47 protein-coding genes, 1 tRNA gene and 1 pseudogene (1 of these 49 running past the window's edge) are annotated in these 56,878 nt (G+C 71.8%); 32 read left to right on the forward strand and 17 right to left on the reverse strand.

Annotation, left to right across the window (positions count from 1 at the left end; genetic code table 11):
• The first annotated feature begins 121 nt into the window (after positions 1–121).
• The 9 genes from AB0N03_RS38705 (at position 122) to AB0N03_RS38745 (ending at position 12,584) form a co-directional block, all read left to right on the forward strand.
• Positions 122–1,051 (forward strand): ABC transporter permease, encoded by a 930-nt coding sequence (locus AB0N03_RS38705; RefSeq protein ID WP_364382996.1) that lies wholly within the window; start codon positions 122–124, stop codon positions 1,049–1,051.
• The gene (locus AB0N03_RS38710; RefSeq protein WP_364382999.1) at positions 1,044–1,997 is read left to right on the forward strand and encodes an ABC transporter permease; all 954 of its coding nucleotides are present in this window, start codon (positions 1,044–1,046) and stop codon (positions 1,995–1,997) included. Before AB0N03_RS38705 ends, AB0N03_RS38710 begins: the two co-directional genes overlap by 8 nt.
• A 5-nt stretch (positions 1,998–2,002) precedes the next feature.
• Entirely contained in the window at positions 2,003–3,001 is a 999-nt protein-coding gene (locus tag AB0N03_RS38715; RefSeq protein WP_364383002.1) for an ABC transporter ATP-binding protein, read from the forward strand.
• Positions 2,994–3,992 carry a dipeptide ABC transporter ATP-binding protein gene (locus AB0N03_RS38720; RefSeq protein ID WP_364383005.1) on the forward strand — a complete coding sequence of 333 codons (999 nt, stop codon included), beginning with the start codon at positions 2,994–2,996 and terminating at the stop codon, positions 3,990–3,992. Before AB0N03_RS38715 ends, AB0N03_RS38720 begins: the two co-directional genes overlap by 8 nt.
• A 103-nt stretch (positions 3,993–4,095) precedes the next feature.
• A complete protein-coding gene (locus tag AB0N03_RS38725; RefSeq protein ID WP_364383173.1) occupies positions 4,096–5,787 on the forward strand; it encodes a S8 family serine peptidase in 1,692 nt (563 codons plus the stop codon).
• Positions 5,788–5,947: 160 nt separating this feature from the next.
• Positions 5,948–7,552 carry a hypothetical protein gene (locus AB0N03_RS38730; RefSeq protein WP_364383008.1) on the forward strand — a complete coding sequence of 535 codons (1,605 nt, stop codon included), beginning with the start codon at positions 5,948–5,950 and terminating at the stop codon, positions 7,550–7,552.
• Entirely contained in the window at positions 7,549–8,325 is a 777-nt protein-coding gene (locus tag AB0N03_RS38735; RefSeq protein ID WP_364383011.1) for a hypothetical protein, read from the forward strand. Before AB0N03_RS38730 ends, AB0N03_RS38735 begins: the two co-directional genes overlap by 4 nt.
• A 157-nt stretch (positions 8,326–8,482) precedes the next feature.
• Positions 8,483–12,115, forward strand: coding sequence for an ALF repeat-containing protein (locus AB0N03_RS38740; protein ID WP_364383013.1), 3,633 nt, complete (start codon positions 8,483–8,485; stop codon positions 12,113–12,115).
• A 34-nt stretch (positions 12,116–12,149) separates the two neighbouring features.
• Positions 12,150–12,584, forward strand: coding sequence for a hypothetical protein (locus AB0N03_RS38745; protein WP_364383016.1), 435 nt, complete (start codon positions 12,150–12,152; stop codon positions 12,582–12,584).
• Positions 12,585–12,705: 121 nt separating this feature from the next.
• Here the strand turns inward: AB0N03_RS38745 and AB0N03_RS38750 are convergent, their stop codons facing one another.
• Both AB0N03_RS38750 and AB0N03_RS38755 read right to left on the reverse strand, forming a co-directional pair.
• Positions 12,706–13,905 carry an IS110 family transposase gene (locus tag AB0N03_RS38750; RefSeq protein ID WP_364383019.1) on the reverse strand — a complete coding sequence of 400 codons (1,200 nt, stop codon included), beginning with the start codon at positions 13,903–13,905 and terminating at the stop codon, positions 12,706–12,708.
• Between the two features lie 260 nt (positions 13,906–14,165).
• Positions 14,166–15,659 carry a peptidase S10 gene (locus AB0N03_RS38755; RefSeq protein WP_364383022.1) on the reverse strand — a complete coding sequence of 498 codons (1,494 nt, stop codon included), beginning with the start codon at positions 15,657–15,659 and terminating at the stop codon, positions 14,166–14,168.
• A gap of 31 nt (positions 15,660–15,690) precedes the next feature.
• Here AB0N03_RS38755 and AB0N03_RS38760 point away from each other — a divergent pair, with 31 nt between their 5' ends.
• The 5 genes from AB0N03_RS38760 to AB0N03_RS38780 all read left to right on the forward strand — a co-directional run bounded on the left by AB0N03_RS38760 (position 15,691) and on the right by AB0N03_RS38780 (position 19,620).
• Complete coding sequence (locus AB0N03_RS38760; RefSeq protein ID WP_364383025.1) at positions 15,691–15,876, forward strand: hypothetical protein; 186 nt, start codon at positions 15,691–15,693, stop codon at positions 15,874–15,876.
• Positions 15,873–16,556, forward strand: a complete 684-nt coding sequence (locus AB0N03_RS38765; protein ID WP_364383028.1) for a uracil-DNA glycosylase — start codon at positions 15,873–15,875, stop codon at positions 16,554–16,556. Before AB0N03_RS38760 ends, AB0N03_RS38765 begins: the two co-directional genes overlap by 4 nt.
• Before the next feature lie 84 nt (positions 16,557–16,640).
• Complete coding sequence (locus AB0N03_RS38770) at positions 16,641–17,975, forward strand: NAD(P)/FAD-dependent oxidoreductase (RefSeq protein ID WP_364383031.1); 1,335 nt, start codon at positions 16,641–16,643, stop codon at positions 17,973–17,975.
• 203 nt (positions 17,976–18,178) lie between these two features.
• Complete coding sequence (locus tag AB0N03_RS38775) at positions 18,179–19,522, forward strand: ricin-type beta-trefoil lectin domain protein (RefSeq protein WP_364383034.1); 1,344 nt, start codon at positions 18,179–18,181, stop codon at positions 19,520–19,522.
• Between the two features lie 24 nt (positions 19,523–19,546).
• Positions 19,547–19,620, forward strand: a tRNA-Leu gene (locus tag AB0N03_RS38780).
• Positions 19,621–19,729: 109 nt separating this feature from the next.
• Here the strand turns inward: AB0N03_RS38780 and AB0N03_RS38785 are convergent.
• Positions 19,730–20,059 (reverse strand): hypothetical protein, encoded by a 330-nt coding sequence (locus AB0N03_RS38785; RefSeq protein ID WP_364383037.1) that lies wholly within the window; start codon positions 20,057–20,059, stop codon positions 19,730–19,732.
• 385 nt (positions 20,060–20,444) lie between these two features.
• Here AB0N03_RS38785 and AB0N03_RS38790 point away from each other — a divergent pair, with 385 nt between their 5' ends.
• Positions 20,445–21,245, forward strand: coding sequence for a hypothetical protein (locus AB0N03_RS38790; protein WP_364383040.1), 801 nt, complete (start codon positions 20,445–20,447; stop codon positions 21,243–21,245).
• Positions 21,246–21,405: 160 nt separating this feature from the next.
• Positions 21,406–22,161 (forward strand): hypothetical protein, encoded by a 756-nt coding sequence (locus tag AB0N03_RS38795; RefSeq protein ID WP_364383043.1) that lies wholly within the window; start codon positions 21,406–21,408, stop codon positions 22,159–22,161.
• A 230-nt stretch (positions 22,162–22,391) separates the two neighbouring features.
• On the opposite strand, the gene AB0N03_RS38800 is transcribed toward AB0N03_RS38795, so the two are convergent.
• Positions 22,392–23,621 carry a cytochrome P450 gene (locus AB0N03_RS38800; protein WP_364383046.1) on the reverse strand — a complete coding sequence of 410 codons (1,230 nt, stop codon included), beginning with the start codon at positions 23,619–23,621 and terminating at the stop codon, positions 22,392–22,394.
• 59 nt (positions 23,622–23,680) lie between these two features.
• Here AB0N03_RS38800 and AB0N03_RS38805 point away from each other — a divergent pair, with 59 nt between their 5' ends.
• From AB0N03_RS38805 to AB0N03_RS38825, 5 genes are all read left to right on the forward strand, one after another.
• Positions 23,681–24,307 carry a TetR family transcriptional regulator gene (locus AB0N03_RS38805; protein WP_364383049.1) on the forward strand — a complete coding sequence of 209 codons (627 nt, stop codon included), beginning with the start codon at positions 23,681–23,683 and terminating at the stop codon, positions 24,305–24,307.
• A 200-nt stretch (positions 24,308–24,507) separates the two neighbouring features.
• The gene (locus AB0N03_RS38810; RefSeq protein WP_364383052.1) at positions 24,508–25,677 is read left to right on the forward strand and encodes a thioester domain-containing protein; all 1,170 of its coding nucleotides are present in this window, start codon (positions 24,508–24,510) and stop codon (positions 25,675–25,677) included.
• Between the two features lie 160 nt (positions 25,678–25,837).
• The gene (locus tag AB0N03_RS38815) at positions 25,838–26,719 is read left to right on the forward strand and encodes an AraC family transcriptional regulator (protein ID WP_364383055.1); all 882 of its coding nucleotides are present in this window, start codon (positions 25,838–25,840) and stop codon (positions 26,717–26,719) included.
• A 78-nt stretch (positions 26,720–26,797) separates the two neighbouring features.
• Positions 26,798–27,622 (forward strand): carbohydrate-binding protein, encoded by an 825-nt coding sequence (locus AB0N03_RS38820; RefSeq protein WP_364383057.1) that lies wholly within the window; start codon positions 26,798–26,800, stop codon positions 27,620–27,622.
• A gap of 143 nt (positions 27,623–27,765) precedes the next feature.
• Complete coding sequence (locus AB0N03_RS38825; RefSeq protein ID WP_364383060.1) at positions 27,766–28,527, forward strand: alpha/beta fold hydrolase; 762 nt, start codon at positions 27,766–27,768, stop codon at positions 28,525–28,527.
• Here AB0N03_RS38825 and AB0N03_RS38830 read toward each other — a convergent pair.
• The 3 genes from AB0N03_RS38830 to AB0N03_RS38840 form a co-directional block, all read right to left on the reverse strand.
• The gene (locus tag AB0N03_RS38830) at positions 28,518–29,537 is read right to left on the reverse strand and encodes a glycoside hydrolase family 19 protein (RefSeq protein ID WP_364383176.1); all 1,020 of its coding nucleotides are present in this window, start codon (positions 29,535–29,537) and stop codon (positions 28,518–28,520) included. The two genes, AB0N03_RS38825 and AB0N03_RS38830, sit on opposite strands and share 10 nt — an antisense overlap.
• 326 nt (positions 29,538–29,863) lie before the next feature.
• A complete protein-coding gene (locus tag AB0N03_RS38835) occupies positions 29,864–30,508 on the reverse strand; it encodes a methyltransferase domain-containing protein (protein ID WP_364383062.1) in 645 nt (214 codons plus the stop codon).
• A 45-nt stretch (positions 30,509–30,553) separates the two neighbouring features.
• A complete protein-coding gene (locus tag AB0N03_RS38840; protein ID WP_364383065.1) occupies positions 30,554–30,730 on the reverse strand; it encodes a zf-HC2 domain-containing protein in 177 nt (58 codons plus the stop codon).
• 321 nt (positions 30,731–31,051) lie between these two features.
• Between AB0N03_RS38840 and AB0N03_RS38845 the strand changes: the two genes are divergently transcribed.
• Positions 31,052–31,300, forward strand: a complete 249-nt coding sequence (locus tag AB0N03_RS38845) for a hypothetical protein (RefSeq protein ID WP_364383068.1) — start codon at positions 31,052–31,054, stop codon at positions 31,298–31,300.
• Between the two features lie 23 nt (positions 31,301–31,323).
• Here the strand turns inward: AB0N03_RS38845 and AB0N03_RS38850 are convergent, their stop codons facing one another.
• On the reverse strand, positions 31,324–32,271 hold the full coding sequence (locus AB0N03_RS38850; RefSeq protein WP_364383071.1) for an AsnC family transcriptional regulator: 948 nt from the start codon (positions 32,269–32,271) through the stop codon (positions 31,324–31,326).
• A gap of 110 nt (positions 32,272–32,381) precedes the next feature.
• Here AB0N03_RS38850 and AB0N03_RS38855 point away from each other — a divergent pair, with 110 nt between their 5' ends.
• Positions 32,382–33,686, forward strand: coding sequence for an MFS transporter (locus AB0N03_RS38855; RefSeq protein ID WP_364383074.1), 1,305 nt, complete (start codon positions 32,382–32,384; stop codon positions 33,684–33,686).
• Here AB0N03_RS38855 and AB0N03_RS38860 read toward each other — a convergent pair.
• From AB0N03_RS38860 to AB0N03_RS38870, 3 genes are read right to left on the reverse strand one after another with little or no spacing between them, the layout of a single operon-like run.
• Entirely contained in the window at positions 33,664–34,071 is a 408-nt protein-coding gene (locus AB0N03_RS38860) for a hypothetical protein (protein ID WP_364383077.1), read from the reverse strand. The two genes, AB0N03_RS38855 and AB0N03_RS38860, sit on opposite strands and share 23 nt — an antisense overlap.
• A gap of 44 nt (positions 34,072–34,115) precedes the next feature.
• A complete protein-coding gene (locus AB0N03_RS38865) occupies positions 34,116–34,985 on the reverse strand; it encodes an oxidoreductase (protein WP_364383080.1) in 870 nt (289 codons plus the stop codon).
• Positions 34,986–35,031: 46 nt separating this feature from the next.
• Complete coding sequence (locus AB0N03_RS38870; RefSeq protein WP_364383083.1) at positions 35,032–36,162, reverse strand: glycoside hydrolase family 3 N-terminal domain-containing protein; 1,131 nt, start codon at positions 36,160–36,162, stop codon at positions 35,032–35,034.
• 200 nt (positions 36,163–36,362) lie between these two features.
• On the opposite strand from AB0N03_RS38870, the gene AB0N03_RS38875 reads away from it, so the two are divergent.
• From AB0N03_RS38875 to AB0N03_RS38895, 5 genes and pseudogenes are all read left to right on the forward strand, one after another.
• Positions 36,363–36,941 (forward strand): LuxR C-terminal-related transcriptional regulator, encoded by a 579-nt coding sequence (locus AB0N03_RS38875; RefSeq protein ID WP_364383085.1) that lies wholly within the window; start codon positions 36,363–36,365, stop codon positions 36,939–36,941.
• Between the two features lie 9 nt (positions 36,942–36,950).
• Positions 36,951–38,207 (forward strand): extracellular solute-binding protein, encoded by a 1,257-nt coding sequence (locus tag AB0N03_RS38880; RefSeq protein ID WP_364383088.1) that lies wholly within the window; start codon positions 36,951–36,953, stop codon positions 38,205–38,207.
• 5 nt (positions 38,208–38,212) lie between these two features.
• Positions 38,213–39,118, forward strand: a complete 906-nt coding sequence (locus tag AB0N03_RS38885; RefSeq protein WP_364383091.1) for a sugar ABC transporter permease — start codon at positions 38,213–38,215, stop codon at positions 39,116–39,118.
• A complete protein-coding gene (locus AB0N03_RS38890) occupies positions 39,115–39,930 on the forward strand; it encodes a carbohydrate ABC transporter permease (RefSeq protein ID WP_364383094.1) in 816 nt (271 codons plus the stop codon). The genes AB0N03_RS38885 and AB0N03_RS38890 overlap by 4 nt, the downstream gene beginning before the upstream one ends.
• Positions 39,927–41,332 (forward strand): annotated as a pseudogene (locus tag AB0N03_RS38895) (GH1 family beta-glucosidase). The gene AB0N03_RS38890 and the pseudogene AB0N03_RS38895 overlap by 4 nt, the downstream one beginning before the upstream one ends.
• Here the strand turns inward: AB0N03_RS38895 and AB0N03_RS38900 are convergent.
• Together AB0N03_RS38900 and AB0N03_RS38905 are read right to left on the reverse strand one after the other, a co-directional pair.
• Positions 41,288–44,914 (reverse strand): BTAD domain-containing putative transcriptional regulator, encoded by a 3,627-nt coding sequence (locus AB0N03_RS38900; RefSeq protein ID WP_364383097.1) that lies wholly within the window; start codon positions 44,912–44,914, stop codon positions 41,288–41,290. The pseudogene AB0N03_RS38895 and the gene AB0N03_RS38900 overlap by 45 nt on opposite strands.
• A 270-nt stretch (positions 44,915–45,184) precedes the next feature.
• The gene (locus tag AB0N03_RS38905; RefSeq protein WP_364383100.1) at positions 45,185–48,433 is read right to left on the reverse strand and encodes a BTAD domain-containing putative transcriptional regulator; all 3,249 of its coding nucleotides are present in this window, start codon (positions 48,431–48,433) and stop codon (positions 45,185–45,187) included.
• A gap of 178 nt (positions 48,434–48,611) precedes the next feature.
• Here AB0N03_RS38905 and AB0N03_RS38910 point away from each other — a divergent pair, with 178 nt between their 5' ends.
• From AB0N03_RS38910 to AB0N03_RS38925, 4 genes are all read left to right on the forward strand, one after another.
• A complete protein-coding gene (locus AB0N03_RS38910; protein ID WP_364383103.1) occupies positions 48,612–48,869 on the forward strand; it encodes a WXG100 family type VII secretion target in 258 nt (85 codons plus the stop codon).
• Positions 48,866–49,120, forward strand: a complete 255-nt coding sequence (locus tag AB0N03_RS38915; RefSeq protein ID WP_364383106.1) for a hypothetical protein — start codon at positions 48,866–48,868, stop codon at positions 49,118–49,120. Before AB0N03_RS38910 ends, AB0N03_RS38915 begins: the two co-directional genes overlap by 4 nt.
• A 63-nt stretch (positions 49,121–49,183) precedes the next feature.
• Positions 49,184–49,786: a response regulator transcription factor gene (locus tag AB0N03_RS38920; protein ID WP_364383109.1), complete on the forward strand. Its 603-nt coding sequence runs from the start codon at positions 49,184–49,186 to the stop codon at positions 49,784–49,786.
• A 48-nt stretch (positions 49,787–49,834) separates the two neighbouring features.
• Entirely contained in the window at positions 49,835–51,163 is a 1,329-nt protein-coding gene (locus AB0N03_RS38925) for an amidase family protein (RefSeq protein ID WP_364383112.1), read from the forward strand.
• Between the two features lie 229 nt (positions 51,164–51,392).
• Here the strand turns inward: AB0N03_RS38925 and AB0N03_RS38930 are convergent, their stop codons facing one another.
• The 4 genes from AB0N03_RS38930 to AB0N03_RS38945 form a co-directional block, all read right to left on the reverse strand.
• Complete coding sequence (locus tag AB0N03_RS38930; RefSeq protein ID WP_364383115.1) at positions 51,393–52,565, reverse strand: cell division protein DivIVA; 1,173 nt, start codon at positions 52,563–52,565, stop codon at positions 51,393–51,395.
• A gap of 116 nt (positions 52,566–52,681) precedes the next feature.
• Entirely contained in the window at positions 52,682–54,676 is a 1,995-nt protein-coding gene (locus AB0N03_RS38935; protein WP_364383117.1) for an SDR family oxidoreductase, read from the reverse strand.
• A gap of 100 nt (positions 54,677–54,776) precedes the next feature.
• Positions 54,777–55,454, reverse strand: a complete 678-nt coding sequence (locus AB0N03_RS38940) for a class F sortase (protein WP_364383179.1) — start codon at positions 55,452–55,454, stop codon at positions 54,777–54,779.
• A gap of 195 nt (positions 55,455–55,649) precedes the next feature.
• On the reverse strand, positions 55,650–56,878 hold the 3' portion of the coding sequence (locus AB0N03_RS38945; protein ID WP_364383120.1) for a hypothetical protein. 208 nt of this gene lie beyond the right edge of the window; only the last 1,229 of its 1,437 coding nucleotides appear in the window; the start codon falls outside the window, past its right edge — the gene reads right to left on this strand; it ends in the stop codon at positions 55,650–55,652.

The following is a 56,878-nucleotide window of genomic DNA, read 5'->3' on the forward strand; positions in this document are numbered from 1 at the left end:
TCTTTGTTAATTATTACGCCCCCTTTAACACCCCCACACCCCCCCCCCCGGTTTTGTTTTTAAAATCGGTTTACCCAACACTGTTTCTCACTCACGACGGCCGGCGCGCACTAGGAACGTCATGACCCGCTATGTCCTGCGACGGCTGCTCCAGCTGATCCCGGTGTTCTTCGGCACCACTCTCCTCATCTACGTCCTGGTCTGGGCCGTGCCCGGCGACCCGTTCTCCGGCAAGTGCGGTCAGGCGGCCTGCCCGCCGGCCTACATCGCCCAGATGACCGAGAAGTTCCACCTGGACGACAACCTCTTCGTCCAGTACTTCAAGTACCTCGGGAGCCTGTTCACCGGCGACTGGGGCGAGACCTTCAACGGCACGTCGGTGGGCGAGCTGATCGCCACTTCGTACCCGATCACGCTGCGCCTGGCCGTGATCGCCGTGGTCATCGAGGCCCTCATCGGGCTCACCGCCGGCGTGCTGACCGGCCTGCGCGGCAAGGGTTTCCTCGACAACCTCGTCCTGGTCTCGACCACGTTCCTGATCTCGCTGCCGGTGTTCGTCACGGCGATCGTGCTGCAGCTCGCCCTGGGCAGCAACGGCCTCGGCCTGATCGAGGCCAGCGTGTCGGACGACCCGGGCATCGGCGAGCTCATCGTGCCCGGCATCGCGCTCGGCAGCCTGTCCATGGCCTACGTGGCCCGGCTGGCGAGAACGAGCATCGCGGAAAACCGCCGCGCCGACTACGTCCGGACGGCGATCGCGAAGGGGCAGCCGCAGAGCCGCGTCGTCGGCGTCCACCTGCTGCGCAACTCGGTGATCCCGGTGCTCACCTTCCTCGGCACCGACCTGGGCACGTTGATGGGCGGCGCGATCGTCACCGAAGGCGTGTTCAACATCAACGGCCTGGGCGGGCTCATCTTCCGCGGCATCCAGAACCGGGAGAGCGCGACCGTCGTCGGCGTCGTCGTCCTCCTCGTGCTGGTGTACCTGATGATGAGCCTGATCGTCGACCTGCTCTACGCCGTTCTCGACCCGAGGATCCGCTATGACTGACCCGAACCAGGTGGGCGGCGGCGGTGCCGACGCGGCCGAGCTGTCCCGCGTCGACGACTCCGCCACCGGCCCGCAGAAACCCCGCAGCCTGTGGAGCGACGCGTGGCGCCAGCTGCGGCGCAAGCCGGCCTTCGTCGCGTCGGCCGTGATCATCCTGCTGATCGTGCTGATCGCCGTCGCACCCGGCCTGTTCAGCTCCCGGGAAGCGGGCTTCAGCGATCTCACGCACGCCAACGAAGGCCCGTCCGCGGACGCCTGGTTCGGCTACGACAACCAGGGCCAGGACGTGTACGCCCGCACGATCTACGGCACCCGCGCTTCGGTGCTGGTGGGCGTGTTCGCGACGCTGCTGACCGTCCTCTTCGGATCACTCGTCGGCATCGTCGCCGGCTACTACGGGCGGCTCGTCGACAGCCTCCTGTCGCGCTTCGGCGACATCTTCGCGGGCCTGCCGTTCGTGCTCGGCGCGATCGTCATCCTGACGACGTTCAACGCACCCGGCTCGAGCCCGGGCGCGGTCACGATCATCGTCCAGGTGGTCTGCTCCATCGCCGTGCTGAGCTGGCCGGTGGCCATGCGCATCATGCGCTCGGCGACGCTGGTGGCCAAGCAGCTCGACTACGTGAAGGCCGCCCGCGGCCTCGGGGCGAGCACCCCGCGGATCATCTTCCGCCACCTGCTGCCGAACACGGTCGCGCCGGTGCTGGTGTACGCCACCATCGCGCTCGGCGCGTTCATCGGGGCCGAAGCGACGCTCGCCTACCTCGGCATCGGCGTGCACGCGCCGGTGATCTCGTGGGGCGTGATGATCAGCGACTCGCGGGACTACTTCCGGAATGATCCGCACATGTTGCTGTTCCCCGGCGGCTTCGTCACCCTGACCGTGCTGGCCTTCGTGATGCTGGGTGACGGCATCCGCGACGCGCTCGATCCGAAGTCGAGGTAGCTCCCTTGTCCGACAACGAACTCCTGCTCGAAGTAGAGGATCTGCACGTCGAGTTCCGGACCTCCGACGGCGTGGCCAAGGTGCTCAACGGCGTCGGCTATTCGGTGCACGCCGGCGAGACCCTGGCGGTGCTGGGCGAGTCCGGCTCCGGCAAGAGCGTCACCGCGCAGACGGTGATGGGCATCCTCGACATGCCACCCGGCGTGATCACCGCCGGCGCGGTGCGCTGGCGCGGCGAAGACCTGCTCACCGCGTCCGAGGACCGCCGCCGCGAGGTGCGCGGCAGCGAGGTCGCGATGATCTTCCAGGACGCGCTTTCCGCGCTGAACCCCGTGTTCACCGTGGGCTTCCAGATCGAGGAGCAGCTGCGGGTGCGGCTCGGGATGTCCAAGAAGGACGCCCGCAAGCGCGCGATCGAGCTGCTCGACACCGTCCGCATCCCGGCCGCCGACCGGCGGATCAAGGACTACCCGCACCAGTTCTCCGGCGGCATGCGCCAGCGCGCGATGATCGCGATGTCGCTGGCGCTGGACCCGGACCTGCTCATCGCCGACGAGCCGACCACCGCGCTCGACGTCACCGTGCAGGCCCAGATCATGGACCTGCTCGCCGAGATCCAGGCCGAACGGAAGATGGGGCTGGTGCTCATCACCCACGATCTGGGTGTGGTCGCCGAGGTCGCCGACCGGATCGCGGTGATGTACGCGGGCCGGATCGTCGAACAGGCCGACGTCGTCGAGCTGTTCCGCGCGCCCGCCCACCCCTACACCGCCGCGCTGATGGACTCCCTGCCCCGGCTCGACCTCAAAGGACAGACGCTGGAAACCATCAAGGGCCTGCCGCCGAGCCTGCTCGACATCCCGCCGGGCTGCCCGTTCCACCCGCGGTGCAAGCGAGCCGAAGACCGCTGTTCCGTCGAGGTGCCGCCGCAGCACGGCATCGGGTTCGGCCGGACCAGCGCGTGTCACTTCGCCGAAGAAGTGGTGGTGAACACTCGTGCCTGAACCGATCCTCTCGGTCTCTGACCTGAAGAAGTACTTCCCGGTCCGCACCGGCGTCCTGTTCAAGCGCACGATCGGCCAGGTCAAGGCGGTCGACGGCGTCTCGTTCGACTTGATGCCGGGCGAGACGCTCGGCGTCGTCGGCGAGTCGGGCTGCGGCAAGTCGACGCTCGCCCAGGTGCTGATGCGCCTCGAGGAGCCGACCGGCGGCGCCGCGACGTTCGAGGGCCGCGACATCTTTTCGATGCGCGGCAACGAACTGCGGAAGCTGCGGCGCGAGATCCAGATCGTGCTGCAGGACCCGTACACCTCGCTCAACCCGCGGATGACCGTCGGCGACATCGTCGGCGAGCCGTTCGAGATCCACACCGACGTGGCGCCGAAGGGCTCGCGGGCCAAGAAGGTGCAGGAGCTGCTCGAGGTCGTCGGGCTCAACCCCGAGCACCTCAACCGCTACCCGCACCAGTTCTCCGGCGGTCAGCGCCAGCGCATCGGCATCGCCCGGGCGCTCGCGCTGCGCCCCAAGGTGATCATCTGCGACGAGCCGGTGTCCGCATTGGACGTCTCGATCCAGGCGCAGGTGATGAACCTGCTCGGCGACCTGCAGGGCGAGTTCGGGCTGTCGTACGTGTTCATCGCGCACGACCTTTCCGTGGTGCGGCACCTGTCCAACCGGGTCGCGGTGATGTACCTCGGCAAGATCGTCGAAGTCGGGACGGACGAGGAGATCTACGAACGACCGTCCCACCCGTACACCCAGGCGCTGCTGTCGGCGGTACCGGTGGCGGACCCGTCCGTGCGCGGCCAGCGGCAGATCATCCGGCTCGAAGGCGACGTGCCGAGTCCCCTGGATCCCCCGTCCGGCTGCCGGTTCCGCACGCGCTGCTGGAAAGCGCAGGACCGGTGCGCCACGGAAGTTCCGGAGCTGGTGCCGCGGACCGACGGCCACTTGTCAGCTTGTCACTTCGCGGAGCAGAAGTCGGTTGTTCCGTAACGTACGTTTGGCCGTTGTAACCACAATGTCCGGTCTATACGGTGCAGGAACCGCTTTCCCGAGGAGGAGAATCGTGAAGAGACCCAGGCTTCTCGCGGCGGCCATGGCCGTTCCGCTGTTCGGGGCGCTCTCAGCCGTCGCGGTCCCGGTCGCGGCGGCGCAGCCCGCCCTGGCCGGCCCGGCGACCGAGTTCACCGTGCTCGCCAAGGACACGCAGAGCATCGGCACCGCCCAGCAGGCCATCCGCGCCGCGGGCGGCACCGTGCTGGAGACGAACGCCGCCGTCGGCCTCATCAAGGCCAGTGCCCCGGCCACCGGGTTCACCGAGCGCGTCTCGGCGAACCGGGCCGTGTTCGGCGCGGCCAAGGCCCAGGTCATCGGCTCGCTGCCGAAGAACGGCAAGAAGGCCAAGAACGACAACGCGGAGAAGGAAGGCCGCGGCGCCGCGTCTTCGAAGAAGGCGGCCACGAAGGCCGTGGGGATGGACCCGCTGGACGACCAGCTCTGGGGCCTCAAGTCCGTCCGCTCGGACCTTTCGCGCACCAAGCAGCCGGGCAGCAAGCAGGTCAAGGTCGGCGTCATCGACACCGGCATCGACGGCACGCACCCGGACATCGCGCCGAACTTCGACGCGGCCGACTCGCGCAACTTCACCAAGGACATCCCGTTCGACGTCAACGGCGTCGAGGTCGACGGCCCGTGTGAGTTCCGCGGCTGCGTCGACCCGGCCAACCACGACGACGGCGGCCACGGCACGCACGTCGCCGGCACCATCGCCGCCGCGGCCAACGGCTTCGGCGTCTCCGGCGTCGCGCCGAACGTGACGCTGGTGAACATCCGCGCCGGCCAGGATTCGGGCTACTTCTTCCTGCAGCCGACCGTCGACGCGCTGACCTACGCCGGCGACGCGGGCATCGACGTGGTCAACATGTCGTTCTACACGGACCCGTGGCTGTACAACTGTGCCGCGAACCCGGCCGACTCGGCCGCGGAGCAGGCCGAGCAACGCACGATCATCGAGGCGACCCAGCGCGCGCTGAACTACGCGCACCGCAAGGGCGTCACGATGGTGGTCGCGCTGGGCAACCAGCACACCGACCTCGGCGCGCCGCAGCCGGACACGACGAGCCCGGACTACCCGGCCAACACGACGCACCCGCGTCAGGTCGACAACAGCTCTTGCCTCAACCTCCCGGTCGAGGGCAACCACACGATCGGCGTCGGCGCGTTCGGGCCGTCGCAGGCGAAGGCGGACTACTCGAACTACGGCACCGAGCAGATCTCGGTTTCCGCGCCGGGCGGGTACTTCCGCGACGGTTTCGGCACGCCGTGGTTCCGCACGGTCGAGAACGAGATCCTCTCGACGTACCCGAAGAACGTGGGTGTCGCCGAGGGCAACATCGACGCGGCGGGCAACGTGACGCCGGAGGGTGTCGCGCTGGGCGTCCAGAAGGCGACGGCGGCCGACGGCCGGGTCGGCTACTACCAGTGGCTGCAGGGCACGTCGATGGCGACCCCGCACGCGACCGGCGTCTCGGCGCTGATCGTCTCGCAGTACGGCAAGAAGTCCCACGGCGACTTCGGCTTGGACCCGGACAAGGTCCAGCGCGTGCTCGAGGGCACGGCGTCGGAGATCGCCTGCCCGGTGCCGCGGACGGTGGACTACGTGGACGAAGGCCGCGGGCCGGAGTTCACGGCGACGTGCACGGGTGGCCCGTCGTTCAACGGCTTCTACGGCAACGGCGCGGTCGACGCCTACGCGGCGGTGACCCACGGAACGCAGTACCTGAAGTAGGGGTTCGCGAAACGGCCCACCTCCGCCGGAGGTGGGCCGTTTTCGCGCGGGAGGGGCGCACGGGCGGAGCCCGCCTCCACCACGCGCTCGTGCCGGGTTTCCGCGGCCGGTAAACCTCTCCGGCGCTTCGCGCGTGTAACGCGGGACAGGGGAGGGTTCCGTGAAAGAAGTGTTACCGAGCCGGGGCGAGGTGGTGGGGGCCGCGGTCTGGCTCGGCAAGCGCGGCGTGCCCGTGGACGTCCCGAGCCGGTTCCTGACGACCCGCCTCGGCGTCCGCCAAGGCGCGCGACCGCGGGCGCTGCTCGTTCCGCAGTTCGCGATGCTCCTGGCGGCGCTCGCCGCCTCGGTCGGCTACCAGTGCCTGCAGTACCTGCCCGGCGTGCGCGGTGTGGAGATGACCGAGAGCAAGGTCGTGTACTTCCTCGTCATCGGGCTGCAGGGAGGGACCTGGTTCGCGCTGTGGCGACGAGACCGGCAGGCCTTGGCCCTGCTGGGAGGGCGAGCGCTCGACCGGCCGCGGCCGCCGTGGCGCGAGGTGCTCGATGGCTGGTTCGTCGCGTCGGCCGTGGTGACCTTCGCCGGGGGCGCCGCGCTCGGGGTCACGATGTTCGCCACGACCCCGTACCGGACCTACGCCTGGAGCTGGCTCGGTGTCCTCGCGCTGGGCGCGGTCATGTGCGCGGTGATCACCGCCGGTGTCCTCCGGCGGCCGGTGATCGCCGAAAACGAGGCCACGCTCGCGGTCGACGCCCGTGCTGCGGGCCCAGGACCTGCACCTCGCGCTGCCGTCCGCCTACGCGTGTCCCGTGCTCCTCGATCTGGTGACCACCCACCGGCAGCCACCGGGGTTCGCGCCGTGGCTGGTCGCCTACGCCGCGCTCGCGGTCGTCCTGCAACTCGCCGGTGTACTGGCCGTCCGCCGTCGCCTGCCGGCCCTCCCGGACAGCGGCTACGGAGTCCCGGCGGAGGCTGCCCGATGATCGTGTTGACGGCCGAGGAGCGGGCGGCGGTCAGGTGGCTCGAGGCCCACGGCGTCCGGGTGGCCGAGCCGGACACGGTGCTGACCGCGCGGCTGAGCGTCCGGTGCGGGAAGCCGGCGCCCGAGGCCTTCACCGCCGTCTTCCTCGTCAACGCGGTGCTCTTCACCGTCATCGGCGGCTACCAGTTCCTGCGGCTCCTGCCCGGAGTGGACCGCGGCAGCGACCTGCCCGACGGCGGGATGCTGTCGTTGGGCGCCGCTTCGATGCTGCTGAGAGCGTGGCTCCACGCCCGCGCGGGCGATCGGCGGGCGGCGGTGCAACTGGGAGACCGGCGCCTCGACCGGCCGCGGCCACCGTGGCGGGAGGTCGTGAACGGCTGGTACCTGACGACGCTGCTGATCACCTTCGGCGGGGGCGCCGCCCTGGGAATCGCGCTGGCGGCGACGGGCTCGGTGTGGGCGATCTTCTGGCTCGGCATGCTCGCGCTGGGCGCCGTCGTGGACGCGGTGATCCTGACCGGGGTGCTCCGGCGGCCCGTCCTCGCCGACGACGAAGGTTCGCTGGCCGTCGACGTCGTGACGCGGCTGCAGGACGTCCACCTCGCCTTGCCGTCGGTCTTCGCGGTGCCGGTGGTCGCCGACCTCGCGTTCCAGGACGCGCCGGCTTGGCCGTGGCTGACCGGCTACGTCGTGCTGGCGGTCGTCACGAACGTCATCGCGTGGTTGACCCAGCGTCGCCGGGTGCCTTCGTTGCCCGCGGACGGCCACTACGGGGAGGCAGGATGAGCGCGTCCGAGCACGAAGCGGGTCTGCGGTGGCTGGCGAGCCGCGGCCGGCGCGTGGCGAGGCCGACCCCGTACATCGACGCGCTGCTGGCCACGCGCAACGCCGTCACGATCCACAGCCTGCCGTGGTTCCTGCTGTTCGGCCCGCTCGCGCTCCTCGGCGCGATCGGTCACCTGCAGCTCTTCGGTGCGTCCGTGATCGCACCCGCGTACTTCGCCTGCTTCGCCATCCAGCTGACGACGTCGCTGACCGTCCGATCCCGGCAGCGGCAGCTGGCGAAGCAGACCCACCCGTGGCCCGGCGCGACGGGCGCGCGGCCCGGCGGCTGGTTCCTCGCGTCCGCAGTGCTGGCGTACGGCGGCGGCGTGGCTCTCGCACTGTCGATGCTTTCCACGGCACCGGCCTACGCCGCGGGCTGGCTGACCCTGCTCGGCGTCAGCGCGCTCTGCTCGGTCACGATCCTGGCCGGCTTCCTGCGCGGCCCGGTGCTCGCCCAGGACGAGGCGTCGTTCGCGGTGTACCGGGAGCTGCTGGCGGAGAACCTCCACGGGGCGGCGCCGGCCCTGGCGGCGGTTCCGCCGATCCTGGAGGTCGTCACCGGCCACCGGCTGCCGCCCGGGTACGGGCCGCTGACGATCGCGTACGCCGGCTTGGTCGTGGCGGCCGAGCTGATCGCCTACGTCCGGGGCCGGCACCCGTTGCCGCCCGGCCACTACGGCGACCCGCTGCCCACACCGTCCGATGTGGACTGGTCACCCCCGAAGGCAGTTTGACCCGTTTTCGCCGAATACTTCCGGCATCGGCGTTTTGCCTGGTGAGAGCGTGATCGTTGCGCCATCCGGGCGTTGACAGCGACGGCCTCGATCGGGAAACCTTCGACCCGGGAAATACGGTCGGGGACCCGGATTCCGTTCGAGGGGGACATTCTTCGTGCGCACTGCGCTGAGACGATTTCGTGCTGCCCTGATCATGACGGCGGTCATCGCCGTGACGGCCGGGACGGTCGCCACGCCGGCCGCCGTCGCCGATGACACGCCGCCACCCGACCGGGCGCAGGTCGAGGTTCTGTGGAAGTACGGCGGTCCGGTCACCCGGGCCGACGCCGCCGCGGCCCTCGCCGGTTCCGATGCCGATGTCACCACCTTCCTGACCACGCTGAAGCACCGCGACGCCGTGATCGACCGCGATGTCCACGTCAACCAGCTCATGGCGGCCGGCGGACCGGCGACGAGGAGTGCGGCGCAGCAGGCGCTGGACGCCGGCGCCGACGACGCGCTCGTCAGCTTCCTGCAGTCGGGCTGGCAGGCGCCCTACACCAGTGACCTTCGGGTCCGCGTCGACCAGGTCATGGCCGCCGGCGGCCCGCAGCTGCGCCAGGCGGCGCAGAAGGCACTGGACGCCGGCACCGACGACGCCCTGACCGCGTTCCTGCAGTCCGGGTGGCGCGCTTCCTTCACGACGGACCAGCGGCTGCGGGTCAACCAGGCGATGGCCGCCGGGGGCCCGGAGGTCCAGGCCGTCGCGCAACAGGCGCTCGATGACGGGTCGGTCGACGCCTACAACCGCTTCCTGGACGTCGACCTGCCGGTCGCGCAGGCCAGGGACGCCGAGACGACGGACATCGCCCAGCTCGCCGCGACGGCGACCAACGCGGCGTCGACGGCAGCGACCGAGACGAAGGCGGCACAGGACGCCTCGGACCGCGCGGTCACCGAGGCCGCGGCGGCCCAGGCCGCCGCACAGGCCGCGAAGGACGCGGCAGCGGCGGCGCAGGGGCACTCCCAGCAGGCCACCGACGCCGCTTCCCGCGCCGCCTTCGCCGCCAAGCAGGCCGCCGCGACGGCGCGGGAAGCGATCGGCGCGGCCAATGCGGCGTCTTCGGCGGCGAACACCGCGGCGGCCGCGGCGGCGGGACGGGCCGCGTCCAACGCTTACGACGCCGCGGCTCTCGCGGTCGGCGACCAGAAGAAGGCCGGCGACGCGAAGTTCGCGGCGCAGGTCGCCCGCGACGCCGCCAACGCCGCGTCCACGGCGGCCAACGCGGCGGACTGGGCCAGAACGGCTTCCCAGCAGGCCGGCCTGGCGGGTGACGCCGCCAGGGACGCGGCCACCCAGTCGGTCAACGCCGCCAACGCCGCGACCGAAGCCGCCGACAACGCTGCGGCGGCCGGTGCGGATGCGCGGGAGGCCAAGGCCGCCGCCGCTCGTGCCCGGGCACAGGCGGCCCGGGCCGTCGCCGCCGCCGGCGCCAGCCGCGCTTGGGCGAACCAGGCGGCGGACCAGGCCGGCCAGGCGGCCGCGGCCGCCCGCGCGGCGGGACAGGACGCGACGAACGCCGCGGCCGCCGCCGAAGACGCCGCCGCGCACGCCGGCCAAGCTGCCGATGCGGCCCAGCAGGCCACCAACCACGCGAACGCGGCGACCGCCGCCGCCACGACCGCGATCAACGCCACCAACCAGGCGGCCCGGATCGCCGCGGCGGCCCGGCAGGCGGACGCGGACCGGATCGCCCTGGCGGCGCAGCAGGAGGACGACGCGGCCCGGGACGCCCTGGCGGCCGCGGCGGACCTCCCCGCGAGCCCACGCTGGGATCTGGACCAGGCGGCCACGTGGGACGCCGAGACCACCCGGTTGCTGGCCGAGGCGACCGCGCCCGGCGCGGCGCGGGCGACGGTGGTGACCGATGCGCGGAAGATCGCCCTGACCCTCAGCACCACCGGCGGGCCGTGGACCGAGGCGGCGGCCGGGTCGGCCCTCGCCGGGTCCGACGACGAGGCCGTGTCGTTCGTGGACAGTGGCCTGCTCGCGGCCGCCGGGCAGGACGACCGCGTCGTCCTCGGGGACCTCGTCGCGTCGGGGACCCAGGCCTTCAAGGACGCGGCGGCCACGGTCCTGGCCGGCCCGGACGCCGGGGTCCGCGACTTCCTGCGCGGCCGGGACTACCCGGGACGCGAGCAGGACGACCGGCTCCAGGTCGACCAGGTCATGGCCGCGGCGCGCGCGGGCGGGCAGCTCACGGTCGTCGCCAACGGGCAGAAGGCCCTCGACGCCGGCGGCGACCAGGCGCTCCGGCAGTTCCTCGAGACGGGTCAGTACTCCGCCGCCGACATCGACGCCCACGTCAAGGCGAACCAGATCCTGTCCGCCGCGCAGTCGTCGGGCTCGCGTGAGCTGGCCGCCGCGGCGCAGGCCGCGCTGGACGGGCCGGCCCAGCTGCTGCACCAGTTCCTCACCGTCGGCCAGTACACCGCCGTCCGCCGGGACCAGAACACCGCGGCGCACTACGCGGCGATCGACAGCCTGCTCGCGCAGGCTTCGCGTGCGGCGGCCGACGCGACGCACAACGCCGACGACGCCCAGGCCGCGGCCGCCCGGGCCCACAACGCGGCCCAGCAGGCGGCCGACTACGCCAACCAGGCCGCGGCGGCCGCCAGCCAGGCGGCCGGCTACGCCGACCAGGCCCGGGACGCGGCGGCCCGCGCGGCCACGTCGGCCGCCCAGGCGAAGGAGTCGGCCGACACCGCCGCCCGGGCCGCCTCCTCGGCCGTCGCCTCGGCGGACCGCGCGGCGCGCTCGGCGTTGTCCGCCCAGCACTCGGCGGAGATCGCGGCCGGGTACGCCGACCAGGCGGCCACGTCGGCCCGCACCGCGTTCGACGCCGCCGTGCAGGCGGGGCTCGACGCGCACGCCGCCGACGAGGCCGCGCAGCAGGCGTGGCAGACCGTCGTCACCAAGGCGAACGCCGAACGGCAGAAGGTCATCGACGACCGCACCACGGCGTGCCAGAACCGGCCGCAGCAGGGGATCGTGGTGCTCAGCGCCGCCGACTGCATCCTGCTGGTGACGGGCACGGACGCCGACCGCGACCGCATCTTCGGCAACCTGCAGGCCCTGTGCCGCCGGCTGAACGAGGGCGACGCCGACCTCATCAACCGGTGCCTGGACCCGAACAACCTGTGGGACCCCAACTTCAACCCGCTGCCCGACCCGGCCGCCGCCATGGCCGCCCACACCGTCATCGGCCCGCCCGGGGAAGCGGCCGCGCTGGAAGGGTTCGAAGAGCTGCTCGGCCTCGCCGAGGAAGGTGCGGAAGCCCTTTCGATGGCGGCCGAAGCGAGCAAGCTGGCCGGTGCGGTGAACGAGGCCGCCACCGGCGAGCGGCTGGTCGGTGCGGACGCCCGGCTCGCTCAAGCCGCGCAGGAGGTGGCGGGCCGCGAGCTCGGTGACCACATCGTGCTGGGTTCCCGGTACCACGGCCTGGAGGACCTGACGGCGAAGCTCGGCGGCCGCAACCTGCTGTCCGATCTGGACTGGCGGGAGCAGGTGCAGATCTCGGCCGACCTGCTGAAGCTCGGGGACACCGACATCAAGGTCTCGTTCGCGCTGGACGGGCTGGAGGGGGCGACGCCGGCGGAGATCCTCCACCAGGCCTACCTGGCCGAGATGCGCGGAACCGCGGTCCCGACGCAGTGGGAGCTCACGACGTACAAGTACGCCGGTGTGCTGGACAAGGTCGAGTTCTACCAGAACGGCGTGCGCATCCCGAACCCGTACGGTGGGTAGCGCGTCGATCGGACGGAGAGAGGGAGATCCGGCTTTGCAGACCGTTCCCGGACGGCTGCCGCTCGTCCTGAACCGGAAGTTCCACCTGGCGAAGTACGAGGGCGGCCACGCGCAACTGCTGCTCCGCAGCGGCCGGAGTGGGTATCACGACGGCGAGTACCTGAAGTACGACTCGGTCGCCGACGTGCTGTTCAAGAACGTCGCGGTCCTCGCCGTGGCCGAGAGCTACCACCCGCTGGAGGTGGCGCTGGGCGGGTCCACCGAGTTCGCGGGCCTGCACGCCCTGCTGAACTGCGAGCTCGGCGACCGGAAGCTCTACGTCCTGCGCAGCTCGTTCGGCGGGCCGGTGGGGTACGTGGTCGCCGGCGCGGTCTACTGGACCGACGACCCGGACGGGTCGACCGGCGCCGAGAGCGTGCTGCTCGGCGGGACCGGCCGCGCCCCCGGGGCACCGGTCTTCGCCGCGTGATCGACGCGGCGGGGTACGAGCGGGGTTCCTCGCGGGGGCTCGGGCGTGCGCCGACGAGCTGCACCGGTCGCTCGAAGAAGGCCTCACCGACTGACGTCGGGGGGGTGTCCCTATGTGGTTGTCAAGCCGCGGCGGGAGCTGGTTCGGGGTGGCGGTAGTGGGTGCCGTTGCGGAGCATCGCGTAGAGCACGTCGCAGCGGCGGCGGGCCAGGCAGATCAGCGCGGCGTTGTGCTTCTTCCCCTCGGCCCTCTTCCTGTCGTAGTAGGCCCTGCTGGTCGGGTCGGACAACGCGGCGAACGCGGCCAGGAAGAACGCGCGTTTGAGCTGGCGGTTGCCGGTCCGGGCGGGGTGCTCGCCCTTGATGCTGGTGCCGGAGCTGCGGGTGACCGGGGCGATGCCGGCGTAGGCAGCCAAGTGCCCGGAGGAAGCGAAGTTGGAGGCGTCACCGACCTCGAGCAGGATGCGGGCGGCGGTCCTGACGCCGATGCCGGGCATCGAGGTCAGGACCCCGGCAAGAGGGTGCGCATCAAGTATCCCCTCAACCTGCCCGGCCACCTGCTTGCGCTGCTGGAGAACAGTTTTCAAGCTGTCCGCCAGTCGCGGGAGCACGGTGTCCGCGGCGGCGGTGCCCGGGACGGTGACGGTCTGCTCGCCCAGCGCGGCCATGATCGCCTCGACCAGCCGCTCACCCATGCGCGGTGCGTGGACCTTCGCGATCGCGGTGAGTTTGCGGCGGCCGGCCTGGGCGATCCCCGTCGGCCCGCCGCAGCGCGAGAGGATCTCCAGCACCGCGGGATGGCTGACCTTGGGGCCGATGGCGTGTTCGAGGGCGGGGTGGATGCCGGTGAGCAGACCCCGGATCCGGTTACTGAGACGGGTGGCCTCGCCGGCCAGGTCGTCATCGAACCCGACCAGCACCTCCAACTCGGCCAAGGCCTCGTCACCGACATCGACCGGCCGCAACGTGTGCGGCAGCGACCGGGCCGCGTCGGCGATGACGAACGCGTCCCGCGCGTCGGTCTTGGCGCGGCCGGGGTAGAGGTCGGCGATGCGGCGCATGGCCAGCCCGGGCAGGTAGGCGACCTGGTGCCCGGCCGCGCGGGCGACCGTGACCGGCAGCGCGCCGATGGTGGCCGGTTGGTCGACCACGACCAGCAGCGTTCCGTGCTGGGCGAGTTTGTCGAACAGGGCTCTCAGCTTCGGTTCGGTGTTGGGCAGCGGCCCGTCGTGCAGCCGCTTGCCGTCCGGGTCCAGCCCGACCGCGTGGTGGGCTTCCTTGCCGACGTCCAGGCCGAGAAACACGCTGAAACTGCTGCTCATCCACCATGCCGTTTCGTCCGTCGGATGTGGTCACCGATCAGGCATCGAGCGCCGGCACCCACGTTACGACGAGACCTACCCAGCGGTGGCCGTGTCCCTATCAGCGGTCGGTCGATGCCACCAGACCCGGTGACACCACCCCCCGGATCATGGGTTCGACTGGGGGCGTTAGTCATGCCGGGCCTGGTGACCACAGCTCCTTGATCAGGAACTACGAAAAAGGTAACGGGGGGCCGGCACGCACGCCGGCCCCCGCGACGTCAGCGGTTCGAAGCCTTCTTGACGAACTTCGCGAGATCCTTCGCCTGCTGCACCCGGGTCGGCTCGTGGACGTACATCATGTGGCCGGCCGGGTAGTACGCCGTGTCGATGTTGTCGCGCAGCTCCTCCGGGATCCGCAGGTGGGCCAGCACGTGCTCGGCCGCGAAGTAGGCCGTCGCGCCGTCGTAGTGGCCGAACGCCACGTGGACCTGCAGGTGCGGGTTCGCGCGCATCGCCGCGCTGACCGAATCCACCACCGACACCGAGCGGCCCTCGAAGTCCGAGTACGACCACGCCTTGAACGTGTCCTCGTGGATGAGCTCGTACGGCAGGTCGTTCTCGTACCCCAGCTCGGCCCGCACGTAGTGGTTGAACGACGCCGCGTACGCGCCGATCACCCGGGAGATCGACGGGTCGTCGCTCATGTGCTCGCGGCCGCCGTCCGGCTCCCACGTCGTGAACCGGCCGTCCATCCGCCCGACCGTCAGCCCGCGGTCGCGCAGCAGCTCGGTGAAGAAGCGCACGTGCTCGATCCGCAGGTTCACCCGGTCCACGTAGGACTCGGTGAGCCCGGTGAGCGACGCCAGCGTGGCGACCGCGTCGGCCCGGTCCTGAGTGGACAGCCGCGCGCCGCGCGAAAGCGCCCACGGCAGGTCCTTCGCCGCGAAGTCCTCGGCGTCGGCGAGGACGTCGTCGAGCGGGCGCTCGCCGTGCAGGCCGTGGTAGTGCGCGATCGCCGCGTACGTCGGCACGTACAGCGAGTACGGCAGGTCGTTGCCCTCGGTGAACCGCAGCGTGCCGAGGTCGAGCACCGACGAGATCAGCAGCAGGCCGTTGAGGTAGAGGCCGTGCCGCTCCTGCAGGTGCGCGGCCAGCCCGGCGGCACGCAGCGTGCCGTACGACTCGCCGGCCAGGAACTTCGGCGACAGCCAGCGCTGGTGCCGCGACACCCACAGCCGGATGATCTCGCCGACCGACTCGATGTCGCCCTTGAAGCCGTGGAAGTCCTTGGTCTCGCCGCCTTCGGACGCCCGCGAGTAGCCGGTCGACACCGGGTCGATGAACACCAGGTCGCTGTGCGCCAGCAGCGTCTCCGGGTTGTCGGCCAGCCCGTACGGCGGCGGCACGAGGTCGTCGACGTCGCCCGAGAGCACCCGGCGCGGGCCCAGCAGGCCCATGTGCAGCCAGATGCTCGACGAGCCGGGGCCGCCGTTGAAGGCGAACGTCACCGGCCGCGTGCCCGGATCGGCGTCGTCGAGGGTGTAGGAGGTGATGAACACCTCCGCCTTCGCCTTGTGTCCCTCCGACTTGCCGTCCTTGACGACCTCCTTGCGGAGGACGACCCGGCCCGCCTTCGCCGTGTACGCGAGCTTCTTCCGCTTCACGGTGATGGTGTGCTGGGTCGTGACGATGTCGTCGGTCGGCTCGGCCGGGATCTCCGTCGTCTCCGGAGCCTTCTTCTCGGGGGCCTCTTCGGGGGTCGTGTCCGCCATGGACCCAACCTAGTTGTGGCAGGGTGACTTGGTGCACACCGGGGACTGGCCGACGACGGTCGGAGACGCGCTCGCCGTGCAGGAACGGCTGCGCGGCCGGGTCGACCTCACCGACGACCTCCCGGAGCTGCCGCCGACGGTGACCGGCCTCGCGTACTCCCAGCGCTTCGGCCTCCTCGAGACCCCGCGGCGCACCGACCGGGCGGCGCTGCGATGAGGACGCTCGCCGAGCTCGACGCCGCCGTGGCCGGGTGCCGCGCCTGCCCGCGGCTGGTGACCTGGCGCGAAGGCGTCGCCGGCACGAAGGCGGCGTTCCGCGGCGAGGAGTACTGGGCGCGGCCGGTGCCGGGCTTCGGGCCGCCGGACGCGTCGCTCGCCGTGGTCGGGCTGGCGCCCTCGGCGCACGGCGCGAACCGCACCGGCCGGATGTTCACCGGCGACCCTTCGGGTGACTTCCTCTTCCGGGTGCTCCACGAAGTCGGGCTCGCGTCGCAGCCGACGTCGGATCGGCTGGGCGACGGTCTCGAGCTGTACCGCACGCGGCTCGTGTCGCCGGTGCGCTGCGCGCCGCCGGAGAACAAGCCGACGCCGGCCGAGCGCGACACGTGCCGGCCGTGGCTCGCGGAGGAGCTGACGCTGTTACGTCCGACACTGCGCGCGATCGTCGTGCTCGGCGCGTTCGGCTGGCAGGCGTTGCTGCCCGTGCTCGCCGCGGCCGGCTGGCCGGTGCCGCGGCCGCGTCCGGTGTTCGGGCACGGCGCCGTCCTGGAGCTCGACGACCTGCGCGTTTTCGGCTGTTATCACGTCTCGCCACGCAATGTCCAGACCGGACTGCTGACCCACGCGATGGTGGCGGACGTCTTCCGCGCCGCGAGCTCGGTGACGGCCTCGGACTGAATCGTTACGGAAGGTGCAGCGACGCTGGTCACAGCGAGATGGGGTCCCCTCGCAAGGTCCGTGTGAAGGTGCGACTATTGGCTCATGGCTGCTGCGAAGTCGAAGTCGGAACCGACTCGGATCCTCGTCCTCGGTGGTGGGTACGTCGGGCTCTACACGGCGTACGGCCTCCAGAAGATGCTCCGGGCCAACGAGGCCTCCGTGACCGTCGTTGACCCGCAGCCCCACATGACCTACGCGCCGTTCCTCCCGGAGGCCGCGGCCGGCGCGATCGAGCCCCGGCACGTGGTCGTGCCGCTGCGGCGGGTGCTCAAGCGCTGCCACGTGCTGACCGCGCGCGTCACCAAGATCGAGAACGACAAGAAGTCCGTCACGGTCGAGGCGGCCGACGGCCACGTCGAGCAGCTGGGCTACGACGTCCTGGTCGTCGCGCTCGGCGCCGTCGCCCGCATCCTGCCGATCCCGGGCCTGGTCGAGCAGGGCATCGCCTTCAAGACCATCGGCGAGGCGATCTACCTCCGCAACCACATCATGACCAAGCTCGACGAGGCGGCGAGCACGCTCGACCCCGAGCTGCGCAAGCGCCTGCTGACGTTCACGGTGGTCGGCGGCGGGTTCGCCGGCATCGAGGCGCTGGCCGAGCTCGAGGACATGACCCGGTTCGCGGTCGAGAACTACTACCCGAACATCCAGCCGTCCGACGTCCGCTGGGTGCTCGTCGAGGCCGCCGGCCGGATCCTGCCCGAGGTCCGCGAGACCCTGGGCGTGTACACGGTCGAGCAGCTGGAGAAGCGCGGCATCGAGGTGTACCTGTCGACGGCGGCGAAGTCGTTCGAGAACGGCCACGTCGTGCTCTCGGACGGCACGGAGTTCGACACCGACACGCTCATCTGGACGGCCGGCGTGAAGGCCAACCCGGTGCTGGCCAACTCGGACCTGCCGCTCGACAAGCGCGGCCGCCTCGAGGCGACGGCCGCGATGCAGGTCGTGGGTCACCCGGAGGTGTGGACCGCGGGCGACAACGCGGCGATCCCGGACCTGTCGCGCACGGAAGAGGACCCGACGGCGACGTGCCCGCCGAACGCGCAGCACGCGGTCCGCCAGGCGACGCTGCTGGCGAAGAACATCATCAAGGTGATCCGCGGCGGCAAGCCGAAGGACTACTTCCACAAGAACCTCGGCGCGGTCGCGAGCCTCGGCCTGCACAAGGGCGTGGCCGACGCGCTGAACCTGAAGATCAAGGGCTTCCCGGCGTGGCTCTTCCACCGCGCGTACCACCTCAAGGCGATGCCGACGTGGAACCGCAAGATCCGCATCCTGTTCGACTGGATCCTCGGCGGGCTGTTCCGGCGTGAGGTGATCTCGCTCGGGCAGATCAACAACCCGAAGGACGAGTTCGCGCGCGTCTCGAAGTCCTGACGTTTTCTTTCGAAAGCCCCCGGTCGCTTCGGCGAGTGGGGGCTTTTCGGCGTTTTCGCCGGTTTGGCAGGGAAAATCCGGCTGTGTGCCGGTGAGCGACATGGTCTGGACAACTGGGCCGGTGAGCGGGTAAACCCTTTCTTCACAACGCGGAATAAGTCCGCTCCGGCTCCTCTCCCCACGGTCCCCCTTGGAGCTTTGCCATGTCCTTTTCCCGCACCAAAGCGGCGCTCGTCGCGGCCTTGCCGATCGTGGCCAGTGCCGCCGTCCTCGCCGCCACCCCCTCGACGGCCGCCGCGGCCGGCGGGGCGTTCCCCGCCCACTACGCGGCGCCGTACCTGCAGATCAGCGACGGTGACGCCGGCCAGATGGCCGCCGACCTGAACGCGACCGGCACGAAGTTCTTCACGCTGGCGTTCCTCACCCCGCAGTCCGGCTGCACGCCGGTGTGGGAGGCGAACGGCACCGGCGTCGGCTCGTTCAAGTCGCAGATCAGCGCGCTGCAGGCGGCGGGCGGCAACGTCATCCCGTCGTTCGGCGGCGCCGAAGGCGGTGAGCTGGCCCAGACCTGCACGAACACCGCGAGCCTGACCGCGGCCTACGCCAACGTCGTCAACACGTACGGCACGCCGCGCCTGGACTTCGACATCGAAGGCGGCGTCCTGAACGACACGGCGTCGAACCAGCGCCGCAACTCCGCGCTGGCCGCGCTGCAACAGCAGAACGGCGCGGTCCAGGTCGACTACACGCTGGCGGTCGACCCGACGGGCATCCCGTCGAAGGAGCTCGACCTGCTGCGCGACGCGAAGAACAAGGGCGTCAAGATCAGCGTGGTCAACCTGATGGTGATGGACTTCTACGACGGCCAGCCGGTCCTGGGCGACGCCCTCTCGGCGGCGCGGGCATCGGCGTCCCAGCTGGCCGGCCTGTACGGGATTTCGACGTCGGCGGCGTACGCGATGATGGGCCTGACCCCGATCGCGGGCCGCAACGACGACGGCGCGCAGTTCAGCCAGTCGGACGCGCAGCAACTGGAGACGTTCGCGGCGTCGAACGGCGTCGCGGAGCTGTCGTTCTGGGAGCTCCAGGACTACGACCGCGCGACGGGTTACGCGTACTCGAGGATCTTCAACGCGATCACGGGCGGCGGCACGACAACCCCGCCTACTGGCGGCGGAGGCACGATCACGGGCTACGGCGGCAAGTGCGTCGACGTGGCGGGTGCGTCTTCCGCCAACGGCACGACGGTGGACCTGTACACGTGCAACGGGACGAACGCGCAGCAGTGGACGTCGACGTCGGGAACGTTGCGGGCGTTGGGCAAGTGCCTGGACATCAACGCGGCGGGAGTGGCGAACGGGTCGAAGGTCCAGCTGTACGACTGCAACGGAACGGGCGCGCAGCAGTGGACGGCATCGGGAAGCCAGCTGCTGAACCCGGCATCGGGCAAGTGCCTGGACGCAACGGGCCCGAGCTCGGCGGACGGCACGCCGCTGCAGATCTGGACGTGCACGGGAGCGGCGAACCAGTCGTGGACGCTGCACTAGCGGCCATCACCTAGAGTGTGCGGTGCCCCCGTAGCCCAATCGGCAGAGGCAGTCGACTTAAAATCGATTCAGTGCGGGTTCGAACCCCGTCGGGGGCACGCACAGCATCCATACGTTCTCGGCCGGTTCGCCGGCCGCGACCGGTTGTCACACCGGGGCGGGCACCTGTAGGTGACCGCCCCGACGTAATGAAATCCAGCCGCGGGGTCAGTTGCCCTGGCCGGTGCCGCCGTCGGTGATTGCTCCCGACGCGCAGTTGTACGGGTTCTCGCCGCTTGCCTCGTGCTCGCCCAGCGACAGGACCGGGACGCCGATGCCGTTGAGCGCGTCGCCGATCGGGACCTGGACGCCGAGGACGTTGACGTCGTTGCCGCAGATGCCCGGTGTCACGTTGACGTTGTGCAGCACGTCGGTGTTTTCGAGGTTCACCAGGCCGACCTGGTCGGAGTCGCCCGGGGTGTCGGCGGCGGCGATCCCGCCGGTGAGGAACGCGCCGGCGGCGACGGCGGCGGTGATCAGGCCGATCTTCTTGATCATGGAGATCTCCTCGGGTGAGAACGAAACGGGGATCGACGACGGCGGTGAAAGCGTCGTCGGTGGGAAGGGTGCACGCCGCGGCCGTGATTCACGCGCAGGTCCCCCGATCGTGTCGCGAGAATCCGCGAAATCCAGTGGGTTTGTAGCTATATCGGCTGAATCGACGTCGCACGCTCAACGCGCACCTATTCGACTACGGCGGGGTGGGTTTCCCCTGGTCGAGCGCCGGGTTGTGGACGCTCGCACCGGTCGAATACGCGTCGATGCGGCCCCGGAAGCGGGGTAAGGCAACACCGGTGAACGGCGTGTGATTATGGTGAATGGTCGAATCGGCGTGATTGATCGCCGGTGACGGAAGAACTGGCGAACAGGCGGGATCGAGATCGTGACGAGTGCGACGAGCCGGGGAGGCGACACGGCGAACGCCGGTCGGTTCCTGGTGCGCGCGCTGGTCGTGATCGGCGGCGCCGCCGCGGTCTCCGCGATCGCGTGGCTTTCCGCAACGGCGTCGGCCAGCACCGTCACCTCGGCCACGGACGAGCCGATCGGGTCGAGTGTTTCGGCCGTCGTGACCGCCATCGGCGAGCCGCCCGTTCTTTCGCGGGTAGCCGGCTCCGTTCCCGTGGCACGCGACGTTCCCGTGGCACGCGACGCGGCGACGCCCGCCCTTGCCCGCGTGCGCGACCTGCCCGGAGCAGCCGCGCACACGGTCCCGCTGGCCGACGTGCTCGAAACCAGCGCCACCATCCTCGCCGTGGCCGCGACCGACCTGACCGGACTGGTCTCGCCGGCCGACAGCCCGAGCGACCACATCTCGCCCGCCGGTCCCGATGCCGAGGCGTCGAACGACCTCACGCGCGCACCGGCGATCAGCAGCCCGCAGGAACGACCGGCCGGCCACGCCTCGGCGGCGATCCCGGTCCGCGCGGTCCTGCCCGAAATCGCCGGTCAGCCGGACGTTGACCACCCGTCCGCGCACGGCGTAAGTGGGCCCGTCGGCGGATCGTGGCTGCCTTCCTGCGTGGTTCCGGCCAGTGCCGGACTCACCGCCGGCCACGACCGCGGTTGCGGTGACGCGGTGCAGTTCTCTGAAGCGGAACACGTGCAGCCCTCGCACCGTCGAAATGACGTGCTGCGCCGAGCCGTGACGTCCGTGGAGATCCAGCCCGGCGTCACGCCGGACTGACACACGCCGGCCTTTCCGGCCCGCGAAGTACGCAGGTTCCCCGCTCGCGTCGGGTGTTGTCACAGCGCTCGATCCGATTCCGGGTGAAGCGTGCCTGTTCTCTCATTTCCGTTATTCAGTGAACCATTTAATCCATTGTTTGATCGAAGGAGTATTTGTCATGCGAGTCCAGACGAAGCGCACCCTGCAGGTCGCACTGGTCAGCGGCGGCCTGCTGATGGTGGGGACCGCCAGCGCGTCCGGGGCCGAGACCGTCGACCCCGACGTCTCGGTCTCGCCGCTGGACCAGATCGCCACGAACCCCGGGCTGCACGGCGCCGCGGACGCGATCAACAGCGCGCACCCGGTCCAGACCCTCACCGCGGTGCTGCCCGCCGTCATCCAGCAGCGTCCCGCCGCGGCCACCGAAGCCCCCGCGGGGGTGCTGCACACCGTGCCGGCGCAGCTGCTCCAGCACGTTCCGGCGCCGAGCGCCGAAGTCAGCGACGACCAGCCGGAGCAGGACCTCAACGCGCCGCTGGGCAGTGAGCTGGCGGCCACCGACCTGCCCGTTCTGCCGGTGCTGCCGCTGCGCGGAGACGTCTCCACCCAGCCCCTGAACCCCGGTGCGGGCACCCGGGTCACCGGCCTGCAGAACTCCGGCGCCTCGACCGAGGCGGTCCAGTCGACTTACGACCGGCGTGCTGACCAGCCCGCGGGGACGCTTCCGCTGCTGGGCGGCCTGCTGCCGAGCACCAACGGAGTCCTCCCGACGCAGGCACCCGCGCTGAACGGGCTGCCCGACGTGACCCAGCTGGCCGGGAGCACCCCGCTGACCCACGGCGGGCGCTACAACACCAATGCGGTCACCGCCCCGCTGACCCAGCACGGTCCGGGAAGCCTGATCGAATCGGCGACCGCACTCCTGCACAAGTAGCAGCACACCCACGCTCAGGGCCGGAAGCGCACCCGCCTCCGGCCCTGAGTGCTGTCGACGCCTCTCGCGCCGGGAACAACCGCGAGCCGACCTCGGTAGCGAGAGACGGATCCGCCCGCAGCAGAGCCGCCACCGCCTTCGGCGAACCTTCGATCGTCGAGTCCGTCACCGCCAGTGCCGGGAACGTGTACTTCTCCGCTCCCGGCGTAGTCGCCGGGCCCGCGGTCGCGTCAGGCGTGCACGGTGACCGGGAACTTCGCCGGGCCACGCAGGTTGATCCGGCCGTTCCACTCCAGTTCTCCGGCGAATCCCAGATCGGAGAAGCGCTGAACCAGCCGGCTGATGGCGACCTGGCCTTCGAGACGGGCTGGCGCCGCCCCGAGGCAGTGGTGCGGACCCGCGCCGAACGACACCTGGTGGCGGGCGTTCGGCCGGTCGAGCCGCAGCTCGTCGGCGTCCGGGCCGAAGAAGCGCTCGTCGCGGTTGGCCGAGCCCAGGCAGGCCAGGACGAACGTGCCCGCCGGGATCTCCTGGCCCGCGACCTCGTGCGGCGTGGTCGTGATCCGGCGGGTCTGCTGGACCGGTGAGTCGTAGCGGAGGAACTCCTCCACCGCGTTCGTCGCCAGGTCCGGCTGCGCGCGCAGCAGCCGCAGCTGGGAAGGGTGGCGCAGCAGTGCGTTCACGCCGTTGGCGATCAGGTTGACCGTCGTCTCGTGGCCGGCCACGTAGAGCAGCACCACCTGGGCGACCAGCTCGTCGCCGTCGAGGACCTGGCCGTCGTGCTCGGCCTGGATCAACGCCGTGAGCAGGTCGTCCGCCGGGTGGTCGCGCTTCCACGCGAGCACGTCGCGGGTGATCCCGCTCAGTTCGGCGTCCGCCGCCGTGATCGCGCGGGCGGTCTCCTCGTCGGCGACGATCTCCAGCGAGCGCACCAGGGTTCCGCTCAGCTCGCGGATCCTCGAATGGTCCGTCGGGGGCATGCCGAGCATCTCGGAGATCACCGCGAACGGGAGCGGGAACGCCAGCTCCTCGACCAGGTCCGAGTCGCCCTTCTCGGCCATGCGGTCCAGCGCGGCGTCCACCAGGCCGGCGATCTTCGGCTCCAGCGCGGCGATCGCGCGGCGGGTGAACACCTTCGTCACCAGCGAACGCAGCCGCGTGTGGTCGGGTGGGTCGCGGTCGAGCATCGAGAGGTTCAGCGCACCGGCGTTGCCCTCCTCGCCGAAGTACTCCATCTGCTGCGTCATCGGCGACGGCGCCAGGTTCGCAACTTCCACCGAGAGGCCTGCGCGAAGCAGCGCCGAGACGTCTTCGTAGCGCGAGACGAACCAGAACCCCAGCGGATGCTCCTGCACCGGGTCCTCGTCGCGCAGCATCTTGTACTGCTCGTACGGGTTTTCGAAGAAGCCGGGCGCGAACGGGTTGAACAGCAGTTCGCCGGGCTCGATCACATCGGTCATGGCAACCCCCACATGCACTGTGTCGGTGACATGCACAGTGTATGTCCTATGCTTTGCGCATGTCGACCGTGAAGAGCCGGCGGGAGCAGTACTCCGAGGCCACCCGGGCCGCCCTGCTGGCGGCGGCCACCCGCCGGTTCGCCGAGCACGGCTTCGCCGGGACGGCGCTGGAGGACATCGCCGGCGACATCCAGGCCACGCGCGGCGCGATCTACCACCACTTCGCCAGCAAGACGGCGTTGTTCGAAGCGGTCTTCGAGCAGCTCGAGACCGAGGCGATGGAGCTGTCCGCGAGCGCGGCGGCGCGGGCGGCGGACCCCTGGTCGGCGGCGTTCGCGGCCCTCGACGTCTTCCTCGACCGCTGCTGCGACCCGGTGTACGGCACGCTCGTCTGGCGCGAGGCGCCCCTGGCTCTGGGCTGGCTGCGCTGGCAGGCGGCCGAGGAGCAGTACGCGTACGGGCTCGTCGAGCAGCTCATCAAGGCGCTGGTGGAGGGCGGCGACATCGACGACCAGCCATTGGAGACGACGACGCGGCTGGTGTTCGGCATGCTCGGCACGGCGGGGATGGCGCTGGCCGAGGCGTCCGATGTGGACAAGCCGCGGCTGAAGGCGGAGTACGCCGCCGTCATCGGGCGGATGGTGTCCGGGTTGCGGCCGGCGGTCGGCGAAGTGAGCGCCGGTTAAATCGTGACCTCGGCGTTTCTTGGCGACCGATTTATACGATTTTTCAAGCCTTTCGAGTTAATGGGGACACCGCGCGTAGCGCTTGTTGGGTCCGTGTAAGCTCCGGTCTCGCTTGACCGGGTGATCGCTCACCCGAATCAGTGGCCGCCGGTCGGGGCGCGCGGCCCTGCTGTCGCGGTCCGGGCTCGGATAGGAGATTTATGCAGGTCAGGTCCACTCTCGTGCGTGGCGGGATCGCGGCTCTCGCCGCGGCCGCCGCCGTCATGATCGGTTCGCCGGCCGCCCTTGCCGACGACGGTGCCGCCCACGGCCGCGTCGTCGAAGTCAAGGACGCGAAGGGGAACATGGTTCCCAAGGCGACCGTCGGCTACCGGCTCAACCTCGGCCGCGGCGGCGACTACATCGCCGAGCTGTTCGAGATGAAGCTTTCCAACGGCAGCACGCTGAAGCTGTACTGCGTGCAGATCACCGTCGGCCTGCGCACCGACGTCGACATGGTCGAGCGGCCGTGGAACAAGTACCCGGCCAAGGGCGCGTTCAACGAGAACAGCGCGAAGATCAACTGGGTGCTGCACAACGGCTACCCGGGCACCGGCCTCGACGCGCTGGGCAAGGCGCTGAAGAAGCAGGGCGTCGAGCTCCACGGCGGCGTCTCCGAGCAGGAGGCCATCGCCGCGACGCAGGCCGCCGTGTGGCACTTCAGCGACGGCGTGAAGCTGGACGCCACCAAGCCGCTGGCCGAGGAGGACGACGCCGGCATCAACGCCGACGTCGCCGCGCTCTACGCCTACTTCACCGGTGACCAGAACAAGGGCATCGGCGAGCAGCCGAAGCCGACGCTGAACATCGCCGCGGACAAGACCGAGGGCGCCGCCGGCGGCAAGGTCGGCCCGTACAGCGTCGCCACCAGCGGGGACATCACCTCGCTGACCAGCCAGCTGCCCGAAGGCGTCAAGATCACCGACGCCGACGGCAAGGAGCTGAAGAGCTCGGACGTCAAGGACGGCAGCAAGCTCTTCGTCGACATCCCGGCGGGCACCAAGCCGGGCAAGGGCGCCTTCACCCTCAAGGCCACCGGCGAGCTGGACACCGGCCGCCTGTTCGTCTCCGAGAACTACGCGAAGCAGCCGGCGCAGTCGCTGATCGTCGCCGACTCGGAGAAGACCGAGGTGACCGCGAACGCGCCCGCCAGCTGGACCGAGGCCGGCGCCCCGACCACCGCGCCGAGCACCCCGGCCGGCTCGAACGGCGGGGGCGGCGACCTGGCCAACACCGGCGTCGACGCCGCGGTTCCGTTCACCGTCGGCGGCCTGCTGCTCGGCGGCGGCGCGCTGATGCTGCTGGTGAACCGGCGTCGCAGCCGCGCGTAAGCAGTAAGCAGTACCCGGAACGGGGTCGGTCCACTGTGGACCGACCCCGTTTTTCGGGTGCCGGGGACCCGACCATCGGATTGCGATCATCGGGGCAAAAGCGGCGAACCGCACGTGGATTGGTCTAGACTTTTCGCCCGGACGGCGAAGGGACGACGGCATGCGCGGTACGACCGTTCCGCCCGGGACGCCCTGCCCGCCACCGCGGGCGGGGGAGCTGCCGATGCACCGGCTGGAGGTGCCGGCCCCGCACGCGCCGCCGTTCGCGGTCGGCACGTTCGACGAGGTCGGGCCGCTCTCGCGAGCGGAGTTCCCGCACCGGCACACCTTCCACGAGCTCGTCCACGTCACCGGCGGCACCGGCGCGCACGTCGTGGACCTGACGCGCCGGCCGCTGCGGCCGCCGCACCTCGGTGTCATCGCGCCGGGCCAGGTGCACCAGTGGGCCGGCGTGCGCGGCCTGACCGGCCACGTCGTCGTGTTCACCGACGACTTCCTCCTCGACCATCCGCCCGACCGCGAGCTGTTGCGGCGGCTGAGCGAGCAGCCGTGGCTGGGGCTGGACGCGCGCGCCGAAGCCGGCGTCACGCGGCTGATCGCGGATCTCGTCGAGGAGCATCGCCACGGCGAAGAGTCGGTGCTGCGGGCGCTGCTCCACGTCCTGGTCGTGCGCGCCGGACGGCTGCTGGGGACGCCGCCGCCCGAGCCGGCCGGGACGGTCGCGGCGGAGTTCGCCCGGCTCGCCGGCCGTCCCGACCTCGGGCTGTGGTCGGTGTCCGCGCACGCCGAGCGCATCGGCGTCACCCCGGGGCACCTCACCGAGGCCGTGAAGGCCGCGACCGGCCGCACCGCCGCGCAGGTGCTGCGCGAGGCGCGGACCCGCGAGGCCCAGCGGTTCCTGCTCCGGACGGACCTGACCGTGCGCCAGGTGGCGTCGCGCGTCGGGTTCGCCGATCCGGCTTACTTCTGCCGGTTCTTCCGCCGGGAGACCGGGCTGAGTCCCGGCGACTTCCGCCGTGGCGGGGAGAAGCACCACGACTGACCGGTCCAGTCCATCGTCGCGGACCCGGTGCGCTGCCTACGTTCGAGGGGATTCCCGACGCCCCCACGAGGAGCAGGCATGGACGAAGACAGCAAGCTCAGCCGCAAGACGGTGCTGCGCGCCGCGCTGGCCGCGGGCGTCGCCGCGCCGGTCGCCCTGATCGGCGGCCCGGCGCTCGCGCGCACGACGGTCGCCGGCGGCCAGGCCCCGGAACTGACGCCGGCGTGCCACGACGGCGACGAGCCGACGATCGAGCAGACCGAAGGCCCCTACTTCAAGCCGAACTCGCCGGAACGGACCGACCTCGTCACGCCCGGCACCCAGGGCACGCGCCTGACGGTGTCCGGCTACGTCTTCGGGCGTGCCTGCCTGCCGGTGAACCGCGCGCTGCTGGACTTCTGGCAGGCGGACGTCAACGGCGCCTACGACAACACCGGCTACACCTTCCGCGGCCACCAGTACACCGACGCCCAGGGCGCGTTCCGGCTCTCGACGATCGTGCCCGGGCTCTACCCCGGCCGCACCCGGCACATCCACGTCAAGGTCCAGGCACCCGGCCGGCCGATCCTGACCACCCAGCTCTACTTCCCGAACGAGCCGCGGAACAACACCGACACGATCTTCGACGCGCGGCTGCTGATGACCGTGCGGGACAACGGCTCCGCGAAGGAGGCCGCGTTCGACTTCGTGCTGAACGTCCCGCAGAACCCGACGTCGACCCCGCCGACGTCGACGCCGCCGACCTCCACGCCGCCCGGGGGCACCAGCTGGACGGCGGGCACCAGCTACGCGGCGGGTGCCCGGGTCACCTACGGCGGCCAGGGCTACGTGTGCTTGCAGGGGCACACCGCCCAGCCGGGCTGGGAACCCCCGGCCGTCCCCGCGCTGTGGCGGGCCGGGTGACTCCCTGAGGAGGGCCGGGTCCCGGCAAAGTCGGTGGTCTGCTCCGGCGGTCTTACGGCAGTACGGGCCCGGCGCCGGGACCCGCCCGACTTCCGCACGATTGGCGTCGACTCCGCACGGGCCGGCCTGGGACATTCGCCGGTATGACCGATTCCCCCACGTGGCTGCGGCGCTTCCACCCGGCGACGCCCGGCGCGCCGCGGCTCGTGTGCTTCCCGCACGCCGGCGGGGCGGCGAGCTACTTCCACCCGCTCTCGGCCGCGCTGGCCCCCGCGGTCGACGTCCTGGCCGTGCAGTACCCGGGCCGGCAGGACCGGCACGCCGAACCGCTGGTGGACGACCTGTCCGTGCTCGCCGACCGGCTGGCGGACGCGCTCGCCGCCGAGGTCGCCGGGCCGGTGGCGTTCTTCGGGCACAGCATGGGCGCCAGCCTGGCCTTCGAGGTCGCGCGGCGGCTCGGGCCCGGGCCGCTCGGCTTGTTCGTGTCGGCCCGCCGCGCCCCGTCGGCGCCCCGCGCGGTGCGGATCCACGAGCGAGGTGACGACGAACTGCTCGCCGACGTCGGGAGGCTGGGCGGCACGGATGCCCGGGTGCTGGCACACCCCCAGCTCGTCCGCATGGTGCTGCCGGTGCTGCGCAACGACTACAAGGCGGCGGAGACCTACCGCTACCGGCCGGGGCCCGACGTCGGCTGCCCGATCTTCGCGCTGGTCGGCGACCGGGATCCCAAGGTCACCGAGGCGGAGGCGCGGCGGTGGGCGGCGCACACGTCCGGCGGTTTCGAGCTGGAGTCGTTCGCGGGCGGGCACTTCTACCTGAACGACCACTACGCGGCGGTGAGCCGCCTGCTGGACGAGCGGCTCACCCGGTGGACGGGTGAGCCGCTCGTGTCAGGTCAGCAGTAGAGGTTGGCGCCGGGGTCGACGCCGAGGACGGAGCTGATCTGGCGGTACTTCGAGACCCGGCTCTCGACCTGGGCGGGGTTGCCGCCGTTGCATTCGATCGAGCCGTTGATGCTGCGGATGGTCTCGCCGAAGCCGCGGCCGTTGACCATCGCGTTGTGCGGGGTCATCGTGCCGGGGCCGCTCTGGGTGTTCCAGTACCAGAGCCCGGTCTTCCACGCGACGGCCGCGTTCTGCTCGACCTGCCAGGGGTTCCCGAGCAGGTCGATGCCGAGGGCGTCGCCGGCGGCCTTGTAGTTGAAGTTCCAGCTCAGCTGGATCGGGCCGCGGCCGTAATACGCGGCCTGGCCGGCGGGGCAGCCGTAGGGCTGACTGGTGTCGCAGTAGTGCGGGTAGTTGGCCGTGTTCTGCTCGACGATGTAGACGAGCCCGCCGGTTTCGTGGTTGACGTTCGCGAGGAACGCGGCGGCTTCCTGCTTCTTCACCGTGTCGCTGCCGGTGTTAGCGAAGCCGGGGTAGGCCGACAGGGCCGCGGTCAGGCCGCTGTAGGAGTAGAAGCTGTTGCGGCCGGGGAAGATCTGGTTGAACTGGGCTTCGCTGACGACGAACGAACCCGGGTTGCCCGGGTCGGTGCCGCCGCCGCAGGAGTAGGGCTCCCAGTACCAAGTGCTGATGATCGGGTCGTAGCCCGGGTTGGCGTTCTTGGCGCGGTAGTAGCCACCGTTGGTGTAGCGCACGATGGCACCGACGTCGTACCACTGGCCGGCGACCCAGTTGGGGGCGTTGCAGGTGGTCCCGCCGCCCCCGCCGTCACAGCTGTAGGGCTCCCAGTACCAGGTGCTGATGATCGGGTCGTAACCCGGATTCGCGTTCTTGGCGCGGTAGTAGCTGCCGTTGGTGTACTTGACGACCGCGCCCACGTCGTACCACTGGCCGGCGACCCAGTTGGGCCCGCTGCAGGCGGCGGCCGCGGCCTGGGGGGCCTGACCGGTGGCGGCGGGCACGCCGAGCACGAGTGCGGCGGCGGCGGCGAATGCTGACAGGACCGCGACAAGACGTCTTCTCAAGACTGGCTTACTCCTTCGGCCACGACGCAGTCCGGGCGCGGGGGGCGCCCGGTGTCGGAGGGGATGTGCTCATCCGGCCGGGACGAGGGTGACACCGGTCACTAGAGCAGATTGGTCTAGTCCAGTCAAGGATTCCGGTGTTCCGGGCACGGGGTCTGCGCGAACGACTCCCGAGTTGAACCGGTTGGCGGTGCGGTTCCGGCGGCTCCTCAAGCGTCGCGAATGACTCATTCGGGGCGCCGGAGGTCTCGAATGAGTCATTCGCGACGCCGCTACGCCGCGGACTCTCCGGCCGGTTTCCGCGCCAGCACCCGTCCCTGCGGCACCCGCGCCGCCGGGTCGCGCAGCACCTGCGTCACGACCTCGAACCCGGCGTCCACCACCAGCTCGCACACCCGCTCCAGCGGCAGCCAGTAGATGTCCAGCGAGAAGCCCTCGTGCCCGTAGCCGTCGGTGCGGTGGTGGTGCCGGTCGCCGGCGTGAAACCCCAGCTGCAGGTAGCCGCCCGGGGCCAGCACGCGGAACAGCTCCGCGCACACCTCCGGCAGCCGGGCCGGCGGGGTGTGGATGATCGAGTACCACGCCACCGCGCCCGCGAGGCCGCCGTCCGGCAGGTCCAGCGCGAGCAGCGACCCTTCGGAAAACCGCAGGTCCGGGTGGTCGCGGCGGGCGACGGCGAGCATCTCCGGCGACAGGTCGATCCCGGCGACGTCGAGGCCCGCCGAAGCCAGGTACGCCGTCACCCGGCCGGTTCCGCAGCCGAGGTCGGCGACCGGGCCGGCCCCGCGGACGAGGTCGGCGAACGCCGTCAGCAGCGCGCGGTCCTGCACGTCCTCGGCGATGGGTGGCACGAACCGGTCGTAGCTCTCGGCGACGATCGAATAGGTGTGGCGCGTAGTGGTCAGGAAGTCGGTCACGGCGCGCACGCTACCGGCGGCCACCGACAGTTTCCGCGGTCCGTCCTAAGTGGACTGAGCGCGGCCCAGGTGGTCGAGCATCGAGCGGACGGCCTCGAACTCCCGGACTTCCTGGCGGCAGTCCGGGCACGCCGAAAGGTGCCGCTCCACCCGCGCCGTGTCGACGGCGTCGAGCAGCCCCAGGCTGTACGCCCCGAGGTCGGTCCGGTCGTACCGGGCCATGGATCGCGTCTCCGTTTCCGCGTCCCGCACGGGAACGCCCGCACTGCCGGACATCTCCAGAGTCCCGACGCGCGCGCGGTTGCCGGCACCGTTTCACTGTTTTCCACCCGATCGGCCGACAACTTGAGGCGTCGAACAGCCCATGTGAGTGACAAGAAGTCGTCACGGTACTCACCGGTCCGGACACGGAAAGCTTTTCTGCCCCGAATTTCGGCGATTCGGCGTCATGGCTCCCGACCGGGGTCGTCGGACCTGCGTCGGACCCGAATTTTCCGGGCTCGACCTGGGCGAAGGCGATCCGGAACGAGGAGAGCGAGAGCGATGACCGTACGGAGCCACCTGGCGAACGACGTCGTCGAAGAAGTCGGGGTGTGGCTGGCCGGGGAGTTCACGGGGCGGCTCCCCGCCGCGGAGATCGACCGCGTCGTCAAGGTGACGCGGCTCGACCTCGAAAGCAGTATCGCGCCGGAGGAGCTCGGGGAGATGCTCCACCGGCTGGGCCGGGCCCGGCTGCAGCGAATCCTGCAGCTGCCCCCGGTCGCGCGGGTGCGGATCCCCACGTCGCGGTGACCCGCCGCTTTCTCGGGAAAGCTTCAGCGGGACGCGGCCGCCTTGATCGTCCGGAGGACCGGCGCCGTCTCCAGGGCGCGGATGGCGTCGAGCGCTCCCAGCCGGCGGGTCAGGTAGTGGTGCAGCGCCGCCGCGTCCGGGCAGAGCGCGTGCGCGACCAGGTTGGCCGTCCCGGTCGTCGCCGCGACGAGCGCCAGCTCCGGGTGGCCGGCCAGCTGCCGGGCGACGTCGTCGAGGTGGGCCGGGGCGACCGCCATCCAGAGCAGCGCGTGGGTCGTCGCGCCCAGCGCGGCCGGGTCGACCTCCAGGTCGAAGAACACCGTGCCGCCGGCTTGGAGGTCGGCCAGCCGGCGCGCGACGGTCGCCGCGGACCAGCCGGTGGCCGTCGCCAGCTCGGCCAGGCTCGCCCGGCCGTCGCGCTGCAACGCGGCCATCAGCGCGGCGTCGTCGCCGGTCAGCGGCTTGCCGTCGCCGGAGAAGGCCGGGGTCAACGCGGCGATCTGCGCCGCGTCGAGAGCCTGGGCCCGCCCCAGCCACGCCGTCGGGCCGCCGAAGTACCGGTGCAGCAGCTGGTGCGCTGAGACCGCCGTGATGCTCGCGGAGCGCGGGATGTCCCGCAGCAGCAGCGAATGGTCGCTCGCGGCCGGCGTGGACACGTTCACGCAGATCTCGGTGCCGCCCGACACGAGCTTGACCCACGCGGTGTCGGCGCGCCGCGCGAGGGCGAGCGCGACGTCGCGTGCGGTGTTCGGGGTCGCCGTCAACCGGATCATCCATTCGGCTTGCCCGGCGCGTTGCGGGTCCGGCAGCCCCACGACGCGAAGCGACGCTTCGGCGCGTAGCCGTCGATAGCGCCGCGCCACCGTCTGGGTCGAGACGCCGAGGGCGTCGCCGATCTTCGTGAACGGCGCCCGGCCGTCGAGATGCAGCGCGTGGATCAACGCGCGATCGACGTCGTCGAGTGCGGTCATATCCCTCATCAAAGCCCACGACGTGGAAGAAATCAGCCAGACGACCGCGATGAGTGGAAGTCGTGACGGGAAGCGGGCCAAGGTCGGCGGCGACCGAAAGGGGGTACCTCTTGCCGACCACGACCCGCTACCGGCACCGCTGGGCTGCACTGGCCGTGCTGCTCGCCGCCGAAGCGATGAACCTGCTCGACGCCACGATCGTGCAGGTCGCCGGCCCGGTGATCCACGCCGGCCTGCCCGGCCCGGCCGCCGACATCCCGTGGTTCAGCGCGGCCTACACGCTGCCGTTCGCGGCCCTCCTGATCACCGGCGGCCGGCTCGGCGACGTCTTCGGCCGGGCGAGAGCGTTCAAGATCGGCGTCACGGCCTTCGTGCTCGCGTCGCTGGTCTGCGCGGCCGCGCCGGACGCCGGCCTGCTGATCGGCGCCCGCGCGGTGCAGGGCGCGGCGGCGGCGCTGATCATCCCGCAGACGATCGGGCTCATTCGCGCGCTCTTCGACGGCGACGAACTCGCGAAGGCGCTCGGCAGCATCGGCCCGGTGATGGGCCTGTCCGCGGTCGCCGGACCGCTGCTCGGCGGGGTCCTGACGCAGGCGCTGTCGTGGCGGGCGGTGTTCCTGGTGAACGTCCCGCTCGGCCTGGCGGTCCTGTTCGCCGCGCGGTTCCTGCGCGAGGACAAAGCCGCCGTGCGCCCGAAGCTCGACCTCGTCGGCACCGCGCTCGTCGTCGCCGGCGCCGGCCTGCTCGTCTACCCGCTGATCAGCCCGGCCGGGACGTCGTGGCCGCTGCTCGCCGCCGGGGCCACGCTGCTCGTCGCGCTCGGGTTCCAGCAGCGCCGCACGCCCGCGCCGCTGGTGGAGCCGAGCCTGTTCGCCCACCGCGGGTTCCCGGCCGCGCTCGCCGGGTCGCTGCTGTACTTCGCGGTGATGACCGGGCTGATGCTCCTCGTCCCGATGCGGCTGCAGCTCGGCGACGGCGTCGACGTCCGCACCGCGAGCCTGACGCTGCTGCCGCTCTCGGCCGGGCTCGCGGTGTCGTCGTGGTTCGCCGGCTCCTGGCTGGTGCCGGAGTTCGGCGCCCGCGTGATGTTCGCCGGACTGGCCTTGCTGCTGATCGGGATCCTCGCCGTCGCCGGCGGACTGACGCCGGCGCTGGTGTTGTGCGGCCTCGGGATGGGGACGTTCACCGTCCCGTTCTTCGCCGCCGCCCTGCACCGCGTCCGGCCGCACGAGACGGGCTCGGCCGCCGGGCTGCTCAACGCCGTGCAGCAACTCGGCGGCACCCTGGGCGTCGCCCTCCTCGGCGGGCTCTACCTGCGCACCGGGACGGCGACCGCGGCCTTCGGCGTCGCCGCCGGGTTGACCGTGGCCGCCGCCGTGGCGGTGATCCCGCTCAATAGTCGTCGCGGCCGGTGAACTGCTGCTCCAGCAGCTCGGCCGCGCCGGCCACCAGCTCGAGGGGGTCGATGAACTCGTTGATGTCCAGGTTGACCAGCGGCAGCGAGTGGCGCAGGACCAGGTGATCGCCCATCACCGCGAGCCCGCCCACGACCGTCGAGTTGCCGACCTCGGTCAGCACGTCGAGGAGGTCGACCTCGTCGTGGCGGGCGAACGGCGTCGCGATCTGGACCCAGTCCTCGCGCTGGTCGAGGATCTCGCGGGCGATCACCATGATCTGGGCCCGCTGCTCGGTGTCGGGGTCGTCGCCGAAGATCAGCCGGATGCGGAGCTCGTCGGGGTCGTCGCGCACCACCCGGTATTCCTGCCTGATGTAAGCGACCAGATCGCCCCAGTTCGCCACGCAGTCCTCCGCTCTCGTACTTGTTCGGACGCTCAGCGTAGCGATCAGGCGGTGCCGATCCGGTCCAGGTCGGCCAGCACTTCGGCGGGCAGTTCGAGCGAAGCCGCGGCGAGGTTTTCACGCAGGTGCCCGAGCGACGACGTCCCCGGGATGAGCAGCATCGACGTCGACCGCTGCAGCAGCCAGGCCAGCGCGACCTGCATCGGCGTCGCCTCGAGCCGGTCGGCGCAGTCGTCGAGGATCCCCGACTGCAGCGGGCTGAACCCGCCGAGCGGGAAGTACGGCACGAAGGCGATGCCCTCGGCGGCGCACTGGTCGACGAGGGCGTCGTTCTCGCGGTGCGCGAGGTTGTACTGGTTCTGCACGCAGACGACGGGCGCGATCGCCTTCGCCTCCTCGAGCTGCTCGGCGCTGACGTGGCTGACGCCCAGGTGCCGGATGAGCCCCTGCTGCCGCAGCTCGGCGAGCACCCCGAAGGGTTCGGCGAGCGACATCGGCACGGGGTAGTCGCCGGCGTTGTTGCTGAGCCGCAGGTTCACCACATCGAGCGCGTCGACGCCGAGGTTGCGCAGGTTGTCGTGCACGGCCTGCGTCAGGTCGTCGGCGGACAGCGCGGGCGGCCACGCCTTGTCGGGCGTGCGTCGCGCGCCGACCTTCGTGACGATGGTCAGCGCGTCCGGGTACGGGTGCAGGGCTTCCTTGATCAGCGCGTTCACGGTGTGCGGGCCGTAGTAGTCGCTGGTGTCGAGGTGGGTGACACCGCTTTCGACGGCTTCGCGCAGCACGGCGACGGCGCTGTCGTGGTCGCGCGGCGGCCCCCAGACACCCGGGCCGGCCAGCTGCATGGCGCCGTACCCCATGCGGGTCACGGGGACTTCGCCGCCGAGGGTGAACGTGCCGCCCAGGTTCGCCATGCCGCTCCTCAAGTAGGTGCTGTTCCGCGAAGGAGTCTAGGCAGGCTCAGCCGCAGACGCCCTTCGCGCGCAGCACCCGCGTCACCGACTCCTGCACGCGCGCTTTCGGCAGCTCTCCGGACTTCACGGCCTGCTCCAGCCGGTTCAGCACCTCGTCCACGCGGCCCCCGGACGACCACAACGCCTCGTCCGCCCCGGCCTGCAACGCCTTCAGCACGGCGTCCGGCAGCGAGTACTGCGCCGTGATCGCCTTCATCGCGCCGAGGTCGTCGGTCAGGACCAGGCCGGTGAACTTGAACTCGGTCCGCAGCAGCTGGTAGGCGGCCGGCGAGATCGACGCCGGGACGCCGCCGGTCAGATCGGGGACGTCGAGGTGGCCGACCATCACCGAAACCGGGCCGTAGTCCGCGAGGTTCCGGTACGGCACCAGGTCCAGCGTCCGCAGCTGCGCGAGCGGCGGCGTCACGACCGTGCCCTTGTGCGAGTCGCCCGAGCCGTGGCCGTGGCCCGGGAAGTGCTTCAGCACCGGCTGGACACCCCCGTCGCGCAGGCCCGCCGCGAACGCCGCGGCGTACGTCTTCACGCGGTTCGGGTCGGGGCTGAAGGACCGGTCGCCGATGACGTCGTCGTCCGGGGCGTCGGTGACGTCGGTGTCCGGCGCGAAGTCGACGGTCACCCCGCGGGCACGCAGCCGGCGGCCGCGGTCGGCGGCCAGCGCGCGGACCTCGGCCGGGGTCTTGGTCGCGGCCAGCACGCGGGCCGACGGGAAGTCGCCGTCGAGATCGTCGATGCGCTGGACGCGGCCGCCCTCTTCGTCGACCGACACCGCCACCGGCAGCTTGGCCACGGCCTGGACGGCGTCGAGCGAACGATCTTTCAACAACGCTGTTGCGTTACCGCCGATGAAGATCCCGCCGACCTGGTTGTCCCGCACCAGCGACACCGTGGCGCCCGGGTCGTCGCCGGACACGCCCACGATGACCAGCTGCGCGACCTGGCCGCGGACGTCGAGGCCGTTGACCAGCGACGCGCAGTCACCGGGCCGGGTCAGGCTCGACGTCGGGGCCGGGGAAGCCGGGGCGACCGTTCGTGCCGAAGACGGGGGAGGAACCGGCGACCGCGGGACCGCCAGCCCGGACACGGTGTCCGATTGACAGCCCGTGACCAGGGAACTCACGACAGCGATGCAGAGCGCCACCCCCAAGGCGGCCGGACGTCGGCGGTTCATCGGTCCCTTCACTCGTCGGTGTGCCCCACGACGGTAGTCGACGGCCCGCTTCACGATGTGAAGAAGGGCTGCACCGCGGTTAGAGAATTCGTGAAGGCGCCCTCAGCAGACTGGCACCACCAGGACACGGACAGTGGGGAGGGGCCTCGATGGACCAGGTGCGAGTGGCGGCGTGGGCTTCGGACCCGATCGCGCTCACGGGACTGATCAACCACCTGAAGTCCCGGCCGGAGCTGCTGGTCGTGCCGCGCGCCCGGCGGGGCGAGGCGGCCGTGCTCGTGTTCGCCGTCGGGCAGGTCGACCGCGAGGTGATCGCCGCGCTGCGGGCCGCCTCCGCCGAGTCGCCCGCCGCGATCGTGCTGGTCGCCGGGCAGGTCGACCCCGGGCACCTGAGCCTGCTCGCCGACTGCCACGTCTCCGTCGTGCTGCCGCGGACCGCGCTCGACCGGCTCACCGACAGCGTGCTGGCCGCCGCGCGGGGACGCACGACGTCGCTGCGCGACCAGGTCGAGGCCCTGGCCCACGCGGGCACCCCCGCCGCGTTGACGCCGCGCGAGGTGGATGTGCTTCGCCTGATGGCCGAAGGCTGGGACACTGCGGAGATCGCGGGCAAGCTCTGCTACTCGGAGCGGACCGTGAAGAACGTCATCTACGCCATGACCAACCGGCTCAATCTGCGCAACCGGCCGCACGCGGTCGCCTACGCCGTGCGGGCCGGTGTGATCTGAGGAAGCCCGTTGCGCACGATCGTCCGCCGGACCGCCGTCGCGGTCGCCGCGTTGATCCCGCTCGCCGCCTGCAGCCCCGGTGACGACGGGGGCCCGACGAAGCTCACCATCGCCACCTTCGGCGAATTCGGCTACGCACCCCTGATCGCCGAGTACCAGAAGCTGCACCCGGACATCACGGTGCAGAACCGCGTCACCGATTTCGACACCCACCACAAGGGCCTCGCGACGCAGCTCGCGACCGGCCACGGTGCCGCCGACGTCGTCGCGATCGAAGAGCAGTACATCCCGCAGTACCGGAAGGCGAAGGACAAGTTCACCGACCTCGCCTCCTTCGGCGCGGGGGATCTCGAAAAGCAGTGGGCGCCCTGGAAGTGGGCGCAGGGCACCGACGGCGCGTTCGTCCTCGGGCTCGGCACCGACATGGGCAGCCTCGCCCTCTGCTACCGGCGCGACCTGTTCCAGGCCGCGGGCCTGCCGACCGGCCGCGACGAGGTCGCGAAGCTGATGCCGGACTGGGACGCCTACGCCGCGACCGCCCAGCGGTTCACGGACAAGACACCGAACGTGAAGTTCGCCGACTCGGCCGGGACCGTCTACACGGCGATGCTCAACCAGTCGCCCGAGAACTACTTTTCGGCCCGGGACGACTCGTTCATCGGCGACCGCAACCCCAGCGTCCACAACGCCTTCACCCTCTCCGGCGGGATCGCCGCGAAGGGGCAGACGGCGGCCGCGACGACGTTCACGCAGGCCTGGAACGTCGCGATCAAGCAGGGTTCGTTCGCGACCGTCGCCTGCCCGGCGTGGATGCTCAGCCAGATCAAGGAAGCCGGCGGCGACGGCACCAAGGGCAAGTGGGACGTCACGACCGTGCCCGGCAAGAGCGGCAACCAGGGCGGTTCGTTCCTGACCGTGCCGAAGCAGAGCGCGCACCCGAAGGAGGCGTACGAGCTCGCGCGCTGGCTGACCGCGCCGGAGCAGCAGAAGAAGCTCTTCCTCTCCGACGGCATCCTGCCCAGCGAGCCGTCGGTCTACGCGGACCCGCAGGTCGTCGCGCACACCGACCCGTACTTCGGGGACGCGCCGATCGGGCGGATCTTCGCCGCGTCGGCCGATCAGCTGCGGCCGAACTACCGCGGCCTGCGCGACGCCGACGTCCGGCCGGAGTTCGGCCGCGCGCTCGGGCGGATCGAGGACCAGACCGACGGCGTCGACCAGGCCTGGGCGGAAGCCGTCCAGCAGGCGCAAGCCGCCCTGAAGTAGCGCGCGTGCACCACCGGCTCGCCCGTTTCGACCGCAAGGCCACGCCGCTGCTGTTCGTCGCGCCCTTCTTCGGCCTGTTCGTCGTCTTCGGCGCCTTCCCGCTGCTCTACACGGCGTGGGTGTCGCTGCACGACTGGAACCTGCTGGAGGGCGACCAGGGCTACCTCGGCCTGGGGAACTACGGCGCGCTGCTCGCGGACCCGAACTTCTACAACGCGCTCGTCAACACCGTCGGCATCTTCCTGCTCGCCGCGGTCCCGGAGTTCCTGCTGGCGCTGGGCATCGCGGCGCTGCTGGACCGCCCGCTGCGCGGCGCGACCTGGTGGCGCACCGGGATCCTGCTGCCGAACGTCGTGTCCGTCGTCGCGATCGGGCTCGTGTTCGGGCAGCTGTTCAGCCGCGACTACGGCGTCGTCAACGAGGTTCTCGGCTGGTTCGGCGTCGCGCCGGTCAACTGGCAGGCCGGGACCTGGACGTCGCACCTCGCGGTGGCGTCGATGGTGCTCTGGCGCTGGACCGGCTACAACGCGCTGATCTACCTGGCCGCGATGCAAGCCGTGCCTGGCGACCTCTACGAGGCCGCGGCCATCGACGGCGCCTCGCGCTGGCGGACGTTCTGGTCGATCACGGTGCCGGGCATCCGGCCCGCGCTGGCCTTCACCGCCATCGCCGGCACGGTCAACGGCCTGCAGCTGTTCGCCGAGCCGCAGCTGTTCGACGCCGGCGGGTCGGGCGGGACCGGCGGCAACGACCGCCAGTTCCAGACGCTCGTGATGTACCTGTACGAGAAGGGCTTCACGCACTTCGACGCCGGGTACGCGGCCGCGCTGACCTGGGTGATGTTCGTGATCTGCGCGCTCTTCGCGCTGGCCAACTACCGGCTCGTGCGCCGGTTCGTGAGGTCGGCGTGAGACGCCCCGGCGGCTGGGTCTACGTGGTGCTGATCGGCGTGCTCGGCGCGTCGATCTTCCCGCTGTACTGGTCGTTCGTGGTGTCCACTCGGGACAACTCGGCGATCGGCGAGACGGCACCGATCCTGCTGCCGGGCGGGCACCTCGTCGAGAACGTGCGGCGCGTGTTCGACACCGTCGACTTCTGGCTGGCGCTGGGCAACTCGCTGATCGTCGCGGGCACCGTCATGGTGTCCAACGTCGTGCTCGCGAGCCTGGCCGGGTTCGCCTTCGCGCGGCTGCGGTTCCGGGGCCGCAACACGCTGTTCCTGCTGGTAGTCGGCTCGGCGATGGTGCCGGCGCAGCTCGGCGTCATCCCGCTCTACCTGGTGGTCGGCGAACTCGGCTGGTACGGGCGGCTCGAAGCGGTGATCGTGCCGGGGTTGCTCAGCGCGTTCAGCGTGTTCTGGATGCGCCAGGCGTGCGAGAACGCGATCGGCGCCGAGCTCGTCGACGCGGCGACCGTCGACGGCTGTTCGACCCTGCGCACCTACTGGCACGTGGCGGTGCCCGCGTTGCGCCCGGCGGCCGCGGTGCTGGCGATGCTGACGTTCATGGCCGCGTGGAACGACTACTTCTGGCCGCTGGTGGTACTCGACCCGAACGAAACACCGACCGTGCAGGTCGCCCTGTCGCAGCTGGCCAGCGGCTACTACACCGACTACGCGCTCATGCTCACCGGCGCGACCGTGGGCGTGCTGCCCGTGATCGCGCTGTTCCTGCTGCTGGGCCGCCACATCGTCCGGGGGATCCTGAAAGGGGCGCCAGTATGACCGGTCTTTCCTTCCCGCCGGGCTTCCTGTGGGGCGCGGCGACCGCGTCCTACCAGGTCGAAGGCGGCGTCTCCGAGGGCGGCCGCGGACCGTCCATCTGGGACACTTTCGCGGCGCGGCCGGGTGCTGTCCTCGGCGGTGTGTCGGGCGAGGTCGCGTGCGACCACTACCACCGGTTTCCCGAGGACATCGGGCTGCTGGCGGATCTGGGGCTGGGTGCGTACCGGTTTTCGGTGGCGTGGCCGCGGGTCATGCCGGACGGGCGGACGCCGTCGCCGGCCGGGCTGGCGTTCTACGACCGGCTGGTGGACGAGCTGCTGCGCCGCGACGTCGTGCCGGTGCTGACGCTGTACCACTGGGACCTGCCGCAGGCGCTGGAAGACGAGGGCGGCTGGCCCGCGCGTGACACGGCTTATCGGTTCGCGGACTACGCTTCCTTCGTTCACGACGCCCTGGGTGACCGCGTCGACCAGTGGACGACGATCAACGAGCCGTTCTGCGCGGCGTTCCTGGGGTACGGCAGCGGGGTGCACGCGCCGGGCGTCCAGGACTACGACACGGCGCTGGTCGCGGCGCACCACCTGTTGCTGGGGCACGGGCTGGCGACGAGGCGCTGACTTCGGCGGCGCGGCCGGGGCAGGAGTTCTCGCTGGCGCTGAACTTCGCGCCGGCGTTGGCGGACGGCACGTCGCGGGCACACCTCGAAGCGGCGCGGAAGTTCGACGGGATCCACAACCGGTTCTTCCTGGACCCGGTGCTGGGCCGCGGTTACCCGGCGGACGTGGTGGCAGACGTCGAGCACCACGGCGGTCGGTTCGCGGCTTCGGTGCGCGACGGCGACACGGACACCATCGCGGCGGCGATCGACTGGCTGGGCGTGAACTACTACGCGCCGGCGCGGGTGACGCCCCTCGAGGATCTTTCGGTGCACGGCAACTGCCCGCTGCCGGGGTTGCGAGGCTTGGACGTGCTGCCGGCGGTGGGGCCGCTGACGGCGTTCGGGTGGGAGCAGGCGCCTGCGGTGTTCACGGACCTGCTCGGCTGGCTTTCAGCGCGGTCCGGCTTGCCTTTGGTGGTGGCGGAGAACGGCGCGTCCTTTGTGGACAAGCCGGCATCCGGCCGGGTGCACGACGCGGCCCGGGTGAACTACTTGATGGAGCACGTCCGCGCGGTGCACGACGCGATCCGTCTCGGTGCGGACGTGCGGGGGTACTTCGCGTGGTCGCTGCTGGACAACTTCGAGTGGGCGATGGGGTATTCGCAGCGGTTCGGGTTGGTGCACGTCGACTTCGAGACGCAGGCGCGGACGGTGAAGGACTCGGGGCGGTTCCTCGGCCGGGTCGCCCGGGCCAACGCGCTAGGGCCGCTGCTGGCGGAAGGCGTCGGCGACGCCCGAGCGTGACGGCGTCTCCAGCTTCCCCAGCAACCGCGTCACGTGGGCCTGCACCGTCCGCCGTGGCAACGACAGCTCCGCCGCGATGTCCGGGTTGGACCGGCCCTCCGCGACCAGGCTCGCGATCCGGACCTCGATCGGCGTCAGCGATTCCCAGCCGTGCCCCGGCCGGACCGCGGAGAACAACGCCCCGCGCCGGACACCCAGCCGCCGCAGCCGGGTCTCCGCCCGGCGCAGGTCCCAGCGCGCTCCCAACGTCGTGTAGATCTCCGCCGCCTCATCGAACGCCGCGTGCGCCGCGTCCAGTCGGCCCGAGCGGGCCAGCAGCTCCGCCGCGTCCTCGAGCACGGAAGCCAGCTCCGGGCGGCGGCCGACCGCGCGGAAGTGCTCCGCCGTCGCGAGCGCCGCCGCCGGGTCCTCTTCGATCAGGCCCCGGCACCACGACACCGCCGCGTGCGCCCGCGCCGGGCGTCGCTCCTTCGCCGCCTCCTCCTCGCAGACCTCCAGTGCGCGGCGGGCGCGGACGACGTCGCCCTGCTCCATCGCCAGCCGCACGAACGTCGGGAGCCACTGGTGGCGCAGCATCATCTGCGCGTACGTCGGGTTCAGGATCGGCTCGAGGACGGCCATCGCGCGGACCCGGTCGCCGCGCTGCTCGGCCGCGAGGGCGTCCGCGACCAGCAGGAAGTCGAAGCTCTCGCGCTCGGCGCCGGTCGCCGGGGCGTACTCCTCCGCCGCGTCGAGGTGGGCCGCCGCCTGGGCGCGGTCGTCGCGGCGGCCCGCGATCAGCGCCGCGACGCCGTGCAGCAGCAGGGCCGCCGGGCCGGGCTCGCGCAGGCCGTAGAACGTGATCGCCGGGCCGTCCTCGGTGACCGTGTCCAGTTCGACCAGGGCCTCGTCCCAGTGGCCTTCCCAGTACCGGTGCACCGCGACGGACACCTGCAGCCCGACCGGCATCGAGTGCCGCACCGCGACGTCACCCGCCGCGCGCAGGGCCGCGTCCGCCTCGGCGAGCCGGTCGAGGTTCTGGAGCGTGAACACGCGGTTGTCGAGCAGGTCGAGGTGCAGGTCGGCCAGCTCGTGCTCGTCGCCGACGGCCTCGATCGCCGCGTCGATGTGCGTGAGCGCGGAGTCGTGCTCGCGGCGCACCGAATCGACCAGCCACAACGACTGCAGCGCGTGCGCCGTCAGGTACCGGTCGCCGCCGGCGAAGGACTTGGTCTCGTACGCGGCTTTTTCCGCGGTGTCCAAATCGGACAGATCGCCGCGGCGGAAGTTCGCCAGCAGCTGCCGGTGCTTGACCCGCCAGAGCTCCGGCACGGCCGGGTCGTCGACCGACGCGGCGAGGATCCCGACCGCGCCTTCGGTGTCGCCCCGGCGGTGCCGCAGCGCCGCCAGGACGTGGCGCATCTCTTCGGCGGTGTCCGGCTCGGTGGCGACGTCGAGAGCTTGCTGCGCCAGGGATTCCGGGTTGCGTTCCAGCCGGAACAGCACCTTGACCAGCGCCACGAGCAGGACTTCGCGCCGCGGGCCTGCCCCGGCGGCCAACGCGCGTTCCAGCAGCTCGACGGCGATCAGCGGCGCCCGGTTGGACACGGCCGCGTGGTGCGCGGCGAGCCAGTCCAGCACCCATTCGTCCACAGTGGCCGGTGCGGCCACCAGCTGCTCGGCGACGCGCTTCACCGGGGCACCGATCCCGGCAAGCGCTTCCGCGGCCTGCCGGTGCAAAGCCGCCCGCGTCCCGGCCAGCAGCCGGTCGTAAAGCGCCTGCCGCAGCAGGGGGTGCCGGAACGCCAGCTGCGTCCCGGTGTCGATGAGGACGTTCGCGGCGACGGCCTCTTCCAGCGGCTCCAGCAGGTCCGACGGCCGGGTGCCGAGCACCGCGGCGATGTCCCCGACGGCGAACTCCATGCCCAGCAGCGCGCCCCAGCGCAGCACTTCCTGGGTCCGGGCGGGGAGGAAGTCGAGCCGCCGGTCGACCGCGGCGACCAGCGAGCGCGGCGCTTCGAACTCCGCCGGGTCGTCGACGTCGGCCTCGCCGCCGGACAACTCGACCGCGCCGGCGCGCAGCAGGACGTCGACCATTTCCTTGACGTACAACGGGTTCCCGGCGCCGCGAGCGGCCAGCTCGCGCAGCCCGGGCCCGGGCACGGCGCCGATCTGGTCCTCGATCAGCCGTCCGACGTCTTCGCCGGTCAACGGGGCGAGGTCGAGCACCACGCCGTCGCGCGCCTGGACGCCGCGCCGCAGCTGGGCGAGCTCGGCGCGGTCCGGCGCCGGCCGGGTCGCGGCCACGAGCAGCAGTGGCAGCTGCCGCGTCGCGGCGCAGAGGCGGTGCCAGACCAGCACGGACGCCTCGTCCGCCCACTGCAGGTCGTCGACCACGAGGACCTGCGGCGAGCGCGCGCACAGCTCGTCGACCAGGGCCAGGAGGCGGTCGACGGCGCCGAGCACGGGGTCGGCCGGCCCGAGGCCGCGCCGCACCGGCCCCTCGCCGGCGAGTTCCTTGGCCACTTTCGCGCGCCGCGGGTCGGCCGAATGCGCGTCGATCGCCAGGCACTCGAGCATCACCTGCAGCGGAAAGCGCGTGCTCAGCTCGTCGGCGGCGGCCCACAACCGCTGGAAGCCGGGGCCGTCCGGCAGGGTGCTGGTGAGCAGCTCGGACTTGCCGATCCCGGCCTCGCCCTCGATCCACACGGCCCGGCCGCGCCCGGCCCGGACATCGGCGACGAGCTCGGCGAGCCGGGTCGTCTCGGCTTCGCGGCCGAAGAGCCGGTGCCCGGTGACCTCGGCGGGCGCGGCGGGCGCGTCGAGACCCGGGTCCTGGGCGAGGATCTGCTGGTGGAGGCGCTGCAGCGCCGGGCCGGGCTCGACGCCGAGCTCGCCGACGAGCGTGGCGCGGGCGTCGCGGAAGACGTCGAGGGCGTCGGCGTGCCGGCCGCTGCGGTAGAGGGCGAGCATGAGCGACTCGCGCAGGGACTCCCGCAGCGGGTGCTCGCCGGCCAGCACCGCCAGCTCCGGCGCGAGGTCGAGGTGCCCGCCGAGGGCCAGCAGCGCCTGGGCGCGCCGGTCGAGGGTGTTCAGCCGCAGCTCGGCGAGGTATTCGCGGTGCCGTTCGGCGAACGCGCCGGGCACGCCGGAGAGCGCTTCCCCCTGCCAGAGCGCGAGGGCGGCGTCGAGCTCGGTGACGGCCGCCCGCGGATCACCGCGATCGAGGTGCCGCTGCGCGCGTTCGCGATGCCGGTCGAAGACGGCGGCGTCGAGCGCGTCCTCGTCGAGCAGCAGCGAGTACCCGGCGGGGTCCGACACGAGGACGCTGGCGGCCGACCAGCGCGAACGGCCGGGTTCGAGCGCCCGCCGCAGCCCGGAGACGTAGGTGTGGACGCTGCCCTCGACGCTCGCGGGCGCGGAGTCGCCCCAGACACCGGCGATCAGCTCGGCGCGCGGGACCGGGCGGCCGGCGTTGACCGCGAGCACGGCGAAGATCGCGCGCTGACGGGCGGGGCCGAGGCCGATCTCGGCCGCCCCGCGCCAGGCCCGCAGAGGTCCCAGCAAGCCCACTCGCAGACCGGTGTCCGCTTCCCCTCGCATGTCCCTGCCGTTCCCTCGGGGGACGAACCCGCCGGGGGCGGGCCCCCAGGACCCCGGCGGACATCTTTCGGTGCCGACTACTCCGGCGAGCTTACTGACGTGGCAAGCCCGTACCGGGTTGCCCGGTGACGGGATGGGTTACGACTTCGGTAGGGGGTTAGCGGGTGGCGGGTTTCGATCACCCGACCGGTATGCCCCGGTGCCGGACGTCATGAAAGGGTCGTTCATCGCGTCGGACGACATGAAAGGGTCGTTCATGACGTCTCGGCCTCACTCGCCGGCGACCGCCCGGGACCGCACCGAGCCCGCCCGCCGGATCCCGAACGGCTGCATCCGGCTCTCCGCGCGCCGCATGTCCCACGCCGCGCCCATCGCCGTGTACTTGGCCAGCGCCGCCCGGAACGCGATCCGCGCGTCGTCCAGCCTGCCCGACTCCGCCAGCAGGATCGCCGCGTCCTCGGTCGCCTTGGCCTGCTTCAGCAGCCGGCCCGCCGCTCGGTAGTGCGTGACCGCCGTCAGCACCGGTTCCGGATCGCCGGTCACCAGCCCTCGGCAGTGCGCGGCCGCCGCCGCGTGGGCCGGCGGTACCTCGCCCTCCGGAGTCAACAGCCCCACCGCCCGCTGGGCGAGGCCGGACTCGCCCAGCCACAAGCTGAGCCGCACCAGGTCCGGCAGCCACTGGTGGCGCGCCGCCGGCGGGTAGTTCTCCTCCAGCAGCGGCAGCAACGCGGCCAGCGCCGCCTCGGGCCGGCCGTCCTGCTCGGCCAGCAGCGCCCGGGCCGCGAGCAGGAAGTCACCGCCGTCGGGCTCGAGCCCCGGCGGCCACTGCTGCCGGCCCGCCGCGTCGACGTGCGTCCGGGCCAGCACCGGCTCGTCGCGGTGCCCGGCGATCAGCGCGCCGACGCCGTGCACCAGCAACGCCGAACCCGGGCTGCGCAAGACGTACGACGCCGTTTCCGCGCCGTCGCGGATCACCGCGTCCAGCTCGGACAGGGCCTCGGACCAGCGGCCCAGCCAGTAGTAGTGCACCGCGCCCGCCAGGTGCATCTCGCCCGGCACCGCGCGCGTCGCGGCGATGCGCCGGGCGGCGGCCAGGGGCTCGGCGGCCTCGTCGAGGCTGTCGAGGGTCGGCACGGACAGCGCCGCGTCGTCCAGCGGGTGCAGCCCCGCCGGTGCCAAGGCCGTCTCCTCGCCGAGCCGCTCCAGCGTGGCCAGCAGCGACTCGTGGCGCCCGCGCCACATCTCCGGGACGTCGGCGTCGTCGAGCGTCCGCTTCAGCTCGGCCGTCGCCTCGGCGAAGTCGCCGCGCCGGTAGTAGACGTAGGCCAGGATCCAGCGCATCTCGGCGGCGCGCTTGCTGTCGGATGTCCGCGCGACGACCGAGCGCGCCTCCGCCTCGGGTTCGCGGCCGAGCCAGAACAGCAGCCGCGCGAGCGTCGCGGTCAGCGTCTCCCGCGCGTCCGGCGGCAGCGTGCCCTGCGTGACGGCGTGGCGCAGCAGGTCGACGGCGACGCGCGGGGTCTCGGTGGCGACCGCGCCGATGTTGTCCAGCAGCCACGTCGTCACCCACGGGTCGACCTGCGGGGGCGCGGCCGCGAGCTGCTCGGCGACGCGGTCGGCGGGGGCGCGCGCGGCGGCGAACGCCTCGGCCAGCTGCCGGTGCAGCGCCACCCGCATCGCCGCGGGCGTCTTTTCGTAGAGCACGCGGCGCAGCAGCGGGTGCCGGAACGCCAGCCGGGCGCCCGATTCGACGAGCACGCCGGACGTGATCGCCTCGTCGACCGCGCCGACCAGCGCCGTCGGCGGCCGTTCGGTGGCGACGGCGATGTCCGAGAGGGAGAATTCACGGCCCAGCAGCGCGGCCCAGCGCAGCGTGTCGCGGGTGCCGCTGGAGAGGAAGCTCAGGTACAGCGTGATCCGCGACCCCAGCGGCGCCGGGATGGTCTGGTACGGGTTGCCGTCGAGGTGCGCGTGCACGCCGTCGAGCACGATCAGCGACTGCGCCAGCAGCGACTCGACGATTTCCCTGACGTAGCGCGGGTTTCCGGACCCGTGGGACACGAGAGTCCGCAGCCCGGGCCCGGGTGGCGCGCCGACCAGCTCGGTGGCCAGCCCGTGCGTGTCCGCGTCGGCCAGCGGCGGCAGCGCGAGCACGGTCGTGACATCGTTGTCGAGCTCGGCCCGCAGGTCGTCGAGCGCGGCCGGTCGTGGCACCGGCCGGCACGCGCCGACCAGCAGCAGCGGCAGCTCCCGCGTCTCCCGGCTCAGGTGGCGCCAGACGCGCAGCGTGGTGTCGTCGGCCCAGTGCAGGTCGTCGACCACGAGCACCAGCGGCGCCTCCGCGCACAGCTCGCGGACCAGCCCCAGCAGGCTGTCGACCGGGTCGTCGCCGGACCGCTCGGCGAGCCGGGCGGCCAGGTTCGCGCGGCGCTCGTCGGTGGCCCGCGGGTGCACGCCCAGCGCGTCGAGCAGCGGCCGCAGGGCGAACCGCTGGTCCAGCGCGTCCGCCGCCGCGAAGGCGGGCCGGAAGTCCTGAGCCATGGCGAGCAGCTCGGCCAGCAGCGCCGTCCGGCCGCTGCCCGGTTCGCCTTCGAGCCACAGCGAACGCCCGGTGCCCGCACCGAGTTCGGCGACGGCTTCGCACAGCCGGGCCAGCTCGGCCTCCCGGCCGAAGAAGACATCGGCGCGCTCCGGCATCGTCGTGACGGGCGAACGCGGCACGTGCACGGCCGGCGGTGGTTTCGGCGCCGGCTTCTCCCGCAGCTCGTCGTGCAGCCGCCGCAGCGCGGGGCCCGGCTCGGTGCCCGAGGACTCGACGAGCCTGTCCCGGACGTCGGTGTAGACCGCGATCGCCTCGGTCCGCCGGTCGGAGCGGGCCAGCGCGCGCATGAGCAGGCCGCGCAGCGTCTCGCGGAAGGGGTGTTCGCGGGTCAGCGCGGTCAGCTCGGCGATGAGCTCGGCGTGCCCGCCCGACTCCAGCACGAGCTCGGCGCGACGCTCGATCGTCGCCAGCCGCACCTCGGCCAGCCGCGCGCGCTGGGCGGCGGCGAACGGCCCGGGCAGGCCCGACAGCGGGACGCCGTGCCAGAGGTCGAGGGCTTCGTCGAGGACTTCGCGAGCACCGCGCGAGTCGCCGTCCGACTGCTTGCGCTGGGCCAGTTCCCGCAGGGTTTCGAACCGGTGGACGTCGATCGCGCCGGCGTCCAGGCGGAGCGAGTAGCCGGACCCGATCGACGCGAGCAGCTGCGGGCCCTCGCCCTTGGCGCGGCCGGGTTCGAGCGCGCGCCGGAGGCCGGAGACGTAGGTGTAGATGGAGCCCTGGGCGCTCTGCGGCGGCGCCTCGCCCCAGACGGCGTCGATCAGCTCCTCGCGCGAAACCGTGCGGCTCGGGTTCATCGCCAGTACGGCGAGAACCGTCCGACGGTGCGCGGAGCCGAGGTCGAGCTCCGTTTCGCCCTGCCACGCTTTGACCGGGCCGAGCATTTGGAGTCTCGGTGCGGAGCCGTCCGCAGCCGACATCGGTCTCCCTTCGTGCGCTGACGAATCGTCACGCGCCGGATGCCTGACGTGAGCATACGCGGACCCCGTGAACCGGCAGGCAAGGATGGCGGACATTCGGGCAACGGCGGCCGGGCGGGGTTCCGCCGGGCCACGGCGTGCGACACCCTCGGGTCGCCGAGACTTCGAGGAGCCCCAAATGGCCGCAGCCGAGCCGACGGAGGACATGAAGCGCGCCGCTGTCCGCTTCGCGTACGCCATCGAGGCGGCCGGTGCGCACCTCCGTGACGTCAACAGCGAGATGGCGATGGCCCAGGTAGCGTGGCGCGGCGAGGCGTCGGTGCGGTTCGGCCAGGCGATGAGCGACTGGGAGCAGGAGTTCGACGTGATGCTTTCGCGGCTGGTCCGGCTGTTCGAGCTGACCGGCGGCGGCGTGCCGAGGCAGCGGCGGTCATGACGCGCCGCGAGCTCGAGTTCGGCTTCGCCGATCTGGTGCTGGACCGGATGGGGGCGATCACCGGCGAGCTGGGCGACCTGCTCGCCGAGCTGGAGTCCACTGTGGAGCCGGAGCTGGCCGGCTGGACCGCCGAAGCGCGCGAGGAGTACCTGCGGGCGAAGCGCGACTGGGGACGCGCGGCCGAGCGGATGCCGGGGTGCCTGGAGCGGGCCCGGGAGGCGGTCGGCGAGCTGGCCCGCGGCGTCCGGTGACTTCTTCACGCGCGTGAAGACGGAATAGGGAAGGCGTGAAGACCGGCCGTCCACACTGGGTCCATGAAGCCCGTCGAAGTGACCGTCCTCGCCTCGGACCCGATCACGCACGCCGGCGCGGTGACCCTCCTGGAATCGCATCCGGACGTCCGGATCACCGATCTCGTGCCCGACGTGCTGCTGGTGATGGAGGAGCACGTCACCGAGGCGGTGCTGGGCGACGTCCGGGCCGCGAAGGCGTCGCACGTCGTGCTGGTGGTCGAGCACTTCCGCGAGAGCGACCTGATGTCGGTGCTGGAGAGCGGCGTCGTGGCGATCCTGCCGCGCCGCGAGACGGGCGGCGCCGAGCTGGTGACGGCGGTGCTCGCCGCGGGCGACGGCACGGCCAACCTGCCGCCGCGGCTGCAGGGGGCGCTCCTTTCGCAGGTCCAGCGGATGCGCAAGGACGTCCTGGAGCCGAACGGGCTCACGCTGTCCGGGCTCGCGGCGCGGGAGTGTGACGTGCTGCGGCTGGTCGCCGAGGGCTTCGGGACCGAGGAGATCGCCGCGAAGCTGTGCTACTCGGAGCGGACGGTGAAGAACGTCCTCTACGGCCTGATGACGCGCTGTGGCCTCAGCAACCGCGCCCACGCCGTCGCCTACGCGCTGCGGGCGGGCGCGATCTGAGACGTTTTCCTTGCCGCTGTCACCTTTTGGTGGGCTAGGGTCACGATCATGGTGTCGACCGCTGCAGAAATCGCGGCTTCCGTCCGGGCCGGGGACCTCGATCCGGTCCAGGTGACGAAGGAAGCCCTCGACCGGATCGCCGCGGCGGACGGCGTCGTCGGCGCGTTCCGCCGGGTGCGGGCGGAAGAGGCGCTCGCGGAGGCCGCTTCGGTGGCCGGGCGGCCCGATCTCGCTTCGCTGCCGCTGGCCGGGGTGCCCGTCGCGATCAAGGACGTCACGGAGATCGCGGGCGAGTACGCGTCGCACGGTTCGCTGGCGGGGCCGTCTTCGCTTGCCGGGGAGGACGGCGTGATCGCGGCGCGGCTGCGGGCGGCCGGCGCGGTGCTCGTCGGGCTGACGCGGGTGCCGGAGCTGTGCGTCTGGCCGATGAGCGACACCCCGGACGGCATCGCCCGCAACCCCTGGGACCCGACGTACGCGTCCGGTGGTTCGTCCGGTGGCAGCGCGGCGGCGGTGGCGGCCGGGCTGGTCCCGCTGGCCCACGGTACGGACGGCATGGGCTCGGTCCGGCTGCCGGCGGCGATGTGCGGGCTGGTCGGGCTGAAACCGGGCGCGGACGTGCTGGCCGAAGGCGGCTGGTTCGGCATGTCGGTGCACGGCCCGCTGGCCACGACGGTCGCCGACGCGGCGCTGCTGGTCTCGGTGCTGGCTTCGGATCCTGCGTTGGCTGTCGTTTCGCCACCGCCGGCTTCCCGGATCGGGATGTCGACGACGGTGCCGCTGCTGCACACGCCGGTGCCCCGCGAGCTGGTCGCGGCGGTCTCGCAGGCGGCGGGGCTGCTGGCGTCGGCCGGGCATTCGGTGTCGCCGTCCGCGCCGCGCTACCCGGCGACGATGGTCCTGGGCATGACGGCCCGCTGGTGCGCGGGCCCGGCTCGGCAGGCCGCGGGCTTCGACTTCGGCCGTCTCCAGCGCCGGACGCGCACGCACGTGCGGGTGGGCCGGTTGATCGAGCGAATGGGCCTGATCCGCTCGCGCACGCGTGACCGGTGGATTTCGCGGGCTTCGGAGTTCTTCGAGTCCCACGACGTGTTGATGACGCCGACGCTGTCGCACTGGCCGGTGAAGGCGGGCCGCTGGCACGAGCGCCGGTGGCTGACGAACGTCCTGCCGTCGACGCGCCTGGCCGGGTTCACGGGCCAGTGGAACCTGGCGGGCTACCCGGCGATCACGGTCCCGGTGGGCCGGTCGGTCCGCTCGGGCCTGCCGACGTCGGTCCAGCTGGTGGCTCGCCCGGGAGGAGAGTCGCTGCTGCTGGGTCTGGCGGCCCAGCTGGAGTCCGCGAACCCCTGGCCCCGCACCTCCCGCAGCAACTGAAGCGCCCCAATGTGGCCTTCGGTGCGTTCAACGCACCGAAGGGCCCCTTGGGTGCGTTCAACGCAACCAAGGCCACATTGGGGCGCTGTGGACAACTCGCGCCGGAGCTCCGGAACTGTCGGTGCCCGCCGGTAGCGTGAAAACGGGGGCTGCTCAGGCCGGAAAGCCGTGAAGGCCTCCTTACCGGCCATAGACGCCGGTAAGGAGGCCTTCACGGCACTTCAAAACCTCAGGAACCCGGCTTGCTCGCGGTCGGCGACAGGGGCTTCACGCCGTTGCCGTTCCCGTTGGCCGGCTTGGTCGCCGGGCCGTTCTGCCTCGGCGCGTTGGCCGGCTTCGCGGACTGAGCGGGCTTCGACGGTGCCGCGGCCTTCACCGCCGGCTTGGCCGAAGCCGGGATCGACGGCTGCACCACCGGCACGACCGGCGCCGAAGGCGTCGTCGCGGACTCCGGAGACGCCACCGAGTCGCCGCCCACCAGCTTGGCCGCCTGGGTGATCACCGCTTCCTCCGGCAGCGTCGCCAGCTGGGTCTCGCTGCGGTTGAGGATGTCTTCCGCCGCCGCGAGGCTCTTGCGCGCCTGCTCGCGGATCTCCGCCAGCCGCTCGACCTTGCGGTTCGCCGCCGTCGTGCGCTGGGCCGCCTGGGTCGTCGCCTCGTCGAGGCGGCGCCGGGCTTCTCCCGTGGCCTCGTCGAGCCGGCGCTTGGCCTCCGCCGTCGCCTCCGCGAGCCGGCGCTCGGCCTGGTTCTTGCTCGCCGTGCGCTGGTCGGCGACGTGCTTCTCCAGCGCCGCCTTCTGGGCCGCCAGGGACGACTCGAACTCGCGCTCGAGCTTCCGCCGCTTCCGCTCGGCCTCGTTGTCCAGCAGCTCGCGCCGCTGGGCCGCCTCGACGGTCAGCCGCCGGACCTCCGCGCGCGTCTCGGAAAGCGCGTTCTCGTGCTCCGAGTGCAGCAGGTCGGCCTGCTTGTCCAGCTCCGCGACGAGCTTCGTGTACCGCTCGCGCAGCTTCTTCGACGCCTCGGTCGAGCCCGCCCACGTCTTCTCCGCGGCGGCCTCGGCGCGCTTGATGATCTCGTCCGCGCGGGCCTGCGCGAGCGTGACCGTGCGCTGCATCCGCTCGTCGAGGTCCTCGAGCCGCTCCGGCGGCTTCTTCAGCTCCTCGATGCGCGCTTCCAGCGAAGCCATCTGCGACCGGGCCGACTCGGCGTCGCGCGCGGCGGCGGCGGCCTGCGCGGCGGCGGCATCGCGTTCGCTGAGCACCCGGCGCAGCTGGGACTCGACGTGGTCGAGGTACTGGCGCACTTCGTTGCGGTCGAAGCCGTGCCAGGCCTGCGTGTATTCACGACGAAGGGGAAGGAGGCCGTTGAGGGCGGTTGCGGCGGGGTCGCGCTCAGGAACCATGCGCCCGACCGTACCCGGGCACCGTCCGCTTACGCCCTTCGGCTTAACAAATCATCAACACGTGTCGTGACCCCGGCGGCGCGTCGCCGGAATGGCCGCATCCCCGAAACGCAGCGTTACCAGTGGAAGCCACGCGAAAGCCGGGCGAGCGCCATCGCCGCGCGCGAGAGGTGTTTCTCGCCACGCCCGATCTTCAGACCGCCCGAACCGCCCGCCGCGGCCGAATCCGGGAAAATCCGGAAACCCTGGTACGCGACGGCGTCGGTGAGGCCCGGCGTGAGCGTGTACGCCAGCCCGATCGCCTGCCCCGCCGGGGTGCCGATGTGCTTGGGCCGCTCGACCAGGGCCTTCAGCACCATGTCCGCGGCCTGCTCCGGCGACTTCGTCGGGAACGCGTCGTAGATCTTCGTCGGGCGGATCATCGGCGTGCGCACGAGCGGCATGTGGATGGTGGTGAACGTGATCCCGTCGCCGTGCGTCTCGGTCGCCGCGATCCGCGAGAAGTAGTCCAGCGCCGCCTTCGACGCCGCGTACGCCGAAAAGCGCGGCGCGATGCCCTGCACGCCGATCGACGACACGTTCACGATGTGCCCGAACTTCCGCTCCGACATGTGCGGCAGCACCGCGAGGATCAGCCGGACCGCGCCGAAGTAGTTGATCGCCATCGCGCGCTCGTAGTCGTGCATCCGGTCGTACGACAGCTTGATCGACCGGCGGATCGACCGCCCGGCGTTGTTGACCAGCATGTCGATCCGGCCGTGCTCGGCCAGCATCGCGTCGACGGCCTTGCGCACCGAGTCCTCGTCGGTGAGGTCGGCCGGGTACACCGACGCCGTGCCGCCGGCGGCGACGATCTCGTCGCGGACCTCTTCCAGCTCGTGCTGCCGCCGCGCGACGAGCAGCGGGACGCCGCCCGCCGCCGCCACCTTCAACGCCGTCGCGCGGCCGATGCCCGAGGACGCGCCGGTGATGATCACGCGGCGGCCGTCCAGCTCGCCGCGGGGGCCGTGCTTGCGCGCGCGGAACGGGTCGAGGTGCTCGCGCCAGTAGCGCCACAGCGTCGGCGCGTACTCCTCCAGCCGCGGCACCTCGACGGTGCCGGCCAGCGCCTTGCGCGTCTCGGCCGAGGAGAACACCGACGGGAACGCCATGGTGTCCAGCAGCACCGGCGGGATGCCGAAGCGCTCCATCACCGCGTCGCGGGCGATGGTGACGCCGGGGATGTGCTCGGTCAGCTTGACCAGCCCGACGATCCGCTTGGAAAGGCCTTCGCCGAGCTGCGCGGTGATCGTCGGCGCGCCCGCGGCCCTCGCGAAGGCGTTGTACACGGACACGACCGGTTGCGGCTCGGGGTTGACCAGGTGGAAGGCGTGGCCGTCGAGCCCGGGCTTGACGACCAGCTCCAGCAGCGCCTTGGCGACGTAGTCGACCGGCACGATGTTGGTGTCGCCCAGGTCCGGGCCGACCAGCGGCAGGACGTCCGGCAGCCCGGCGAGCCGGTTGATCGCCGGGAAGAGGTAGTACGGACCGTCGATCTTGTCCATCTCGCCGGTCTCGGAGTGCCCGACGACGACCGCGGGCCGGTACACCCGCCACGGCACCTCGTCCTGCTCGCGGACGATCTTCTCGGCCTCGAACTTGGTCCGGTGGTACGGCGTGACCAGCCGCTGCCCGGCGTCGAACATCTCCTCGGTGAAGACGCCTTCGTGGTCGCCCGCGACGGCCACCGAAGACACGTGGTGCAGGCAGCCGGCGCGCAGGTCCGCGGCGAGGCCGACGACGGCGCGCGTGCCGTCCACATTGGCCTTGATGCTTTCCTCGTCGTCGGCGGTGAGGTCGTAGAGCGCGGCCAGGTGCACGACGTGGTCGACGTGCCCGCGCAGCTCGTCGCGGTCCGTTTCGGACACGCCGAGCAGCGGCTCGCCGAGGTCGCCGGTGACCAGCGTGACGCGGTCGGAGTGCGGCCACTGGTCGACCAGCGCGGCCAGCTTCGCCTTGCTCGACGCGCGGACCAGCAGCGCGACGCGGTCGTCCTCGGGGCGGGAGAGCAGCAGCCGGGTGAACTGGCGCCCGATCAGTCCGGTCGCCCCGGTCACCAGAAACGTCGCCATCGTCTTCTCACCTCTCGCCGCCTCGCCTGACCCTGGGCATTCTGCTGCATCCGGCCGTCAGTGACCACCTTGTGACGACGTGATGTTACCCACGAGTAACTTAGGCGGGGTCCGCGACGACGACGCGGTTCTCCTCGTAGCCGTCCGCACCGCCGACCCAGCGGCCCCCGCACGTCACCAGCACGACGCGGTGCGGCCCGGACTGACCGAACAGGTCGTCGGCCCGCGCGGGCAGGTCGTCCTTGTGCACCGTGACCAGCTGGGAGATCCGGTAGCGCCAGGGCTTGCCCGCACTGTCCACAATGGTCACGACGCCGCCGATCTTCGCGGACCAGAGCTCGGCGAACGGCCCGGTGGCGCCCCGCCAGTTCACGTGCCCGGCGAAGACGCTGGCCCCGCCGGCGGCGTCCAGTCCGGCGCCCCACCAGGTCGCCTGGCCGAGGTCGTTCGGGATGGGCAGCTCACCGCCGGGGCCGAGGTCCTTGCGCACGAGGGAGGCGGTGCCGCCGGCGGGCAGCCGGACGGTGCCGGGCGGCTGCGGCGGCGAAGGCGGCGGAGGGGGTGGTTCCGAAGTCCGGGCCGCCGGCGCGGCCGGGGTGGCGCTCGTCGTGGCCGGCGGTGGCGTCGCCGGAGTGGCCGGACGCGCGGCCGGAGCGGCGGCGCCCGCGGCGGGCAACGCGGTGCCGGCCACGACCGCGACCGGCGGCGAGGCGACCACGGTAGCGCCGAGCTGCACCGCGAGTACGGTGGCCGCGCCGAGCGCGAAGCCGGCGATCAACCGGCCACGACCGCCTCGATTTCGGCGGCGACGGGTCTGCCAGGCGTCGGCGGCCGGCCAGTCGGTGCCGCGTTGCCAGTCGCTGCTCTGCCGGTCGCCGGCCGGCCACTCGTCGCCGATCCGCCGGTCGGCGCCGCCCTGCCACTCGTCGACGAACCAGCTGTCGTCCTGCCAGCTCTTGCCTGCCATCCCCGGCTACCTGCGCGAAGCCCGCCGCGCGGCGAAGCCGACCAGCCCGGCGCCCAGCAGCACCAGGAGGCCGAGCCCGGCCAGGCCCGGCGTCGAGTAGCTCGTCTCGACCGCGCCCCGCGCCTGGGTGACCGGCGCGTCGCCGGCCGGGATCGCGCGCGGGACCTCGTTCGGTTTGTTCGTCACGGTCAGGGCGAGCGTCTCGCCCGGCTGCACCGTGCCGCACGCCGACGGCGGGTTCTGCGGGTCGTACGCGTTCGTGTAGCCCGGTGGTGGGCTCGCTTCGATGACGCAGACCGCCTGCGGCGCGCGGAGGTTCTCGACCGTCACGCCGCCGGTCGCGCCGTCGGTCGTGACGACCGCGGGCTTGCCGTCGGCGCCGGTGAGCGGCTTGCCGTCCGGGCCGAGCGCCGCCGACGTCCGGTCCTTGCCGGTGAGCCGCAGGACCGCGCCGCCGACGCCCTTGCCCGTGTTCGCGTCGGCCTTGGTCACCGTCACCCGACCTGGCTTGGCGAGCGCGACGACGCCCTGCGCCGTCAGCTCCTTCTCGCCGCCGGTGGAGACGACGCGCTGCTTCGTGGTGTCGACCGGCACCCGCACGTACGGCCGGTCGGCGGGCGCGGACAGCGCGGCCTTCAGCTTGGGCTGGTCGCCCGCGGGGGTCAGCTTCACCCGCACGGTGCCGTCGGCGCCCGTCTTGAGCGTGACGCCCTTCGCGGCGCCCTGCGGGCTCGAGCTCCCGGCGGTGGCGGCGCTCTCGCCGTCGCCGAGGGTCGCGTCGGTCGCCGTCAGCTTCACCGGGACGTCGGGGACGCCCTTGTCCTTGGCGTTCTTCACCGTGATCGTCCACTCGGCGGGTTCGCCGGGGTACTGCGGGTCCTTCGGTGTGGTCACCGACGCCGTCCACGGGCCGCGGTTCGTCTCGGCTTCGGTCCGCAGCCGTTCGACGGCCGCCTTGGCGCTCGCGGGCAGGTGCGCGAGGTGTTCCGGCGCGTCGTAGGCGATCTTCGCGCCGGGCAGGGCCGGGTCGAGGTCGGCGGGCGTGCGGGGCGCCGCGGTCCAGGAGTGCAGGAGGTGGGCCAGCGCCGCGGCCTCGTCCGGGTCCTTCGTGCCGCCGTAGCGCAGCAACAGGTAGGAGATGTTCGCCGCTTCGTCGGCGGGGAGCTTCGTGCCCCACTTCGTGAGCAGCTCGTCACCCGGCCGGTACTTCTCGTCGGTGTCCGGCGCCTTGAGCT

This window comes from Amycolatopsis sp. NPDC051061, from assembly GCF_040682935.1.
Lineage (GTDB): Bacteria > Actinomycetota > Actinomycetes > Mycobacteriales > Pseudonocardiaceae > Amycolatopsis.

Coding starts and splice junctions, on each gene's coding strand:
- AB0N03_RS38930 (WP_364383115.1), bottom strand. CDS start 52,565: ATGGTTCCTGAGCGCGACCCCGCCGCAACCGCCCTCAACGGCCTCCTT.
- AB0N03_RS38915 (WP_364383106.1), top strand. CDS start 48,866: ATGACGCGCCGCGAGCTCGAGTTCGGCTTCGCCGATCTGGTGCTGGAC.
- AB0N03_RS38865 (WP_364383080.1), bottom strand. CDS start 34,985: ATGGCGAACCTGGGCGGCACGTTCACCCTCGGCGGCGAAGTCCCCGTG.
- AB0N03_RS38935 (WP_364383117.1), bottom strand. CDS start 54,676: ATGGCGACGTTTCTGGTGACCGGGGCGACCGGACTGATCGGGCGCCAG.
- AB0N03_RS38845 (WP_364383068.1), top strand. CDS start 31,052: ATGACCGTACGGAGCCACCTGGCGAACGACGTCGTCGAAGAAGTCGGG.
- AB0N03_RS38840 (WP_364383065.1), bottom strand. CDS start 30,730: ATGGCCCGGTACGACCGGACCGACCTCGGGGCGTACAGCCTGGGGCTG.
- AB0N03_RS38785 (WP_364383037.1), bottom strand. CDS start 20,059: ATGATCAAGAAGATCGGCCTGATCACCGCCGCCGTCGCCGCCGGCGCG.
- AB0N03_RS38820 (WP_364383057.1), top strand. CDS start 26,798: ATGGACGAAGACAGCAAGCTCAGCCGCAAGACGGTGCTGCGCGCCGCG.
- AB0N03_RS38920 (WP_364383109.1), top strand. CDS start 49,184: ATGAAGCCCGTCGAAGTGACCGTCCTCGCCTCGGACCCGATCACGCAC.
- AB0N03_RS38755 (WP_364383022.1), bottom strand. CDS start 15,659: ATGGCGGACACGACCCCCGAAGAGGCCCCCGAGAAGAAGGCTCCGGAG.
- AB0N03_RS38770 (WP_364383031.1), top strand. CDS start 16,641: ATGGCTGCTGCGAAGTCGAAGTCGGAACCGACTCGGATCCTCGTCCTC.
- AB0N03_RS38775 (WP_364383034.1), top strand. CDS start 18,179: ATGTCCTTTTCCCGCACCAAAGCGGCGCTCGTCGCGGCCTTGCCGATC.
- AB0N03_RS38825 (WP_364383060.1), top strand. CDS start 27,766: ATGACCGATTCCCCCACGTGGCTGCGGCGCTTCCACCCGGCGACGCCC.
- AB0N03_RS38815 (WP_364383055.1), top strand. CDS start 25,838: ATGCGCGGTACGACCGTTCCGCCCGGGACGCCCTGCCCGCCACCGCGG.
- AB0N03_RS38725 (WP_364383173.1), top strand. CDS start 4,096: ATGGCCGTTCCGCTGTTCGGGGCGCTCTCAGCCGTCGCGGTCCCGGTC.
- AB0N03_RS38900 (WP_364383097.1), bottom strand. CDS start 44,914: ATGCGAGGGGAAGCGGACACCGGTCTGCGAGTGGGCTTGCTGGGACCT.
- AB0N03_RS38910 (WP_364383103.1), top strand. CDS start 48,612: ATGGCCGCAGCCGAGCCGACGGAGGACATGAAGCGCGCCGCTGTCCGC.
- AB0N03_RS38735 (WP_364383011.1), top strand. CDS start 7,549: ATGAGCGCGTCCGAGCACGAAGCGGGTCTGCGGTGGCTGGCGAGCCGC.
- AB0N03_RS38875 (WP_364383085.1), top strand. CDS start 36,363: ATGGACCAGGTGCGAGTGGCGGCGTGGGCTTCGGACCCGATCGCGCTC.
- AB0N03_RS38765 (WP_364383028.1), top strand. CDS start 15,873: ATGAGGACGCTCGCCGAGCTCGACGCCGCCGTGGCCGGGTGCCGCGCC.
- AB0N03_RS38795 (WP_364383043.1), top strand. CDS start 21,406: ATGCGAGTCCAGACGAAGCGCACCCTGCAGGTCGCACTGGTCAGCGGC.
- AB0N03_RS38905 (WP_364383100.1), bottom strand. CDS start 48,433: ATGTCGGCTGCGGACGGCTCCGCACCGAGACTCCAAATGCTCGGCCCG.
- AB0N03_RS38710 (WP_364382999.1), top strand. CDS start 1,044: ATGACTGACCCGAACCAGGTGGGCGGCGGCGGTGCCGACGCGGCCGAG.
- AB0N03_RS38750 (WP_364383019.1), bottom strand. CDS start 13,905: ATGAGCAGCAGTTTCAGCGTGTTTCTCGGCCTGGACGTCGGCAAGGAA.
- AB0N03_RS38925 (WP_364383112.1), top strand. CDS start 49,835: ATGGTGTCGACCGCTGCAGAAATCGCGGCTTCCGTCCGGGCCGGGGAC.
- AB0N03_RS38705 (WP_364382996.1), top strand. CDS start 122: ATGACCCGCTATGTCCTGCGACGGCTGCTCCAGCTGATCCCGGTGTTC.
- AB0N03_RS38800 (WP_364383046.1), bottom strand. CDS start 23,621: ATGACCGATGTGATCGAGCCCGGCGAACTGCTGTTCAACCCGTTCGCG.
- AB0N03_RS38850 (WP_364383071.1), bottom strand. CDS start 32,271: ATGACCGCACTCGACGACGTCGATCGCGCGTTGATCCACGCGCTGCAT.
- AB0N03_RS38805 (WP_364383049.1), top strand. CDS start 23,681: ATGTCGACCGTGAAGAGCCGGCGGGAGCAGTACTCCGAGGCCACCCGG.
- AB0N03_RS38810 (WP_364383052.1), top strand. CDS start 24,508: ATGCAGGTCAGGTCCACTCTCGTGCGTGGCGGGATCGCGGCTCTCGCC.